The sequence below is a fragment of the Streptomyces sp. NPDC056503 genome (assembly GCF_042794995.1).
In the GTDB taxonomy this organism is placed as follows: Bacteria; Actinomycetota; Actinomycetes; order Streptomycetales; family Streptomycetaceae; genus Streptomyces.
In genome coordinates, this window is sequence record NZ_JBHTST010000061.1 from 1 (window position 1) to 43,562 (window position 43,562).

Sequence of the window (43,562 nt, forward strand, 5' to 3'; positions counted from 1 at the left end):
GTGCCTCCCTGGGCGAGCGGCACGCCCTTGTTGTTCGGTACCTCCCCGGTGTATGCTGCGGCCTGGTGCCACGACCGGCCCCGCACGAGGGTGCGGCGCCGGACGTGTGCGAGCGGGCTCGGCTCAGACGTTGACGCCGAAGTCCTGCGCGATGCCGCGCAGACCCGAGGCGTAGCCCTGGCCGACCGCGCGGAACTTCCACTCGGCGCCGTGGCGGTACAGCTCGCCGAAGACCATGGCGGTCTCGGTCGAGGCGTCCTCGGAGAGGTCGTACCGCGCGATCTCGGCGCCACCGGCCTGGTTCACGACGCGGATGAACGCGTTGCGCACCTGGCCGAAGGACTGCTGGCGGTTCTCGGCGTCGTAGATGGACACCGGGAAGACGATCTTGGCCACGTCGGCCGGGACACCGGCCAGGTTGACCTTGACCTGCTCGTCGTCGCCCTCGCCCTCACCGGTGAGGTTGTCACCGGTGTGCTCGACGGAACCGTCGGCGCTCTTGAGGTTGTTGAAGAAGACGAAGTCCTGGTCGTTGCGCACCTTGCCGGCCTCGCTCACCAGGATGGCGCTGGCGTCGAGGTCGAAGTCCGTACCGGTGGTGGTGCGGACGTCCCAGCCCAGACCGACGGTCACGGCGGTGAGGCCAGGGGCCTCCTTGGTCAGCGAGACGTTGCCGCCCTTGCTGAGGCTGACTCCCACGAGTCCCTCCATTGGTTTCCAGGGGCAGCGCCCCCAGTCGTGCGTTGGCATCGGATCAACGACTGGATCCTAGTGACGGGTTCCCAGTCGAAACAGGCGATTCGCCCGGGGAATCGGGGGATGTCGGTTCGGGTCGCCGATTCCGGGGCCGGCTCAGAGGGTTTCGAGCGCCTTCACGTACGCGTCCAGGTCACGGGCGTCCGGCAGGGCGTTGACGACCGTCCAGCGGACGACGCCCTCCTTGTCGATGATGAAGGTGCCGCGGACCGCGCAGCCCTTCTCCTCGTCGAAGACGCCGTAGGCGCGGGAGGCGTCGCCGTGCTTCCAGAAGTCGGAGAGCAGCGGGTACTCCAGGCCCTCCTGCTCGGCGAAGACGCGCAGGGTGTGGATGGAGTCGTTGGAGACCGCGAGCAGCTGGGTGTCGTCGTTGACGAACTTCGGCAGGTTGTCGCGGAGCTCGCACAGCTCGCCCGTGCAGACGCCGGTGAAGGCGAAGGGGTAGAAGAGCAGCACGACGTTCTTCTCGCCGTGGAAGTCGGAGAGCCTCACGGTGCGGCCGTGGTTGTCCTTGAGCTCGAAATCGGGGGCCTTGGTGCCGACCTCGATCGCCATCGCGTACGCATCCCTTCGAAGGGGCCCGGCCTCTGGGCCGAACCGGTGAACCCCACCCTACGGCCTGGCCGGCGGCTCCAGGGCGCGGGAAAGCCCCCGCCGTGGTACCGGCGGGGGCTTCGCGCAGCAGAGGGGATCAGCGCTTCGGAGCGGCCAGGCGGGTGCCCGTCCAGTCCTTGGCGACGCTGATGCTCTTGGTCTGGGAGAGACCAGCGGTCTGCGCGGCATCGTTGATGTCGCTCGGCTCGATGTAGCCGTCGCGTCCGGTCTTCGGGGTCAGCAACCAGATGTTGCCGCCGTCCTCCAGCAGACCGATGCTGTCCACCAGGGCGTCGGTGAGATCACCGTCGTCGTCACGGAACCAGAGGACGACGGCGTCGGCGACGTCGTCGTATTCCTCGTCAACGAGCTCCTGGCCGATGGTGGACTCGATGCCTTCGCGGAGATCCTGGTCGACGTCGTCGTCGAAGCCGATCTCCTGGACCACCTGTCCGGGCTCGAACCCCAGCCTCGCCGCCGGGTTGGTCCGCTCCTCCGCGTGGTCCGCGGTCGCGCTCACGGCTTGCCTCCTGATCATGTATCGGAAAATGCTCGGGCCACGCGTACGCGCGGCGCTGGCCGTAGTCCACACGTGACGGGGCGGATCGCGCAAGTACCCGGCCGTGGAGACCGCCGAAACGGTGACGTTTGGGGCCGTCTCACCGCAACTTCCGGCGCCCTTCGACAGCGCTCCGTGATCAGGCGTACACGATTCGTCCCGCTTCGCGGGCTTCTGCGGTTTCAGTCTGCCGAACGCATTGCCGGAACGCATGCGCGGATTGGTCGTAAGGTTGCGATTTGACCACACCCCGCGCGTACGAAGGGCGCAGGGAGGACTACCTCTCGGTAAAGATGACGTGTGCCGCCAGCCGGGTACACGATGGACGTCCCCGGCCTCGGACATCCCGGCCTCAACGGGGCTCCCCTCCCTCGTGGGGCTCCCCCCGACCAGCGAAGGAACAGCGTGGCTCCCGGATCCGATCGCAACCCGATCATCATTGGCGGCCTTCCCAGCCAGGTCCCGGACTTCGACCCGGAAGAGACCCAGGAGTGGCTCGACTCCCTCGACGCGGCCGTCGACGAGCGGGGCCGCGAGCGGGCCCGCTACCTGATGCTCCGGCTGATCGAGCGTGCCCGCGAGAAGCGGGTGGCCGTGCCCGAGATGCGGAGCACGGACTACGTCAACACCATCGCCACCAAGGACGAGCCCTTCTTCCCCGGCAACGAGGAGATCGAGCGCAAGGTCCTCAACGCCACCCGGTGGAACGCGGCCGTGATGGTCTCGCGCGCCCAGCGCCCGGGCATCGGCGTCGGCGGCCACATCGCCACCTTCGCCTCCTCGGCCTCCCTCTACGACGTGGGCTTCAACCACTTCTTCCGGGGCAAGGACGAGGGTGACGGCGGCGACCAGATCTTCTTCCAGGGCCACGCCTCCCCCGGCATCTACGCCCGCGCCTTCCTCCTGGACCGGCTGAACGCGACCCAGCTCGACGGCTTCCGCCAGGAGAAGTCGAAGTACCCGAACGGGCTGTCGTCCTATCCGCACCCGCGGCTGATGCCGGACTTCTGGGAGTTCCCCACGGTGTCGATGGGCCTCGGCCCGCTCGGCGCGATCTACCAGGCCCGGATGAACCGGTACATGGAGGCGCGCGGGATCGCCGACACCGCCAAGTCCCATGTGTGGGCCTTCCTCGGCGACGGCGAGATGGACGAGGTCGAGTCGCTCGGCCAGCTCTCCATCGCGGCCCGCGAGGGGCTCGACAACCTCACCTTCGTCGTCAACTGCAACCTCCAGCGGCTCGACGGCCCGGTCCGCGGCAACGGCAAGATCATCCAGGAGCTGGAGTCGATCTTCCGGGGCAACGGCTGGAACGTCATCAAGCTGATCTGGGACCGCTCCTGGGACCCGCTGCTCGCCCAGGACCGCGACGGCATCCTGGTGAACCGGCTGAACACCACGCCGGACGGGCAGTTCCAGACGTACGCGACGGAGACCGGCGCGTACATCCGCGACCACTTCTTCGGCGACGACCACCGGCTCCGGTCCATGGTCGAGTCCATGTCGGACCAGCAGATCCTCCACCTGGGGCGCGGCGGCCACGACCACAAGAAGATCTACGCGGCCTACGCGGCGGCCAAGGCCCACAAGGGCCAGCCGACCGTGATCCTGGCCCAGACCGTCAAGGGCTGGACCCTCGGCCCCAACTTCGAGGGCCGCAACGCCACCCACCAGATGAAGAAGCTGACGGTCGACGACCTCAAGCGCTTCCGCGACCGGCTGCACATCCCGGTGACCGACAAGGAGCTGGAGTCCGGCCTGCCGCCGTACTACCACCCGGGCCGGGACTCCGAGGAGATCCAGTACATGCACGACCGCCGCAACGCGCTCGGCGGCTACGTGCCGACCCGGGTCGTGCGGTCGAAGCCGCTGGCCCTGCCGGACGACAACACCTACGCGGCCGTCCGCAAGGGCTCGGGCCAGCAGTCGATCGCCACCACCATGGCCTTCGTCCGGCTGCTGAAGGACCTGATGCGGGACAAGGAGATCGGCAAGCGCTTCGTGCTGATCGCGCCGGACGAGTACCGCACCTTCGGCATGGACTCCTTCTTCCCGAGCGCCAAGATCTACAACCCGCTGGGACAGCAGTACGAGGCGGTGGACCGCGAACTCCTCCTCGCCTACAAGGAGTCCCCGACCGGCCAGATGCTGCACGACGGCATCTCGGAGGCCGGCTGCACGGCCTCGCTGATCGCCGCCGGTTCGGCCTACGCCACCCACGGCGAGCCGCTGATCCCGGTCTACGTCTTCTACTCGATGTTCGGCTTCCAGCGGACCGGCGACCAGTTCTGGCAGATGGCCGACCAGCTCGCGCGCGGTTTCGTCCTGGGCGCCACGGCCGGCCGCACCACGCTGACCGGCGAGGGCCTCCAGCACGCCGACGGTCACTCGCACCTCCTCGCTTCGACGAACCCGGCCTGCGTCGCGTACGACCCGGCCTTCGGTTTCGAGATCGCGCACATCGTCAAGGACGGTCTGCGCCGGATGTACGGCCCCCAGGCGGAGGACGTCTTCTACTACCTGACGGTCTACAACGAGCCGATCCAGCACCCCGCCGAGCCGGAGGACGTGGACGTGGAGGGCATCCTCCAGGGCATCCACCTCTTCAAGCGCGCGGAGGCCGGCGCGATCCCGGCGCAGATCATGGCCTCCGGCGTCTCCGTCCCGTGGGCGATCGAGGCACAGCGGATCCTCGCCGAGGAGTGGAACGTCAAGGCCGACGTCTGGTCCGCGACCTCCTGGAACGAGCTGCGCCGCGAGGCGGTGGCGGTCGAGGAGCACAACCTGCTCCACCCGGACGAGGAGCAGCGCGTCCCGTACGTCACCCGCAAGCTCCAGGCCGCCGAGGGCCCCTTCGTGGCCGTCTCGGACTGGATGCGCTCGGTGCCGGACCAGATCGCCCGCTGGGTCCCCGGTCCGTACACCTCCCTCGGCGCCGACGGCTTCGGCTTCGCGGACACCCGGGGCGCCGCCCGCCGGTACTTCCACATCGACGCCCAGTCGGTGGTGCTCGCGGTGCTGACCGAGCTGGCCCGCGCGGGCAAGGTGGAGCGCTCGGCCCTGAAGCAGGCCGTGGACCGCTACCAGCTCCTGGACGTGGCGGCCGCCGACCCGGGTCCCGCGGGCGGCGACGCCTGACGGGCCCCGGCGGGGCGTAGCACCTGGTGAGGGCGGTGGGACCGGCGGTCCCGCCGCCCTCCGCCGTTCCCTACGATGCCCCGCATGTCCGTGAAGAAGGAGCGCCCCCCGAAGGTCCGCTGGGAAGAGCGCACCCAGACCCCGCTGCTGGCGCTGGCGGTGGCCTTCGGCATCGCCTACGCCGTGCCGATCGTGGCGCCCGGCGCCGATCCCTGGGTGCACCGGCTGTGCTCCCGGGTGGAGTGGGTGGTGTGGGGCGCCTTCGCGGTGGACTACGCCGTCCGGCTGGGACTCTCCCCCTCCCGGTGGGCCTTCGTCCGCTCCCACCCCCTCGACCTCCTCGCCGTGCTGCTGCCGATGGTGCAGCCGCTGCGGCTGCTGCGGGTGGTCTCCACCCTCCTCCTCGTGGGCCGGCGGGCCCGGATGGCCCCGCAGATCACGCTCACCACCTATGTGGCGGGCGCGGTGGTCGGGCTGATGATGTTCGGCTCGCTGGCGGTGCTGCACGTCGAGCGGGACGCGCCCGACGGCAACATCAGGACCCTGGGCGACGCCGTGTGGTGGTCCTTCACCACGATGACGACGGTCGGCTACGGCGACCACGCGCCGACGACCGGTCTCGGGCGGGTGCTCGCGGTCGGGCTGATGCTCTCGGGCATCGCCCTGCTGGGTGTGGTGACCGCCAACATCGCGGCCTGGTTCATCTCCCGCTTCGAGCGGGACGACGCGGTGGAGCGCCGGCAGACGGAGCTCCTGGAGACCCTGACCCGGGAGGTCCGCGAGCTCCGCGTCGAGGTCGCCCGGCTCTCGGGCCCGGTGCCGCCGCAGGCGGCGTCGGGCCCGGAGGCCGTGACCGGCGCCGGGTCCGAGGCGCAGGCCCCTACCGCTCCCAGAGCTTGAACGCTCTGGCCTCGTAGGGCGTCTGCGGGACCCAGGTGCCCCGGCCCGGGTAGGTCTCGAACTCGCCCGTCTCCGCGCACTCCGCCGACTGGTAGGTCGTGACCGGCCGGCCGGTGCGGACGGCGAGGGACTGGGCCGACCCGCCCTCCGGAAGGGCGACGCAGCTGTCGAGGTCCGTCGTCGCCAGTTCGTACGTCCACGGCCGGCCCTTGAAGTCGGGCTTCGGCCAGAGGCAGAGCCGCCCGGGCCCGCACGCCCCGAGCGCGGTCCCACCGGCCGGGGCGGCCGGTGCCTTCCCGACGGTCAGGGCCTTCCCGACCGCCGGTGCCTTCCCGACCGCCGGGCCCGTCAGGGCTGTCGGCGCCGCCGGGGCGGCCGCGGCCGGGAGGGCGGCCAGGAGCAGTGCGGCCAGCCCCGCGAGTGTGGTCGTCACCCTTGCGTTCATACAGATCAACCCCCGTGTCGTCACTCTCTGTAATCACGAGCATGGACGAGGTGACCCTCCGGACGGAAGAGGGGCCGCCCCCGTTCCTTCGAACGGGTGACGGCCCCCTAGGGAACCTCAGGGCCTCACGGAGCGCCTCGCGGAGACCCGCGGCGCCTCAGGATCAGATGTGCCCGCCGCCCATGCCGGCCTGCGCGTTCTCGCCGCGCTTGGTGAGGGTGGCGACCAGGGCCGCGACCACGGCGACGACACCGGCGACGGTGAAGGCCAGGCCCATGCCCTGGAGGAAGGTGTCGTGGATGACGTCGGAGATCTTGGCGAAGAGGTCCGGGGTCATGCCGGGCGCCTTCGCCATCTCCGCCGGGGCCATGCCGAACTCGGCCGCCTCCTCCAGGCGCGGGTCGGCCGGGACCGGGATGCCGGCCTCCTTCCAGTTCTCCGCGAAGGAGCCGGCGACCTTGGAGGACATGACCGCGCCGAGCACCGCGGTGCCGAGCGCGCCGCCGACCTGCATGGCGGCCTGCTGGAGACCGCCGGCGACGCCGGAGAGCTCCAGCGGCGCGTTGCCGACGATGACCTCGGTGGCGCCGACCATGACCGGGGCGAGGCCCAGTCCGAGCAGGGCGAACCAGAGGGACATCGTCAGCGTGCTCGTGCCGGCCGAGAGCGAGATCATGCCGAACATCGCGACGGCCGTGCAGACCATGCCGCCGACCAGCGGTACCCGCGGGCCGAACTTGGTGATGAGCGCGCCGGCCAGCGGCGAGGAGACGATCATCATCGCGGTCAGCGGGAGCAGCCGGAGACCGGCGTCGATCGGGCCGAGCCCCTTCACGCCCTGGAGGTAGAAGGTCACGAAGAAGAGGCCGCCCATGAAGGCGAAGGCCATCAGGACCATCAGCACCACACCGGCCGAGAGCGGCACGGAGCGGAACATGCCCAGCGGGATCAGCGGCTCCTTGACCTTCGTCTCCCAGACGGCGAAGACGGCGAAGAGGACGATCGCGCCGATCAGGCAGCCCCAGGTGTTGCCGCTGGTCCAGCCCCAGTCCGCACCGGCCTTGATGAGGCTCCAGACGAGCAGGCCCATGGCGCCGGAGAGCAGCGCGATGCCGAGGACGTCGAAGGAGCGCGGCGCGTTCTCCGCGCGGTGGTCCCTGAGGATGATCAGGCCGAGGGCGAGGGCGACCACGCCGACCGGCACGTTGATGAAGAAGACGGACTGCCAGCTGACGTGCTCGACGAGGAAGCCGCCGAGGATCGGGCCGCCTGCGGTGGAGGCGCCGATGACCATGCCCCAGATGCCGATCGCCATGTTCAGCTTCTCGGCCGGGAAGGTGGCGCGCAGCAGGCCGAGCGCGGCCGGCATCAGCAGGGCGCCGAAGAGGCCCTGGAGGACGCGGAAGCCGATCACGAGGCCGATCGAGTCGGAGAGGCCGATCGCGCCGGAGGCGGCGGCGAAGCCCGCGATGCCGATGAGGAAGGTCTGGCGGTGGCCGAAGCGGTCACCGAGCTTGCCGGCGGTGATCAGCGCGACGGCGAGCGCGAGCAGGTAGCCGTTGGTGATCCACTGGAGCTGGTCCAGGGAGGCGCCGAGGTCGGCCTGGATGGCGGGGTTGGCGATGGCGACGATGGTGCCGTCCAGGGCCACCATCATGACGCCGGCCGCGACGGCGAACAGGGTCAGCCAGGGGTGGCCGCGCAGGCCCTTCGCCGGGGCCGGACCTGGCTCCCGGACGCCCCCCTGGCCTTGCGGGGCCTTTTCCACGGTGGTCTGACTAGTCATGGGAAAGAGGCTAGTGACAGTCACTGACAATTGACAAAGTGATTCACGCGTCGGTAACTGTCACGTAGCTCACAGGTACGCTGAGCAGGGAGAAGATCCCTTGATCCACCGAAAAGAGACTCCTTTGACCGTGTCCGCGCCCGGACCGTCCACCGCCCCCGGACCGTCCGTGCCCGGCCTGCGCGAGCGGAAGAAGCAGCGCACGCGCGACGCGCTCGTCCGGGTCGCCCTGGAGCTCTTCACCACCCAGGGGTACGAACGGACCACCGTCGACGAGATCGTCGAGGCGGTGGAGGTCTCCCAGCGCACCTTCTTCCGCTACTTCTCCTCCAAGGAGGAGGTCGCCTTCGCCGTCCAGCGGATGGTGGAGGAGGAGTTCGTCCGGGCGCTGGCCGCGCGCCCGCCCGAGGAGGGCCCCTTCGACGCGATGCGCAACGCGGTGCTCGCCTCGTGGGACGGGGTGGGCGACGCGATCGACGAGGTCGTCCCCGTCGAGCTGTACCTGAGGACCTTCTTCATGATCGAGTCGACGCCGGCCCTGCTCGCCGCGCACCTGCGCCGGTCCAGCGAGATGGAGGAGACCATCGCCCGGCTCGTCGCCCTCCGCGAGGGGCTCGACGTGGACGCCGACCCGCGGCCCCGGATCGCGGTGGCCGCCTTCAGCGGTGTGATGCGCGTCACCGGACAGATGTGGGGCAAGGGGCCGGACCGCACCCTGAAGGGGATCCGCGAACTCACCGAGTGGTACCTCGACCACCTCGGCCCGGCGCTCTCCCTCCACTGGCGGGAGCCGCCCGCGCGGGACCGAGGGCGGACCGAGAGCGGGGCCTAGGGGCCTAGGGGCAAGGGGCCCAGGGGGCTTGGACGCGGGGCCGAGGGCGGGGGCTACGAGACCTTCGGGCGCACGCCCTCGTACGTCCCTCGCCACGCCCCTCGCGCCTCCCCCGGACGTCCCTCGCGCCTCCCCCGTACGTCCCTCGCGCCACCGGAGCGCCGGCCTTCGGGGACCCGCCCCGGCGGGTCCGTCACCCTGGCCGTCTAGGGTGTGCGCCCGTGACCTCCGCCGACGTCCCGCCGTCCCTCACCGTCCTGCGCACCCTGCTCGCGCTGGGCGTCGTCCTCGTGATGCTGGCCACCACCGGGTGGACCACCGTCCGGCACCGCCCGGTGCCCGGACCGTCCATGGAGGCCTCGCTGGCCGCCTGGGCGCGGGAGCGGATAGGCGACGCCCCGCCGCCGGATCCGGCCACCGCCCCGCCGCGTACCGTCGCCGCCTGGTTCGCCGCGTTGGGCCCGGCCCGCGCCGAGGGCCTCGCCGAGCGGTATCCGCTCGTCGTCGGCAATCTCGACGGGGCCCCGCCGGCCCTGCGCTACCGCGCCAACCGGATCGGCATCACGCGCGCGCTGGCGGCCGAACGGCCCCGCGTCGACGACACCCGGCTCTCCGCCGAGGGCCGGCACGAGGCGCGCCGGCGGGTGGACCGCTTCCGCTCCCTGCTGGAGCCCGGCCGCCGGATCCTCGCCTTCGACCCCACGGGTACGGGGCGGGCGGCCGAGGTCCTGGGCGATCTGGAGCGGGCCCGGCGGGTGTCGGTCGTCGTGCCCGGCGTCGACACCCACCTCCTCACCTTCCAGAAGACCAACGGCCGGTACACCGCCCCCGTCGGCATGGCGCACGCCCTGTACGCGGCCGAGCGGCGCACCGCGCCCGGCGCCCGGGTCGCGGTGATCGCCTGGGCCGGCTACACCGCGCCCGCCCGCGTCGGCGTGGACGCGGCGACCGGACGGCTCGCCGCCACCGGCGCGGACCGGCTCGTCCGGCTCGCCGAGGGCCTGCCGGGGACGGCGCGGGTGGCGCTCTTCTGCCACAGCTACGGCTCGGTGCTCTGCGGGATCGCCGCGCCCCGGCTGCCGGAGCGGGTGACGGACGTGGCCGTGGCGGGCAGCCCCGGGATGCGGGTGGAGACCGCCGCCGAGCTGGGCACCACGGCGCGGATATGGGCGATGCGGGACGCCGAGGACTGGATCGCGGACGTCCCCCACCTGGAGGTCGGCGGGGTCGGGCACGGGGCGGACCCGGTGGCGCCCGAGTTCGGGGCGCGGCTGGTCTCGGCGGCCGGGGCGGCCGGGCACAGCGGTTATTTCGAGCCGGGGACGGAGAGTCTCGGCAATTTCGCGGCGATCGGCGCGGGGGCCTTCGGACGGGTCGTCTGCGCACGTGCCGACAGCGCTTGCCTCGGGGGAATCTCCGGCGGCACCGGGCTCTGACGCGCGTAGATCACGGAATTTCCTGACAGTTCCGAGGGGCGACGCACGGCCACGCGCCGCTTACGATGAGGCGTATGGGTGATGTGCTGGCCGGAATTCATGCCACCTGGGAGTTCGAGAGCGACGCCCTCGTCATCCGCTTCGAACGGGGGATCCGTACGCCGAGACTGTTCCAGGCGCTGCGCGAGCGACGCGTGCCGTACGAGGCGCTGGCCGCGGCGACGCTCGCGCCGGGCAGACGGGGCACCGTCGTCCTGCACGCCGTGCCGCGGCCGGGCGCCGATCCGCTGATGGAGGCGGCCGCGGGGCAGCTGAAGGAGACCTGCGACCCGTACCGGCTGGCGCTGCCCGCCGACCGGGAGGAGCTCGCCGCCCGGCTGCGCGACGAGCTGGCGGCGGTGATCCCGGCGGGCCCGGTGGATCCGGTGGACCGGTTCGACGCGGGCTTCCTGGTCGCGGCGCCGCAGGGGCCGCTCTCCTTCAAGGCGTACGACGGGAAGGCCACCTTCGACGGGTCGTCCGAGGTCTCCTTCCGCTGGTCGTCGACGATGGCCACCTCGGAGAAGTGGAAGACGGGCGACCGGGTCTTCCCGGTACGGGAGCTGAGCGGGGTCGAGTGGCGCACGCCGGACTCCCCCGGCGGGTTCCTGCGGCTGCTCCCCCGGGGCGGCGTGCCCCGGGCCGACCGGCCCGACCACGATCCGGCGTCGGTCGTCTTCGGGCTCGGTTACGGCCCGGTGCACGACTCCCTGCCGTTCGCGGCGGCGGTCCTCTCGGCGATCCGCGCCAAGGACCGCGCCCCCGTCCCCGCGGGGGCGCGCGGCGCGGGCCACGGGGACCCCGGAGCCGTAGCTGAAAGGATTCGGCACCTCGGCGAACTGCACCAGGCGGGCCTGGTGACGGACGAGGAGTTCGCGGCGAAGAAGACGGAGCTGCTGGCCGAGCTGTGACGGCCGCCCCGGGGCGGCGCGCCCGACGAGAGCCGCACGCGCCCTCATACCAGGGTCCGACCCCCGATTGACCCCCCTGGTACGACGACGGGACGGGGCCGCGAACCTAGGCTGACTCGACATGAAGGTGATCGAGAAGCGGCCGGCATCACGGTGGCGGCAGGGCGCGGCACGGCTCACGAGCCGGTCGCGGCCGGTCGTCCAGGCACTGGAGGCCGCCTTCGCCGCCCCGCCCGGGTCCGCGCCCTTCGCGGGCGCGTCCTCGCGGTGGGTCCGGCTGCTGCCGTACGGGCTCGGGGTGGCGCTCGTCGCCTCCCTCCTCCCGGTCACCGTCACCCTGCTCGTCAACGACTACGGCGTGCCCGGCGCCCTCGCCGGGGCGCTCGCCACCGCGCAGACGGCGCCGCTGCTGCTCGCCGTCACCCGGCCGCTGCAGGCCTGGTGGATCGTGCTGCCCGCCGACATCGCGGGGGCGCTGGTGCTCCTGGCCTCCGACGGGCCCCTCGCCCAGCTGTGGCCGTGGACGCCGCCGGTCGTGGTCGGGTACTGCGCGCTGATGCTCTCGCTCGGGCTGCGCGAGCCGCGCCGCACCCTGATCGGGGTGTGGCTGGCGACCGGCGCGGCCGGCTACCTCCTGGAGACCGTGCGGCCGTACGGCCAGTCCGGCGTCACCACGCTGCTCTTCGTGCTCAGCGGCGTGCTGCTGCTGCTGAGCTCGGCGGTACGGGCGCGGGGCGAGGCCCAGCGCAGGCTCGCCGAGCAGGAGACCATCAGCGAGGCCGAGCGGGCCCGCCGCACGCTCCTGGAGGAGCGGGCCAGGATCGCCCGCGAGCTGCACGACGTCGTGGCGCACCACATGTCGGTGATCACCGTGCAGGCGGACTCCGCCCCGTACCGGATCCCGGAGCTTCCGGAGGCGGCCCGCGAGGAGTTCGCGGCGATCGCGGGGAGCGCCCGGGAGTCGCTGGCCGAGATGCGGCGGCTGCTCGCGGTGCTCCGCAGCGACGGGAGCGAGGGCGAGCGGGCCCCGCAGCCCGGGCTCGACCGGCTCCAGCAGCTGGTGGAGGCGACCGTGCGGGCGGGGGTGCCGGCCGAGCTGTCGCTCGCCGCGGAGCTGGTGGACGGGCGGACCGAGGTGCCGCAGGCGGTGGGCCTCTCCGCGTACCGGATCGTGCAGGAGGCGCTCGCCAACGTGGTGCGGCACGCGCCGGGCGCGTCGACCCGGGTGTCGGTGCGGGAGGACGGCTCCGGCCGGCTGACGGTCCTGGTGGTCAACGGCCCCGCCACGGAGCCGCTCTCCCCTCTGGAGGGCGCCGGCACCGGGCACGGCCTCGTCGGCATGCGCGAGCGCGTACGGCTGACCGGCGGCACCCTCGACGCCGGCCCGCTCCCGGACGGCGGCTTCCGCGTGGCCGCCCGTCTCCCGCTCGGGACGGCGGAGCCGGACGCGGCGTGACCGCCGGGACATCGCCTAGGGTCGACGGGCAAGGGGAGGACCGACGACCAAGGAGGCCCGGTGGCCATTCGGGTGATCATCGTGGACGACCAGGCCATGGTGCGGGCGGGGTTCGCCGCGCTGCTGGCCGCCCAGGCCGACATCGACGTGGTCGGTGAGGCGCCGGACGGGCGGCAGGGGGTCGAGGTGGCGCGGGCCGTCCACCCCGACGTGGTGCTGATGGACGTCCGGATGCCGGAGCTGGACGGTCTGGCGGCGGCCCGGGAGATCCTGCACCCGCCGGCCGGGGTGGTCCACCGGCCCAAGGTGCTGATGCTGACCACCTTCGACGTCGACGACTACGTGTACGAGGCGCTGCGGGCCGGGGCGTCCGGGTTCCTGCTCAAGGACGCGCCGCCGGCCGACCTGATCGCCGCCGTGCGGGTGGTGGCGGCCGGCGACGCGCTGCTCGCGCCGTCCGTGACCCGGCGGCTCATCGCCGACTTCGCCGCCACCCGGCCGGCCCCGCGCAAGGACGTGACGGCGCTCCGGCTCAACGGTCTGACCCCGCGTGAGACCGAGGTGCTGGAACTGATCGCCCGGGGGCTGTCCAACCAGGAGATCGCGGAGCGGCTCGTGCTCGCCGAGCAGACCGTGAAGACCCACATCGGCAGGGTGCTCGCCAAGCTCGACCTGCGGGATCGCGCCCAGGCGGTGGTCTTCGCCTACGAGTCGGGCCTGGTGACCCCCGGGGGCTGACCCCACCCCCCATCGGGGGACGGCACCTCGTCCACCCCCTACCCGGGTATGGCACGGGAGTTGGCTCCCCGGTGTGACGTGCCGTCACCCACCGTCTTCCTACCTTCCTCTCGCCGACAACGAGAGAGGGAGGACGGGCATGCGCCGCGTTACGAGGACCCTGGTGACCGCCGTCATGGTGACGGCCGTCGTGGCGGGAACGGCGGGCTGGGCGTCCGGGACCGCGCAGCGACCGGTCACCGGACCGCCCGCCGGGACCGCCGAGTGGCGGGCGGCGGGGCTGCCGGACCCGGAGCGGATGGACCCGGCCGCGGTCGCCCGCTTCTTCGCCGGGCTCGGCCCCGGGGAGCGGCGCAGGCTCGTACGGGCGCACCCGACGGTGGTCGGGAACCTGGAGGGGGCGCCGCTGGAGCTGCGGTACGAGGCCAACTCCCTCACCACCCGGGGGCGTCACCCCGGGGCGCGGGTGCTGGCGCACGACACGCGCGGCCGGGGCCAGACGGTCCTGGTCTACGGGGACCTGGCGACGGCCGAGCGGGTGGCGGTGCTGGTGCCCGGCTCCGACGTCGACGCCGGACGGATGGACTCCCTCACCCGGAAGGCCACCGCCCTCCGGGAGGCGACCGGCGGGCGGACCGCCGTCGTCGCCTGGGCCGGCTACACCACCCCGCTCGGCGTCGGACTCGACGCCGCCACCGGCGAGTTGGCGGAGGCGGGAGCCGGGCGGCTCACCCGCTTCACGGAAGGGCTGCGGGCCGCCGGCGTGCGCCCCGAGCCGTCCCTGTTCTGCCACAGCTACGGCTCCGTCGTCTGCGGGCTCGCCGCCCACCGGCTGAAGGCCAAGGACCTGGTGGTGTTCGGCTCCCCCGGCATGCGGGCGGAGAACGTGGCGGAGCTGCGGACGACGGCCCGGGTGTGGGCGGCGAAGGATCCGACCGACTGGATCGACCGGGTGCCGAACGTCGCCGTGGCCGGGCTCGGGCACGGCACCGACCCGACCTCGCCGGAGTTCGGGGCGCGGCCGGTGGAGGCGGGGGACGCGGACGGCCACGACGGCTACTTCGCGCCCGGCACCTCCTCGCTGCGCGCCTTCGCCGCGATCGCCGAGGGGGACGTCCGATGAGGACGCTCGTCCGGAAGATCGAGGCCGGCACCCCCGCCCACCGCGACCGGGCCGTCGACGGGCTGCGCGCCCTGGCGCTGCTCGCCGTGCCCACCGGGCACTGGCTGCTCGGCGGCTTCACCCTCTCCGCCGACGGCGCGATCCACAACGCGTCGCCGCTCGCCGCCTTCGGCGCGCTGGCCCCGGCGAGCTGGATCCTCCAGATGCTGGGGATCTTCTTCCTGGTCGGCGGCTACGCCTCCGCCCTCTCCTTCCGCCGGTGGACCGGCACCACGCGCGCCTGGCTCGGCGGGCGGCTCGCCCGGCTCGGCCGGCCGGTGCTCGGGGTGACCGCCGTGTGGGCGGCGCTGCTGCCGCTGCTCCACCACGGGTTCGGGGTGGAGATCGACACCCTGCGGACGGCGTCCACGCTGGTGATCCAGCCCCTGTGGTTCGTCGGGGTGTACACGGTGGTGACGGCGCTGACCCCGTGGTGCGTGCGGGCCGCCCGCCGGTTCGGGGTGGGGGCGGCGGCCCCGCTGCTCGGCTCGGTCGCCGTCGTGGACTTCCTGCGGTACGGCCCGTACGCGGACGCCGTCCCGTCCTGGCTGAGCCTGCTGAACATCCTGCCGGGGTGGCTCTTCGCCTACCAGCTCGGGGTCGCCTGGGGCGAGGGCCGGGTGGACCGCCGGCACGCCTGGGGGCTGCTGCTCGGCGGGGCGGCGCTCTTCGCCGCGCTGCTGCTGGTCTTCGGCTACCCGGCGTCGATGGTCGGTGTGCCCGGCGAGGCCCGCACCAACTCGCACCCGCCGTCGCTGCTGGTCCTGGCGCTCGCCGCGCTCCAGAGCGGGGCCGCGATCCTGCTGCGGGACCGGCTCGGCCGGCTGCTGAAGCGGCCCGCGCTGTGGGCGCCGGTCGTCGTGATCAACCTGTCGGCGATGACGATCCTGTGCTGGCACCAGACCGCGATGCTCGCGGCGGCGGTCCCCGCCTCGTACCTGGGCGAGGTGCCCGGGCTGGTCGGGGCACCGGACTCGGTGGGCTGGATCCTGGCCCGGCTGGCGTGGATGCCGGTCTTCGCCGGACTGCTGGTGCTGATCGGCCGGTACGCGCGCGGCTTCGAGTCGCCATGGGCGCGCACCGGTCCGGCCCGCCGCACCCTGGCGGGGCTGCTCGCGGCGGGGTTCGCGGTATTCGCCCTGGGCCTCGCGTGAGCGGGCCCGGGGCGGGGGACCGGCGGGGCTCAGGCCTCGCGGGCGGCCGAGGTCAGGCTCATGTCCGGGTAGCGGTCGCCGGCCACCAGGTCCGCGAGCGGTTCGAGGACGGCGAGCTCGGCCTCGGTGAGGGTGATGCGGGTGGCGGCGGCGTTCTCCTCCAGGCGGGAGCGCCTGCGGGTGCCGGGGATGGGGACGACCGTCAGGCCGTGGACGGCGGCGCGCTGCTGCACCCAGGCGAGGGCGATCTGCGCGGGGGTCGCCCCGTGCGCGGCGGCGACGGCGTGGACCGGTTCGAGCAGGGCCGTGTTCCGCTCGACGTTCTCGCCGGTGAAGCGGGGCTGGCCGCGGCGGAAGTCGCCGTCCGGGAGGTCCTTGCCGGCGTCGGCGAAGGCGCCCGCGAGGAAGCCGCGGCCGAGCGGCGCGTACGGCACGAAGGTGACGCCCAGCTCGGCGGCGGCGGCGACGGCGGAGTGCTCGACGTCCCGGGAGAAGAGCGACCACTCCGACTGGAGGGCGGCAATCGGGTGGATCGCGAAGGCCTCGCGCAGCTCCGGCCCGGTGACCTCGCTCAGCCCGAGCTGCCGCACCTTGCCCTCGGCGATCAGCTCGGCCATGGCGCCGACGGACTCGGCGAGGGGAACGGACGTGTCGCGCCGGTGCATGTAGTAGAGGTCGATGGTGTCGACGCCGAGCCGGCGCAGGCTGCCCTCGACGGACTGCCGGACGTAGGCGCGGTCGTTGCGGACGCCCCGGTACATGGCCCGCGCGGGGACGCGCTGGATGGCGAACTTGGTGGCGAGGACGATCTCGTCGCGGTGGGCGGCGACGAAGGGGGCGAGGAACTCCTCGTTGGTGCCGCTGCCGTAGATGTCGGCGGTGTCGATCAGGGTGACGCCGGCCTCCAGGGCCGCGTCGAGGGTGTCGCGGGCGGCGGCCTCGTCGGTGGTGCCGTAGAACTCGCTGATGCCCATGGCGCCGAAGCCCTGGACGCCGATCTCCGGTCCTGCCGGGCCGGGGCCGAGGCGTACGGTGTCGATCTTCTCGGTCATGAGGGAGTGCCTCCGCAGATGGTTCCGTAATGGTCGATCTTGAGGTCGAGCACGGCGAGCGTCGACTGGAGCTCGGCGATGCGGGCCAGTACGTCCCGGCGGGTGGCCTCCAGGAGCGCGCGGCGCTCCCCGTGGGTGTGGGGACCCTCGCGCACCAGCTCCGCGTAGCGGACCATATCGGCGACCGGCATTCCGGTCAGCCGCAGCTTGCCGACGAACTCCAGCCAGCCGAGGTCCCGTTCGGTGAACCGGCGCTGGCCGGTGTGCGAACGGTCGACGTGCGGCATCAGCCCGATCCTCTCGTACCAGCGCAGCGTATGCGCGGTGAGACCGGTCAGGGCGGCGACTTCGCTGATCGTGTAGCGGTCCTTCCCCGTGGGCCTCGTCGTGCTCGTGCTCTCGATCACGCTCATGCCCCCACGCTAAAACGTTGGAGCGCACTCCAAGCAAGTAGGCTCGGCCCCATGGAGAGCAGCAGCGTGCCCAGCCTGGCGGCGATCGAGAACTGGCCCGTCCCCACCGCGGCGGCGGCCGTGGTCCGCGCGGACGGCACGGTGGCCGGGAGCCACGGCCCGACCGGGCACCGCTTCGCGCTCGCCTCGGTGACCAAGCCGCTGGCCGCGTACGCGGTCCTCGTCGCGTACGAGGAGGGGGCGATCGACCTCGACGAGCCGGCCGGGCCCGAGGGCGCGACCGTGCGGCACCTGCTCGCCCACACCTCCGGGCTCGCCTTCGACGAGAACCGTGTCATGGCCGCTCCGGGTACCCGCCGGATCTACTCCAACACCGGTTTCGAGGTCCTGGGCGACCTGGTGGCCAAGGCCACCGACATCCCCTTCGCCGACTACCTGCACCAGGCGGTCCTGGAGCCGCTGGGCATGACGTCGACCACGCTGGAGGGCTCCCCCGCCAAGGACGCGGTGTCGACCGTGGACGACCTGGTGCGGTTCGCGGCCGAGGTGCAGGCGCCCCGGCTCCTCGACGCCCGCACGGTCCTGGACGCGATGACGGTGACCCACCCCGGGCTGACCGGCATCCTGCCCGGATACGGGCACCAGCGGCCCAACGACTGGGGGCTCGGCTTCGAGATCCGGGACGGCAAGGCGCCGCACTGGACCGGCACCACCTCCTCGCCGCGCACCTTCGGCCACTTCGGCCAGGCCGGCACCTTCCTGTGGATCGACCCGGACGCGCGGGCCGCCTGTGTGGCGCTCGCGGACCGGGCCTTCGGGCCGTGGGCCGTCGAGGCGTGGACCCCGTTCACGGACGCGGTCCTCGCCGACCTGCGGCGCTGACGGAAGGGCCCGGCGGAAGGGCCCTAAGGGGTGCAGGTCGTCGCGGGCAGGGCGCCGTCCGGGCCTTCGACGGTCACCGGGAGCTCGCCGGCGCGGTCCACGGCGTGGGCCGCCGTGCACACCAGCTGGGAGACCGCGCCCTGCGACAGCTCCCGGGCCGGGAAGGAGGTGAGGAGCCGGATCCCGCCCACGAGGTCGGACTCGACGCCGACCAGCTCCTCGCTCGCGGGCAGTTCGGTGGTGAGCCCCGCCTGCTCCTCGGCGCCGCCGGGGCCGGCGAGGAGGGCGGAGAGCACCTTCACGGTGGCGGGGGCGGAGCCGTACGGAGGCTCGGCGTCGGACGACTCGCGGCCGGTGCCCGAACCCGACCCGTCCCCCGGCAGGGTCTGCTCGGGGTCGGGGGCGAACCTGGTGTCGGTGTCCCGGGAGACCGGCATCAGCGCGCCGTCGGGGCCGAGGAAGTAGAGCAGCATCCGGCTCTCCGGGACCGGCGCGACGGCGACCGTCGGCGCGCCGCCCGCCTCCACGACGTCACTGCCCTGGATGCCGCAGCCGGCGAGCACCGGCAGGGCGGCGGCGAGCAGCGCGAGGAGCGGGAAGCGGCGCCTCACAGGGGGATCCTGACCGTGAACACGGCGCCGCCCGCGGGGTGGTTGGCGGCCTCCACGGTGCCGCCGTGCAGCCGGACGTTCTCCTGGGTGATCGCCAGGCCGAGGCCGCTGCCGGCCGAGCGGGTGCGGGCCGGGTCGGCCTTGTAGAAGCGCTCGAAGACGTGCGGCAGGACGTCCGGGTGGATGCCGGGGCCCTGGTCGGAAACCTGGGTGACGAGGGTGGACCCGTCCTCGTCCACGAAGACCCGGACGGTGACGAGGGCGCGTCCGTGCCGCAGCGCGTTGCCGACCAGGTTGGCCACGACGACGTCGAAGCGGCGGGGGTCGAGGCGGGCGCGGATGCCCTCCCCGAGGGCCGCGTGGACCTGCTCGGGGTCCGTCCAGTGCCGGCTGCTCAGGGTCTTGCGGACACAGTCGGCGACGTCGACCTCGTCGGTGTGGAGCTCGGCGGCGCGGGCGTCGAAGCGGGAGATCTCCATCAGGTCCTCGACGAGCACGGCGAGCTTGACGGTCTCGGCGCTGATCAGCCGGACCGCGCGGGCCGTGTCGCTGTCCAGGGCGGCGGCGTCCTCGTCGAGCACCTCGGTGACGGCGAGCATCCCGGCGAGCGGGGTGCGCAGTTCGTGCGAGACGTCGGAGGCGAAGCGGCGGGCGCGGGCCTCGGCGCGGCGCAGCTCGGTGACGGAGCGCTCCAGTTCGGCGGCGGACTCGTTGAAGGTGCGTGCCAGGTCGGCGAGTTCGTCGCTGCCCTTGGCGTGGATGCGGGTGTCGAGCCGGCCGCGGCCCATGCTGGCGGCGGCGTGGCGGAGTTCGCGGACCGGGCGGAGGACGCCGCGGGCGGCGATCAGGGCCGGGATCAGGGCGATGGCGAGGGCGGGCAGGGCGCCGTCGCGGGCGGCGGTGACCAGGGCCTCGATGTTGGCCTCGTCCTCGCGCAGTTCCATCACGGCGTAGAGGACGAGGCCGGTGGGCTGGGGGGCGCCGCCGACCTGGGTGAGGAAGACGGCGGGGACGGCGATCGTCAGGTAGGGGGTGCCGTCCTTGACCACGCGCTGGAAGCCCGCGTGCGGGGTCGCCTCGCGCGCGTGGGCGCGGGCCCTCAGCTCCGGGGTGAGGACGGAGGAGGTGGGGCGGTCGGTGGAGGAGACGCGGAGGGAGCCGTACTCGGCGTAGACCCGCCAGGGGCGGGGCTTTCCCTGGCGCGCGATGCCGAGGAGCATGTCGCGGAGCGAGTCCTCGTCGATCGGCAGCGCGATGTTGAGCGCGTCGACCTGCTCGCGGAAGGCGGAGACGGCGGTGTTCTGCGTCTGCTCCAGGATGGCGCTGCGGGCGGCCCGGTAGGTGAGGGCGGCGGTGGTGCCGCAGCCGACGGCCGCGACGAGCAGGAACGCGAAGACCAGGCGGGTCCGCAGCCCGAACGGGCGGGGCCGCCGCCGCTGGGCCCGGCTCCGGCGGCCCTCGCGACCGGCCTCGTCCCGGCGGTCCTCGCGACCGGCCCGGCCCTGCCCGGCCCCGGCGTCCGCCTGGCGGCCCTCGGCGCCGGCGGGCTCCCAGGAGGCCCGTGTGCCGCCGCGGCCGCCGGTACCGGCGGCCTCCCGTCCGCTCTCCGTGCCGGCGCCGCCCCGGCCGTCCCCGTACGGGGTCCCGGGCGCCGCGCCCCCGGACAGGGTCTCCGTGCCCGGCTCCTCGCCGGGTACGCAGGTCTTCACAGGGGTCCGAAGCGGTAGCCGAAGCCGCGCAGGGTCTGGATGTAGCGGGGGTCGCCGGGGGTGTCCTCGATCTTGGCGCGGAGGCGGCGGACACAGGCGTCCACGAGCCGGGCGTCGCCGTGGTAGTTGTGCTCCCAGACGTGCTCCAGGAGCTGCTGGCGGCTGAAGACCTGCTCGGGGGCGGCGGTCAGGTGGAGCAGCAGCTTGAGCTCGGAGGGGGCGAGGGCGAGGCGTTCGCCGTTCTTGGCGACGGTGAGGCCGGCCCGGTCGACGGCGAGGGCGCCGTGGTGCTCGACGGCGGGGCGGCCGCCGCCGGGCTCCTCGATGCGGCGCAGGACGGCCCGGATGCGGGCCTCTATGACCTCGGTGCGGGCCGGCTTGACGATGTAGTCGTCGGCGCCCGCCTCCAGGCCGATGACGACGTCGAAGTCGTCGCCCCGGGCGGTGAGCATGATGATCGGGAGCTGGCTGCTCTCGCGGACCCGGCGGCAGACCTGCACCCCGTTCATGCCGGGCAGCATGAGGTCGAGCAGCAGCAGGTCGGGGCGGAACTCGCCGAGGGCGGCGAGCCCGGCCTCACCGGTGGCGGCGGTGCGCACCTCGTGACCGCGGCGCCGGAGCCCGAGCTCGACGCCTTCGCGGACCGAGGGGTCGTCTTCGATGAGGAGCACGCGAGGCATTCGTGGAGTATCCCAAGGTCGGTGGAGGCCCCCGCGAGGGGGAGGCCGCGGTGGTGTCAGGTCCGGCGGGCGAGGCGGCCCGTGGCGGCCGTGAGGAGGGCGGAGACCTCGGTGAGGCGCAGCGGCCGGGCGAGGAGGGCGAAGGAGCCGGCGACGGTGACCGCGCCGGCGAGACCGGAGACGACGGCGCCGACGGGGGCGGTCACGTCGGTGACGAAGAGGCCGTAGCCGGTGGCGGGGACGGCGGCGAGCAGGAGCCGGCCGAGGCCGCCGCCGTCCGCCTCCGCCCCGGCCGCCGGGAGGCGCCGCCGCAGGACGTACGCGGTGAGCGCCCAGCCCGCCCAGAGGGCGAGCGAGTAGCCGGCGGCCATGCCGGTGACGGCCCAGCGGGTGGGCAGCCAGTGGTACGCGGCGAGGGAGAGCAGCGCGTTGAGGCCGGCGATCACCAGGTTGAGCAGGAAGGGGGTGCGGGTGTCGCGGAGCGCGTAGAAGGCGCGGGTGCACACGTACTGCCCGGAGAGGGCGACGAGGCCGGGGGCGAGGGCGGTCAGCGTCCAGGCCATGGCGCGTACGTCGGCCGCGTCGGTCGCCCCGTACCCGAAGACGACCGACATGAGCGGGACGGCGAGGGCGAAGAGGGCGCAGGCGGCGGGGACGACGGCGGCGGCCGTGGTGCGCTGGGCGTAGCCGACGTCCCGGCGCACGGCGGCGAGGTCGCCGTCGGCGGCGGCGCCGCTCATGCGGGGCATGAGGGCGGTGACCAGGGAGACGGTGACGATGCCGTGCGGGACGGCCCACAGCAGGTAGGCGTTGTTGTACGCGGCGAGGCCGGCGCCTCCGGTGTCGGTGTCCGTGCCCGCGGAGGTCGCGACCCAGGTGGTGACCCAGTAGGCGGCCTGGTTGGTGAGGACGAGCAGGACGAGCCAGCCGGCGGCGCGCAGCGGGGCGGTCAGGCCGCTGCCGCGCCAGTCGAAGCGGGGCCGGAAGCGGAAGCGGGCGGCGCGCAGGGCGGGCAGCAGGGCGAGGGCCTGGGCGGCGATGCCGGCGGTGGTGCCCCAGCCGAGGAGGGCGGTCTCCCCCGCCGTGAGCTCGCCGCCGTCGCCGACGGCGAGGAAGAGGCCGAAGACGGCGACGGCCACGATGTTGTTGAGGACGGGGGTCCACATCATGGCGCCGAAGCGGCCCCGGGCGTTGAGGACCTGCCCGAGGAGGGTGAAGAGGCCGAGGAAGAGGATCTGCGGGAGGCACGCGCGCGTGAAGGCGATCGTGAGGTCCCGCTGACCGCCGGTGTAGTCGGTGTAGCCGTCGACGAGCGCGGGCGCGGCGAGGACGGCGGCGGCGGTGAGGACGACGAGGGCCAGCCCGCAGAGGGTGAGGAGGCGGTCGGTGTAGGCGGCGCCGCCGTCCTCGTGCTCCTTGGCGGCCTTGACCAGTTCGGGCACGAAGACGGCGTTGAGGGCGCCGCCGAGGAGCAGCGTGTAGACGATGGTGGGGACGGAGTTGCCCACCGCGTAGCCGTCCGCGACGAGGCCCGCGCCGAGCGCGGCGGCGACGACGGCGGCGCGGACGAAGCCGGTGGCGCGGGAGACGAGCGAGCCGGCCGCCATGAGGGCGCTGCTGCGCAGCGCGGACGGCTGCTTCCGCCGGGACGGCGCGGGCGGCGCGAGGGTGGTGCCGGCGCTCATCGGCGGTTCATGTATGCCTGGAAGGCGCGGTACAGCGCCTGGTTGGTCGTTCCGTGCATCGGTGTCTCCCACTCCCCCAGCGTCTCGACGACCTGTCCGCCCGTGCCGAGCTTCCAGCGCAGCAGCCCGTGGGCACGGTCGTCCGGATCGAGGGTGGAGGGTACCCCGCGCAGGTCGTAGACGTCGGCCCCGAGGGCGTGGGCGTCGAGCAGCATCCGCCACTGGAGGGCGTTGGAGGGGCGGACCTCGCGGCGGTGGTCGGCGGAGGCGCCGGTCTGGTACCAGACCCGCCGGCCGACGGTGATCATGGTGTGGGCGGCGAGTATCTCGCCCTCGTGGCGGGCGAGGTAGAGCTTCATCCGGCCGGCGTGCTCGGCGTTGAGGACCGCGTACTGGCGCTCGTAGTAGGCGAGGGAGCGGCCGAGGCGGAAGCCGTCGCGCTCCTCGGTGACGCGCAGCAGCCGGTGGAACTCGGGGAGGTCGGCGGCGGATCCGACGGTGATCTCGACGCCGGACTTGCGGGCCTTGCGGACGTTGCGCCGCCACTCCTGGTTGAGGCCGGACCAGAGGTCGTCGGTGGTGCGGCCGGTGAGCGGCACCTGGAAGACGTGGCGGGGCTGGGCGTCGGCGCCGTCCTCGGAGTCGCCGCCGCAGCGCTTCCAGCCGCGGGCGCGGAGCCGTTCGGCGACGGCGGTGCCGAGCGGGTCGACCTCGTCGGCGAGGACGTCGCCGAGCCGGCGGCCCGGTCCGGCGGCGGCCTTGACGGTGGCGGCGGTCCAACGGCGGTGGGAGGGCCCGGGTCCGATGCGCACGGCGAAGACTCCGGAGGCCTTCAGGTGGGCGAGGAGCGGGTCGAGCCAGCGGTCGAGGTCGGGGTCGGCCCAGTCGGCGACGGGCCCCTCGGGGAGGTAGGCGAAGTGCTTGCGGGTGCCGGGGAAGGTCCGCAGCAGGACGAGGGCGACGCCGGTCAGCGCGCCCGACTCGGTTCCCCAGCCGACGAGTTGGTGGCTCCACCCCTCCTTCACCTCGGCCCAGGCGGGGAGTTGGAGGAAGCTGGGGCCGTCCGCGCCGGTGGAGCGGGCCGCGAGGAAGGCGCGGTACGCCTCCGGGGACACGGGGCCGAGCCGGAGCGGGCCGACGGGCGACGGCCCGGCGGCGGGGCGGCGCTTCACGGGTGCGGGCGTCACGAGCAGCGCTGACACAACGGGAGCCTCCTTGCTTCGTCCGCCCCTCGGTGGCGCGGCGCACAGCAGGCTCACAGCCGGATGAGACGGGTCCGCGCGGCGTGTGTGACGGGACGATGACCGTTTTTCATCAGCGCCCGTCATACGGGCCTCCGACGGGGCGGTGGAGGCCGCGGGCGGCCTAGAGTCCGGGCATCCCACCCTTTTCTCTCCTCTTCCGGAGGTGCTCCGTGCCGCCGATACGCACGTCCCGGCCCGCCCTTGCCGCCGTCGCCCTCGCCGTCTCCCTCACCGCCTGCACGGCCCAGGCGGCGAGCGGTCCCGGCTCCTCCACCGCCCCGTCGAGCGGGGCCGCGCAGGACGGGCCGCCCGCCAAGGTGACCGTCGTGAAGCCCGCGGCCGGGAAGCCGGTGACGGTGACGGCGGCCGGCGGGACGCTCTCCTCGGTGACGGTCACGGACGCGGAGGGCGGGCGGCTGGCCGGGAAGTCCGCGGCGGGCGGGGCGAGCTGGACCTCGGACCGCAAGGCGGCGCCGGGGGCCTCGTACACGGTCGAGGTCGTCTCGCGCGACGCCGGCGGGAAGGAGACGACGACCCGGTCCACCTTCGCCACGGAGAAGGCGGAGCAGGTCAACAAGCTGACGCTGGCGCCCGGGAAGAACACGACCGTCGGCATCGGGCAGCCGCTGTCGATCGTCTTCGACCGGCCGGTGAAGCGGAAGGCCGACGTGGAGCGGCAGTTGAAGGTGACCACGTCGAACGGCACCGAGGGGTCGTGGGGGTGGGTGACCGACTACTCCGGGCGCGACCGGGTCGACTGGCGGCCGCGCGAGTACTGGAAGCCGGGCACGAAGGTCACGCTGGAGGCGGACCTCAACGGCACGGACTCCGGCGACGGCTGGTTCGTGCGCGACTACCGGACCGGGTTCACCATCGGCGCGTCGCAGGTGGTGAAGGTCGACCTGGACACCAAGCGGCTGAGCCTGGTGAAGGACGGGCGGACGGCGCGGACCATCCTCGTCTCCGGCGGGACGCCCGGTGGCGACAAGCGGTCCTGGCGGGGGACGGCCGTGCTGATGGCGAAGGAGGGGACCATCAACATGAACTCGGAGACGGTCGGCCTCGGCGACGCCTACGACAAGATGGTCGACTACTCGATGCGGCTGACCTGGTCGGGGATGTACGCCCACGCGGCGCCGTGGAACGCCGGGTGGTTCGGCAAGGCCAACAAGAGCTCGGGGTGCATCGGCATGAGCGACGCGGACGCCGCCTCCTTCTACGCGAGCGTCAACGTCGGCGACCCCTTCGAGATCAAGGGCGCCGAGACGAAGGGCGTGGTCGCCGAGGGGAACGGGTACGGGGCGTGGAACCTGTCCTGGGCGGAGTGGAAGGCGAAGAGCGCGGTGCGTTGAAGCCCCCGAGGGGTCGGCCCGAGAGGGCGGCCCGGGTGGGCGGCCCCGGGGGCATTCCCGAGAGGGCGGCCCGGATGGACGACCCCGGGGGCAGTCCCGAGAGGGCGGCCCGGATGGGCGGCCCCGAGGGGGCGGCCCGGGGGCTAGGCCTCCCAGACCAGGAGCTCGGCCGGCGCCGTGGCCTGCGGGCGGAGGGACCGCTCCGCCGTGATCCTCGCCGCGTCGCCCTCCCGCAGGGTCTCGTCCGCCAGGCGGATCTCGCCCCTCACCACGTGGACGTAGACGGTGTCCGCCTCCGGGAGGGCCGCCTCCTCGTGCCGCGCCAGGCGGTGGACGTGGAGGGTCGCCGCCGCCGCCGGAAGGGCGTACCGGCCGGGGAGGCCGCGGACCAGGCCGTACGAGGGCGAGCCGCCCGGCTCCAGGGGGGCCAGCCACATCTGGAGGAAGACCAGCGGGGCGGGGCCGGCGTTGCGCTCCACGTGGCGGACGCCGGCCGCCGAGGAGAGGTGCTGGAGGTCGCCGGGGCGGACCGTCGTCTCGTGGCCCGTCGTGTCGCGGTGGGTGAGCTCGCCCTCCACCACCCACGTGATGATCTCCGTGTGGGAGTGCGGGTGCTCGTCGAAGCCGGCGCCCGGGGCGAGGCGCTCCTCGTTGACCGCGAGGAGGGGACCGAAGCGGAGGTTGTCGGGGTCGTAGTGCGGCCCGAAGGAGAAGGCGTGCCGGGTCTCGACGCCGGCCCCGGGGTCGCCGCCGGGGTAGCGGTCGCCCGCGCGCTGGATGCGGATCATCCCCCGTACGGTAGCGGGGCCCGCGGCGGCGAAACCGCCCCGACCCCGCACGTCCGCGTCCGGATGAGGCAGTCTTGTCCCGTGTCTGAACCCACGAACGCCGCTCATCCGCACACCGCGACCCTGAAACGCCTCGAACAGTCCTCCGGGCGGCTCGCCGCCAACGCCATTGCCCGCATGGACGAGACGCTGCCGTGGTACCGGGCGATGCCTCCCGAGAACCGCTCGTGGATCGGTCTGGTCGCGCAGGCCGGTATCGCCGCGTTCACGGAGTGGTTCCGGCACCCGGAGACCCCGCAGGCGATCTCGACGGACGTCTTCGGCACCGCGCCGCGCGAACTGACCCGGGCGATCACGCTGCGCCAGACCGTGGAGATGGTCCGGACGACCATCGAGGTCATGGAGGTGGCGATCGAGGACGTCGCCGCGCCCGGCGACGAGTCGGTGCTGCGCGAGGCGCTGCTCGTGTACGCGCGGGAGATCGCCTTCGCGACCGCCCAGGTGTACGCGCAGGCGGCGGAGGCCCGCGGCGCCTGGGACGCCCGCCTGGAGTCGCTGGTGGTGAACGCGGTGCTCTCCGGCGAGGCCGACGAGGGCGCCGTGTCCCGGGCCGCCGCGCTGGGCTGGAACTCGCCGGACCACGTGTGCGTCGTGCTCGGCACCGCCCCGGACGGCGACAGCGAGCTGACCGTGGAGGCGATCCGGCGGGCGGCCCGGCACGCCAAGCTCCAGGTGCTCACCGGAGTGCTCGGCGACCGGCTCGTGGTGATCGCGGGCGGCTCCGACAATCCGATCGCCGTGGCGAAGGCGCTGATCGGGCCGTACGCGCCGGGCCCGGTGGTGGCCGGGCCCGTGGTGCCCGACCTGCTGGCGGCGACGCGGTCCGCGCAGGCCGCCGCGGCCGGGCTCAAGGCGGGCACGGCGTGGCAGGACGCGCCCCGGCCGGTGCTCGCGGACGATCTGCTGCCGGAGCGCGCGATCGCCTCGGACCCTTCGGCGCGCGAGCAGTTGGTGGAGGAGATCTACAGACCGCTGGAGGAAGCGGGCTCGGCGCTGCTGGAAACTCTGAGTGTCTACCTGGAGCAGGCCAGCAGTCTCGAAGGCGCGGCGAGGATGCTCTTCGTCCACCCGAACACCGTGCGCTACCGGCTCCGACGTGTGACCGACGTCACCGGCTGGTCACCCTCCGACGTCCGTTCCGCGTTCACCCTGCGGATCGCCCTGATCCTCGGACGCTTGGCCGACGCGGACAGCCAGTCCTAGACTTTTGTCGAACACCGACAATTACCCCGACGGTTCTTCGTCCTAGTCCCCACGGGCGCGGGACACCGTCCGCAAGAGAGAGTGTGAGGGTGCTCGTACTCGTCGCTCCCGGCCAAGGCGCCCAGACGCCCGGCTTCCTGACTCCCTGGCTCGAACTCCCCGGCGCCGCCGACCGCCTCGCGGCCTGGTCGGACGCGATCGGGCTCGACCTCGTCCACTACGGCACGAAGGCGGACGCGGACGAGATCCGTGACACCGCCGTGGCCCAGCCGCTGCTCGTCGCGGCCGGTCTCCTCTCCGCCGCCGCCCTCGGCGACGTGTCCCCCGGCGCGGTCGCCGGTCACAGCGTCGGCGAGTTCACCGCCGCCGCGTTCGCCGGCGTCCTCGACGCCACCGCCGCCCTCCGTCTCGTACGGACCCGCGGTCTGGCGATGGCCGACGCGGCCGCGATCACCCCGACCGGCATGTCGGCGCTGCTCGGCGGCGACCCCGAGGTGACCGTCCCGCACCTGGAGAAGCTGGGCCTCACCCCGGCCAACGTGAACGGCGCGGGCCAGATCGTGGCCGCCGGCACGCTGGAGCAGCTGGCCGCCCTGGCCGAGGACAAGCCCGAGGGCGTCCGCCGGGTCGTCCCGCTCAAGGTCGCCGGCGCCTTCCACACGCACCACATGGCCCCCGCGGTCGCCACCCTGGAGCAGGCCGCGAAGGAACTGGCCCCGGCCGACCCGACCGTGACATACGTCTCCAACAAGGACGGGCAGACCGTCGCCACCGGCGCCGAGGTCCTCGCCCGCCTGGTCGGCCAGGTCGCCAACCCGGTCCGCTGGGACCTGTGCATGGAGACCTTCCAGGGCCTCGGCGCCACCGCGCTGATCGAGGTCTGCCCGGGCGGCACCCTCACCGGCATCGCCAAGCGCGCGCTGCCGGGCGTGGCCACCGTGGCCCTCAAGACGCCCGACGACCTGGACGCGGCCCGTACGCTCGTCGCCGAGCACACGGCCGTCTGACGAGGAGTGTCGAGAAGCATGTCGAAGATCAAGCCCAGCAAGGGCTCCCCGTACGCACGCATCCTGGGCGTCGGCGCCTACCGCCCGGCCCGCGTCGTGCCCAACGAGGTGATCCTCGAGAAGATCGACTCGTCGGACGAGTGGATCCGCTCGCGCTCGGGCATCGTCACCCGCCACTGGGCCTCCTCCGAGGAGACCGTCAGCGCCATGTCGGTGGAGGCCTCGGGCAAGGCGATCGCCGCGGCCGGGATCGCCCCGGAGCAGATCGGCGCCGTCGTCGTCTCCACGGTGTCGCACTTCAAGCAGACCCCGGCCGTCGCCACCGAGATCGCGGACAAGATCAGCCCGACCGGGAAGCCGGCCGCGTTCGACATCTCCGCCGGCTGCGCGGGCTTCGGCTACGGCCTCGCCCTCGCCAAGGGCATGATCGTCGAGGGTTCGGCGGAGTACGTGCTCGTGATCGGCGTGGAGCGGCTCAGCGACATGACCGACCTGGAGGACCGCGCGACGGCCTTCCTGTTCGGCGACGGCGCCGGCGCGGTCGTGGTCGGCCCCTCCGACGTGCCGCACATGGGCCCCACCGTCTGGGGTTCCGAGGGCGACAAGGCGGACCACATCCGGCAGACCGTGCCGTGGAACGACTTCGCCGTCGGCGACGTCTCCAACCTCCCGCTCAACGAGGCCGGCGAGATCAAGTTCCCGGCCATCACGCAGGAGGGCCAGGCGGTCTTCCGCTGGGCCGTCTTCGAGATGGCCAAGGTGGCCCAGCAGGCGCTCGACGCCGCCGGCATCACGGCGGACGACCTGGACGTCTTCATCCCGCACCAGGCCAACATGCGGATCATCGACTCGATGGTGAAGACCCTGAAGCTGCCGGAGCACGTCACGGTCGCCCGCGACGTCGAGACCTCCGGCAACACCTCGGCCGCCTCGATCCCGCTCGCGATGGAGCGGCTCCTGGCGACCGGACAGGCGAAGAGCGGCGACACCGCGCTCGTCATCGGCTTCGGGGCGGGTCTCGCGTTCGCCGCGACGGTCGTTACTCTCCCCTAGGCGACCGGGAATCTCCCGGAAGCCCCACTCACCCCAGCAACCACAGAAGGAGCGCCACCATGGCCTTCACCCAGGAGCAGCTCGTCGAAGGTCTCGCCGAGATCGTGAACGAGATCGCCGGCATCCCGGTCAACGACGTCGAGCTCGACAAGTCCTTCACCGACGACCTGGACGTCGACTCCCTGTCCATGGTCGAGGTCGTCGTCGCCGCCGAGGAGCGCTTCGACGTCAAGATCCCCGACGAGGACGTCAAGGAGCTCAAGACCGTGGGCGACGCCGTCTCCTACATCCTCAAGCACCAGGCCTGATTCGGCCCTGGTGGACCAGGCCCCACGGGGCCCGGTCCCCGCTGACTCGGTCCGCCACCCGGCGGTGGCGCCGTCTTTCGACCATCACACACATGGAGAACGAATTCCTGTGAGCTCGACCAATCGCACCGTGGTCGTCACCGGTATCGGCGCAACCACACCGCTGGGTGGCGACTCCGCGACGACCTGGGAAGGTCTTCTTGCGGGACGCTCCGGCGTCAAGCCCCTGGAGGGCGAGCGCTTCGCCGAACTGCCCGTCAAGATCGCCGCGTTCGCCGCGGTGGACCCGGGCGACGTGCTGCCCCGCCCGCTCGCCCGCAAGCTGGACCGCTCGGCGCAGTTCGCGCTGATCGCGGCGCGTGAGGCGTGGGCCGACGCGGGCTTCACCGCCCCCGCCGGCGAGGACGCGGCCGTCACGCCCGAGCGGCTCGGCTCCGTGATCGCCTCCGGCATCGGCGGCGTCACGACCCTGCTCGACCAGTACGACGTGCTGAAGGAGCGGGGCGTCCGCCGCGTCTCCCCGCACACCGTGCCCATGCTGATGCCGAACGGCCCCTCCGCCAACGTGGGTCTGGAGGTGAACGCCCGCGCCGGCGTCCACACCCCGGTCTCCGCCTGCGCGTCGGGCGCCGAGGCGATCGGCTACGCCATCGAGATGATCCGCAACGGCCGTGCCGACGTGGTCGTCGCCGGTGGCACCGAGGCCGCGATCCACCCGCTGCCGATCGCCGCCTTCGCCAACATGATGGCGATGTCCAAGAACAACGACGAGCCGACGAAGGCCTCGCGCCCCTACGACACCGGCCGCGACGGCTTCGTGCTCGGCGAGGGCGCCGGCGTCGTGATCCTGGAGTCCGAGGAGCACGCCAAGGCCCGCGGCGCGAAGATCTACTGCGAGGCGATCGGCCAGGGCCTGTCGGCCGACAGCCACCACATCGCGCAGCCCGAGCCGACCGGCCGGGGCATCGCCTCCGCGCTCCAGCACCTGCTGGAGACCACCGACCTGAAGCCGGCCGAGGTCGTGCACCTCAACGCGCACGCCACGTCGACGCCGCAGGGCGACGTCGCCGAGATCAAGGCGCTGCGGAAGGTCTTCGGCGACGACCTCGACCACGTGGCGGTCTCCGCGACCAAGTCGATGACCGGCCACCTCCTCGGCGGCGCCGGCGGCATCGAGACCGTCGCGACGGTCCTGGCGCTCCACCACCGCCTCGCCCCGCCGACGATCAACATCGACGACCTGGACGCGGAGGTCGAGGCGGACATCGTCCGCGACACCCCCCGCGAGCTCCCCCAGGGCACGATCGCCGCGGTCAACAACTCCTTCGGCTTCGGCGGCCACAACGTCGTCCTGGCCTTCCGCACGGTCTGACCCGCGCCCGCCCTAAAGGCCCGCCCCGTTCTTCGGGGCGGGCCTTCCGGCGTGTCGGCGCGGCGGGCCTTCCGGCGTGTCAGCGCAGGGCCAGGACGGCCGGCTGGGGGGCGGACGCCACCCGGTTCACGATGACGTGGACGCCGGTGGCGGGCAGGAGGAGAGGACGGATCGCGCAGTCCGGGGCGAGCGGGCGCCGCCAGCGCTCCTCCCCGGTCTCGGCGGAGCGGCCGCGCACCACCCGGTCCTCCGCGGCGACGGCCGTGGAGCCGCCGGCCGCGAGGCCGTACGCGGCGAGCCCCGCGCCCCGGACCGGCTGCCGCCACAGCACCTTCCCGGTCGAGGTGTGCACGGCCACGAGGGTCGCGCAGGGCTTCTCGTGCCGCCCGAACGCGACGAGCCCGATGGGCCCCCCGGTGGAGGGGCTCATCGCGCACACGGCCTCGCGCGGGGGCGCCGGAACGCTCCAGCGCACGGCACCGTCGCGGACGGCGTACGCCCAGAGCCCGTCGAGCCGGACGTGGACGACCGCGTCGCCGAGCCCCCAGGCGCCGGGCGCCGTGTCGTACGGGCCTCCGACGGGCGGCACCGTCCAGGCGACGGAGGCCTCCCCGGGCGGCCGGGGCGAGGCGGACGGGGAGACCGACGGAGAGACCGGCGGGGAGGGGGACGGGGGCGCCGCCGCGGCCGTCCTCGGACGCAGGGCCTCGTAGCCGGCGATGCCGACGGGGCCTCCGGCGACGAGACCGAGCAGGACGAGGCAGAAGGTGAGCACGTCGAACCAGTCGTCGAACCAGTCCCCCGACGGGGCCGCCCCGGGCCTGTCGGGAGAGGGCTCCCCGGGCTCGCCCGGGGCGGGCTTCACGGGGGCGCCGCCCGGCCCGCCCGGCCCGTCCGGCGCCACCGCGGTCTCGGCGCCCTCGTCCGGCAGCATCGCGCCGAAGACGCCGAGGAGGACCACCGCCAGCACCAGCAGCCCGAGCGCCCACGCCGCCATGGCGCCGCTCGCGTCCCCCGCCACCACCTGGTAGACGAAGCCCGCCAGCAGCACCAGGGCCGCGCCCAGCGCCGTCCCCGCCGGCAGGATGGCGGCCGCGCCGACCGTCCTCCGCAGATTCCTCAAGGCCCGTCCCCCGCCCCGCGCGCTCCGTGCGCGCCTCGGGGCGGGAAGCTAGCGGGCCCGGGTGAACGGTCTCAGACGACCTGGTGAAGCCAGCGGACCGGGGCGCCCTCGCCGGCGTAGCGGAAGGGCTCCAGTTCGTCGTCCCAGGGCTTGCCGAGGAGTCGGGCGACCTCGGCCTCCAGGACCGTCTCGCCCTGCGCGGCGCGGGCGAGCGCGGCGCGGAGCCGGTCCTCGGGGACGAGGATGTCGCCGTGCATGCCGGTGACGGCGTGGAAGATGCCCAGGTCGGGAGTGGCGCTGTAGCGCTCGCCCTCCGCGGTGGGGCAGGGCTCGGCGGTCACCTCGAAGCGGAGCATCTGCCAGCCGCGCAGGGCGGAGGCGAGTTTGGAGGCGGTGCCGGTCTCGCCCCGCCAGGAGAACTCGGCTCTCCAGGTGCCGGGCGCCGCGGGCTGACGGACCCAGTCGAGCTGGACCCTCGCGCCGAGGACACCTCCCACCGCCCATTCGACGTGCGGGCAGAGCGCGCGCGGTGCGGAGTGTACGTACAGGACTCCACGTGTCGTCACCGGGACCTCCAGTGTGGGACGAGGTTCGCCTTCCCAGCGGCCTCGGTAAACAGCATCAGGAGCAGAACTCCGCAAACCTTCTGAAAAGGGACAGCATGTGACGTGATGTAATTTACCGGAGCCGGTCGGCGCGGGCGCGCCGCAGGTTCGACGGGGAAAAGCTACCGTGCCGCACCGTCATCAGGGTGACGTACGGTCGGCCCGGGGGCGGGTGGACACGAAGCTTTCACTCGCCAGGACGTCAGCGCGAAGGAGGGGCCGGTGCCGTACGGCCGACACCGCATCCGTACCGCCGCCGTGGGAGCGGTGCTCGCGGTCGCCGCGCTCGCGGGCTGTACGAGTTCGCCGGCCCCCCGCGCCGAAGCGGCGTCGTCGCCGGAGCCGACTGCCCCGTCGACGCGGACGCCCACGCCGACTCGGGCACCGATTCCGACTCCGACCCCCACGCCCACGCCGACGTCCCGGTGGAACGTCTCCCCCACGTCCGTCGCCGCCGTCGGCGACTCCCTCACCCGCGCCTTCGACGCCTGCGCGCTCCTCGCGGACTGCCCCGAGGCGTCCTGGGCGACCGGCACGGACCCGGCGGTGAACAGCCTGGCGCTGCGCCTGCTCGGCGCCGACCGGGTGGCCGGGAACAGCTGGAACCTGGCCCGGAGCGGGGCCCGGGTGACGGCGCTGCCGGAGCAGATGGCCCGGGCGGCGGCGGAACGGCCCGGGCTGGTCACGGTGATGATCGGCGCCAACGACGCCTGCCGGCCGACCGCGGCGGCGATGACGCCGGTGGAGGACTTCCGCCACTTCTTCGAGACGGCGCTGGCCCGGCTGCGGAAGGACGCGCCCGAGGCCCGGGTGTACGTGGCGAGCGTGCCGGACCTGCTGCGCCTGTGGGACACCGGCCGGACCAGCCCCCTGGCGCTGCGGGTGTGGGAACTGGGCGTCTGCGGCGCGATGCTGGCGGACCCGGAGGACCTGGGGGCGGCGGCCGAGGCGCGGCGGACGGCGGTGCGCGACCGGGTGGTGGCGTACAACGAGGTGCTCGCGGAGGTCTGCGCGGCGGACGGGCTCTGCCGGTACGACGGCGGCGCGGTCTTCGGCTTCCGCTTCGACGAGTCGCTGCTGAGCACCTGGGACTGGTTCCATCCGAGCCGCGACGGACAGGCACGCCTGGCGGAGCTGGCGTACCGGCGGATCACGGAGGAGTAGCCCCGGGGCGGCGGGCGTCAGGTCCGCCACCCCGGGACCGTGCGCGGGGAGCTAGAGCTCCACGGTGGCGGTCAGGCGCGGGTCGGCCAGGGAGTGGGCGGCGTGCACCTCGTAGCGGCCGGGGACGAGGGTCCAGGCGTTCTTCTCCTCGTCCCAGATCTCGAAGGCGCGGCGCGGGAGGGCGATCACCGTCTCGACGGTCTCGCCGGGCGCGGCCTCGACACCGGCGAAGGCGGCGAGCCAGCGGACGGGGCGCTCCACGGTGTCGGCGACCGGCGCGAGGTAGAGCTGGACGGTCTCGCGGCCGGGGCGGTCCCCGGTGTTGGTGAGGCGGACGGTGACCGTCTCGGGGGTGGCGGTGACGGAGTCGTACGACCAGGTGGTGTAGCCGAGGCCGTGGCCGAAGGGGTACGCGGGGGCGGCGCCGGCCTTGTCCCAGGCGCGGTAGCCGATGAACAGGCCCTCGGTGTAGTCCAGTGCGCCCTCGGTGGGGATGACCTCGGTGACGGGGGCGTCGGCGAGGGCGACCGGCCAGGTGGTGGGGAGGCGGCCGCCGGGCTCCTCGGCGCCGGTGAGCACGTCGGCGAGGGCGTCGCCGCCCTCCTGGCCCGGGAACCAGCCGAGCAGGATCGCGGCCACGTCGTCGCGCCAGGGCAGTTCGACCGGGGAGCCGGCGTTGACGACGACGACCGTGTTCGGGTTGGCGGCGGCGACGGCGCGGACCAGGTCGTCCTGGCGGCCGGGGAGGGCGAGGTCCTTGCGGTCGAAGCCCTCGGACTCGACGCGCTCGGTGGTGGCGACGACCACGACGGCGGTGTCGGCGGCGCGGGCGGCCTCGACGGCTTCGGCGATCAGTTCGTCGGGGTCCCGGCGGGGACCGAGGTGGACGAAGGAGAACATGACGGCCGGGAGCGGGGCCGCGAACTCCTTGGCGAGGGTGTGCCGGAGGGAGACCTCGACGGTCCGGCCGGCGGTGAGCTCGACCGTGCCGCGCTCGACCGGGGAGCCGAAGAAGGCCTCGAAGGGGTCGGTCTCGGGGCCCATCTCCTGCACGCCGTCGAAGAGTTCGCGCCCGTCGACGGTGAGGGCGAAGGCGCCGAGGCCGCGGGTGCCGAAGGAGTGCGCGCCGGTCTCGCGGGGCGTGAAGGCGCCGGTGACCTCGATGGAGGCGAGGGCGTCGTGGGTGACGCCGGCGGGGAGGTCGTCGCCGATCCACTGGACCTGGCCGTTGGGGAGGGTGCCCTCGCCGAGGACGGTGCCGTCGGCGTCGCGGCAGACCGCGCGGAGGGTGAAGCCCTGGTCGGCGGGGGCGAGTTCCTCGCTGGGGTCGGCGCCGACGCGGAAGGTGAGGGCGCCGTCGGGGAGGGCGGCGGTGAGGCCGGCGAGCGGGGAGACGACGTGTTCGGGGAAGACCTGGGCGGAGCCGCCGCCGAGGACGCGGGCGTCGCGGGCGGCGGCGCCGGAGAGGGCGACGGTGCCGGGCTTCAGGGGAAGCGCCCGGCGCTCGTTGCGGACGAGGACGAAGCCGCGGCGGGCGACCTCGCGGGCGAGGGCGTCGCCGTCGATCGCGGCGGGGGGCTCGGGGACGGCGGCGGGGGCGCCTTCGAGGGCGCCGACGCGGGCGGCGAGCCGCAGCACGTTCCGTACGGCGGCGTCGACGGCGGACTCCTCGACCTCGCCGGACCGGACGGCGGCGGCGAGGTGCTCGCCGTAGACGGTGCCGGGTCCGGGCATGGCCACGTCGAGGCCGCCGGTGATGTCGCCGGTGGTGGAGCGGGCGGCCATCCAGTCGGAGACGTTGCAGCCGTCGAAGCCCCACTCGCCGCGCAGGACCTCGTCGACGAGGTAGCGGTGCTCGGTCATCGTCACGCCGTTGACCTGGTTGTAGGCGGTCATGATGCCCCAGGGGTGGGCGTTGGCGACGATCGCCTCGAAGGGGGCGAGGTAGAGCTCGCGGAGCGGGCGCGGGGCGATCCTGTTGTCGACGGTGAAGCGGTCGGTCTCGGCGTCGTTGGCGACGAAGTGCTTGACGGTGGTGCCGACGCCGCCGTCCTGGACACCCTGGACGTAGCCGGTGCCGATGGCGCCGGTGAGGTACGGGTCCTCGCTGTACGCCTCGAAGTGGCGGCCGCCGAGCGGGGTGCGGTGCAGGTTGACGGTGGGGGCGAGCAGCACGTGGACGCCCTTGCGGCGGGCCTCCTGGGCGAGGAGCCGGCCGGCCCGGCGGGCGAGGGCGGGGTCCCAGGTGGCGGCGAGCGCGGTCGGGGACGGCAGGGCGACGGACGGGTCGTCGGCGGTCCAGCGGACGCCGCGGACGCCGACGGGGCCGTCGGACATGACGAGCGACGCCAGTCCGATCTCCGGGATCGCGGGCAGCGACCACATGTCCTGGCCGCCCAGGAGCCGGGTCCTGGCGTCCAGGTCGAGCTGGGCGAGGGCGGCCTCGACGGCTGCCTCGCGCACGGCGTCCTCGTTCACGTCCGTACCTCCGCGTTGAAGTGCTGGTGCTGCCATGATGGCCACACCTACCTGTAGATCGGTAGGTGATGTTATTCGTTCGTTACTTTTCGGATGGCGTACGGTCCTGGGAACAGGGACCTGCGGAAAGGGGGCCGGCCGATGGCACGGACCAGGAGCGAGGAGCGCCGCGCGGAGATCCTCCGCGCCGCCCTGGAGGTCATCGCCGAGCGCGGCTACCGGGGCGCGACGCTCGGTTCCGTCGCCGAGCGCGTCGGCCTGACCCAGCAGGGCCTGCTGCACTACTTCCCCACCAAGGAGGCCCTGCTCGTCGCCGTCCTGGAGGAGCGCGACCGCTGGGACACCAGCGGCGGCCGGGACCGCGAGGGCTGGCGCCTCGACCTGCTCGAATCGCTGGTCGAGTACAACGCGATGCGGCCCGGGATCGTGCAGACCTTCTCCGCGCTGCTCGGCGAGAGCGTCACCGACGGACACCCGGCACGGGCCTTCTTCACCGAGCGGTACGCGCAGGTGCGGGCCAACATGGCGGACGTGCTGCGCCTGGAGTTCGGCGAGCGGCTGCCGGGCGGCCTCACCCCGGAGCGGGCGGCCCCGCTGCTCACCGCCGTGATGGACGGCCTCCAGTACCAGTGGCTCCTGGATCCGTCCTCGGTCGACATGCCCGGCGCCTTCCGGGACTTCCTGCGGCTGCTGTCCGGGGCCGCCGAGGAGTAGCGGCCCGCGGGGCGGGTGCGGGGCCGGCGGGATTCGAACCCGCGCGAGTCGGCCGCCAGGTCCGGCGACCGCTCCCTCTCCCCGGGCTTCGGGAACCTCCTCGGCCCGGCTCCGCAATCGGCCGCTCTGCCACGGCCCCGCACCCCGCGGTGCCGCGCGCGGCACCGTTCCGGCGAGCCTAGGTCACGGCGTACGCACGCGTCCCGGGGTTTTCGCGGGGCCGGGGCCGCCTCCGCCGGTCCCCCGCGGGGACGCCCGGCGGGGAGCTGGGAGCATGGGCGTCATGCTGATCGCCACCGCCCAGTTCGCCCCGGTCGCCGGGGACGTCGAGGCCAACGTCCGTACGATCGCCGGTCTGGTCCGGGAGGCCGGGGCCGCCGGCGCCCGGCTGGTCGTCTTCGCGGAGCTGTCGCTCACCGGGTACGAACCGGCCCTCGTCCGGGAGGACCCGGCGCTGGTCCTGGCCGAGGACGACCCGCGCCTCGAACCGGTCCGCGAGGCCTGCCGGGCGACCGGGGCCGCCGCCGTCGTCAACGGGCCGGTCCGGGGCGGCGGTTCGCTCCCCGGTCTGACCACGCTGGTGATCGGCCCGGACGGTTCGCCGCTCACCCGCTACGACAAGCGGCACCTGTTCCACGGGGCGGAGACGGACACCTTCACCGCCGGCACCGAGGACGGGCGGTTCGAGCTCGGCGGACTCCGGTTCGCGCTCGCCACCTGCTACGACAACCGCTTCCCCGAGCTGGCCGAACGGGCCGCCGCCGACGGCTGCGCGGTCTACCTGGCGAGTTCGATGCTGGAGGCCGGGAACGACTCCTTCGAGACCGTCTATCCGGCGCGGGCGCGGGACTTCGGCCTGTACGTGGCGCTCGCCAACTCCCTCGGGCCGAGCGAGGTCGGCGAGGGCGGCGGCATGGCCGGCGTCTGGGGCCCGGACGGCGAGCGGCTCGCCGACGCGGGCTCCAGGAAGCCGGGGTTCGTGCTCGCCGAGGTGGGCTGAGCCCGGCCGGACGCGCGGAAGGGCCGGACCGCCGTGGGACTCCGGCGGCCCGGCCCGGGAGGCGTACGACGGAACCCCCGGTCCGCCATGTGCCTCCCGACCCCTGCGGGCGGGGCGTCAGGACCCCGCCCCGGGGCGCTCTTCGCCCCTTACGGGGCGCTCAGGCCCAGCGTGTAGGCGCCGGAGCCGCTGTAGGCGTGCACGACGTAGCGGTAGTAGCCCGCGGTGCCGTAGTAGCTGGTGTCCTCGTCGGCACCGGCGGTGCCGCCGACGGCCACGTCGGCCCAGCCCGCTCCGTTCCACTTCTGGAGGTAGAGGTCGAAGTCGGTGCCGGCCGGACCGCGCAGGCAGCCGACGTGGGTGCCGGCGCTCGCCGCGTAGTAGTACGAGCCGTCCGGCTGGGCGGCGGCCTGACCCGAGGCGAGCGTGCCCTGGTAGGTGTACTCGGTGTCGTCACAGCCCGTGGGCGGGGTCGTGGTGCCGACCGTCAGCTGGTAGGTGACGGTGTGGGTGGCGGAGCCCGTACCGGTGACGGTGATCGGGTAGGTGCCGTTCGGGGTGCCGGCGGCGACCTTGACGGTCATCGTCGCGGAGTTGCCCGAGGTCACCGAGGCCGGGTTGAAGGAGACGTTGACGCCGCTGGGGGCGCCGCTCGCGGAGAGCTGGACGGTCTGCGCGGAGCCGCCGGTGGTGCTGGTGTTGACGGTGGCGGTCACCGAGGTGTCCGGCTGCGCGGAGCCCGAGGACGGGTTCAGGGAGAGCGAGAAGTCCGGCGTGGTGGTGCCGCCGCAGTCGGTCTCGCCGGACTGGGCGGGGACGCCGATCGCGTTCCAGGCCGCCTTCACCGCGTTGCACTCGGTGGCGCCGTAGGTGTTCTTGGCGGTGGTGAGGGTGGCGCGGCGGGCCGCGAGGTGGTTCCAGGAGGAGGTCTTCAGGAGCAGGGCGCCCATGAAGATCTTGCCGGCCTTCTGGATGCCGATGCCGGTGACGGAGGACGGGCCGCCGGAACATATGGGGCTGTTCGGCTTGCCGCCGCCCGGGTTGGAGCCCTCGGCGAGCAGGTAGAACCAGTGGTTCTGCGGGCCGGCCGCCGCGTGCACCTCGGTGCCGGAGGACAGCTGCGGGTAGCAGTTGGGGTCGTTGTTGATGAGCGAGGGGTTGTACATGTTGCGGATCGGCTGGTTGTTGCCGGTGAAGTTCAGCTCCTCGCCGACCGTGTAGTCGGGAGTGTCGTTCGGGTTGTTGGCGTAGTGCTCGGTGAGCGCGCCGAAGATGTCGCCGGTGGACTCGTTCATGCCGCCGTTCTCGTTGGACGAGCCGGCCGAGCCCGGGGTCCGGTCGAAGATCTCGTGGCCGTACTCGTGGGCCACGACGTCGATGCCGGTGAGCTGGTTGGTGCCGTTCTGGTTGCGCCCGTAGGTGGTCTTCGTACCGTCGTAGTACGCGTTGACCTCGGAGAGTCCGGCGCGGGCCGGGACCATGCCGCCCTGGCCGTTGATGCCGTTGTAGCCGAACCACTCCTTGAGCATGTTCGACTCGCGCTGGGCCGCGTACATGATGTCGACGCAGGCGGTGACGAGGTCGTTGGCGCCGCCGTTGCCCCACGGGGAGGAGCCCGTGTACGCGCTGCCGTTCTGGCCGCCGCACTTGAAGGAGCCGCGGCTGGTGTCGGTCATGGAGGACGCGGCGGTGTCGATGGTGACGTTGCCGTTGTGGTAGCCGCGCCCGTCGGCGTGCCGGACCTTGTCGGTGGCCTGGGCGACCTTGCCGGTACGGGCGTCGACGTAGGTGTCGAGCGAGCTGGGCAGGTCCTTCGCGGTGCGGCCGACGACCAGGGTGTGCCAGGCGAGGACGGGCTTGCCGGCCTTGAGGAGCACGGTCAGTTCGGGGGCGCTCGCGCTCTCCACGGCGGCCAGCTGGCCGCGGGCGGTGGCGAGGGCGGCCACGGCGGTGACCTTGGCGCTCGTCGACAGCCTCAGGGCGGGGGCCGCGGCGCCGGTGACGTCGCGGACCTTGCCGGAGGAGTCGGAGAGGACGACGGCGTCGCCGCCGCCGTGGACCGGAAGGCCCTTGTACGTCCGCTGGTAGGCGGCGTAGTAGAGGCCGTTCGCCCAGGGGGTGACGGACGTCCGGACGAGCTCCTCGTCGGCGCCGTGCCGCAGTTCGTCGAGGCCGCTGGCGGCGGCGGTGTCCGCGGCCGCCAGGGCCAGGGACTTCCCGTGGCCCGGCGGGACCGGCTGCGCCTGGGGAGCGGCGGAGGCGGTCCCGGCGAGGACGGTCGCGAGGCTCGCCGAGAGGGCCAGGGCGGTCACGGCCGCCGTGAGTCTGGTGGGGTGCAACGTCGTGCTCCGTTCAGGGTGGGGGAGACGGATCGTCGCGCCGAGTATGGGCGTGGACATGGCCAGTTCGGGACATCTCATCCGGCATAAGACGCGGGTTATGGTGCGGCCGTGCGGTGCTGCGTACGCTGCTGAAATGCAGCTGGAGTTGAGGCATCTGGAAGCCGTCTGCCGGATTGCGGAGGCGGGCAGCCTGGGCCGCGCGGCACACCGGCTCGGCATCTCGCAGCCGGCGCTCTCGGCGCAGCTCCGGCGGATCGAGCGGGTCGCGGGCGGGGAGCTGTTCCTGCGGGGGCGGCGCGGTGTGGAGCCCACCCCGCTGGGCGAGTTCGTCCTCTCCAAGGCGCGGCTCGTGCTCGGCGAGATGGACGCGCTCGCGGCGGGCGCGCGGGCCGCCGACCCGGCCTCCCCGCTGCGGCTCGGCTGCATCCTGCTGGTCCTGGTGGACCGGCTGCTCGTCGGTCTCGAACAGGTCGTGGCGGGCCGGGAGATCGCGGTGACGGTCGAGCAGTCGGCGACGACACTGACCCGGCAGCTGGGCGCGGGCCGCTACGACGCGGTGCTGTACGGCGAGGTCAACGACCACGAGGTCCCCCTGCCGCAGGGCACGACGGCCCGGACCCTGATCGCGAAGGAACCCTTCTGCGTACGGCTCTCGGCGCGGCACCCGCTGGCCGGGAAGGAGCGGATCGCGCTGGCCGAGCTGGCGGACGAGTCCTGGATGACGCTGGTCGAGGACGACGACGGCGGCCCCGAGGCGCTGGTCGCCGCCTGCGGCCGGGCCGGCTTCACCCCGTCGCTCCGGCACCGGGTCGCCGACCGGAAGATCCACTACGACCTCATCGCCTCGGGCCGCGCGATCTCGCTGAGCCAGCCCACCGCCCCGCCGACCGAGGGGACCGTGCTCCGCCCCCTGGAGGGCGATCCGGTGACCGGACGGATCCGGCTCGCCTGGAACCGGTCCGCCGTCTCCGCCCGGCACGCGGAACTGCTGTACCGGGCGGCGGCCGAGGCGTACCTCGCGAACGTGGGCAACAACGCCTTCCACCGGGAGTGGTGGGACGCCAGGCCGGAACTGCATCCGGTCCTGACGGCGGAGTGAGCCCTACGGCCTAGTCGTACGAGACGTCGGAGGCCGTGTAGCGGCAGGTGGTGCCGTCGGGGCCGGTACCGGTCTCCTTGGGCTCCTTGCCGGTGTCGTTGCCGGTGAAGCGGGTGCAGGGCTTGATCTTCTTCTTGGGGTCGCCGTGGACGCGGACGTTCCGCAGGGCGGCGGTGTCGCCGTAGTTGGCGTTGACGCCGACGATCGACTTGCCGGGGGCGGTGATGTCGACGTCGTTGAGGATGATCGTGCGCCGGTACTGCTTCCTGCAGTTGCCGCAGGAGCGGACGAGCTTGCCGAAGTCGGAGACCTGGAACCTGGTCACGACCAGCTTGCCGGCGCCGTTGAACTGGAAGACCTTGTCGGAGGCGCCCCTGGCGCCGCCGCCGTGGACCGTGTAGACGGCGGTGGCCGAGGTTCCCTTGAAGGTGGCGGCGTCCTCGCCGACGTTCTCCCACCAGACGTTCTGGAGGGTGCAGCTGCCGAGGCAGTGCACGCCGTCGGCGGCGGGGGTGCCGAGCACGACGTTCTTGAGGGTGGCGCCGTCCTTGAGGACGAAGAGCGGCTGCTGGCTCTCGTCCTGCCCGTCGGAGCCGAGGTCGCCGGTGCCGGAGAAGCGCCTCAGCTTGCCGTCGTAGGTGCCGGAGACCTCGATGGTGGCGGCGACCGGCTTCTCGCCCTTGGCCGCCGGCCAGGCGGGGACGGCGGCCGGGGCCGCGCCCGCCGGGGCGAGCAGGCCGGTCGTGACGAGGGCCGCGCCGGTGACTCCGAACGCGGCCAGGCCGCCGACGAGCGCCCTGCGGCGGCCCGTCCTGCGCTTGTGTGACGTCATGGCTCTCTTCTTCAGTGGGGGATGTGGTGCACCCCCTGGTCGCCGCCCGGGGCGGAAAGGTTGCCGCCTCCTTGATCGTTTCCGGTGGCGTCCTTCTTCGGCTCGCCGCGGAGGTCGCGGACCATGAGGGTGGCGCCGGCCACCGCGCCGGGCATCAGGAAGACCGCCACGAAGGGGACGAGGAAGGCGAGGGCGAGGGGGACGCCGAACCCGAGCACGGCGCCGCGGCGCCCGCGCAGGAGGGTGAGGCGCTCCTTGAGTTCGACGCCGCGCCGCTGGAGCGCGACGGCGGTCAGTTCCTCGGCGAGGAAGAAGCCGGAGACGCAGAAGCCGAGCGCGGGCACGACGGTCTGGCCGACGACGGGGATGAAGCCGCAGGCGAAGAGGAGGATGCCGTAGAAGGCGACCCGGAGGACGACCCGGAGGCTGTCACGGGCCGAGATCCACAGCTCGCGCCAGAGCGGCAGCCCGGATTCGGGGGCCTCGCCGCCCTGGTCGCGGTCGACGTCCTCGGAGAGGGACTCGTAGAAGGGCTGGCCGACGAGGAGGGTGACGGCGGTGAAGGTGATGACGGCGAGGAAGAGGCCGAAGACGAACACGAACGCCGTCAGGGCGTTGCGGAAGAGGCCGAGCCACGGGGAGGACCAGTCGTCGGCGAAGGGCGTCGCCCAGGCCACCAGGTCGTCCGCCCCGAACCCGAGGCCGACCAGGGCCCCGGCGTAGAGGAGGAGCGTCACCAGACCGGGCAGCAACCCGAAACCGAACTGGCGGCCGTGTCGCGCCACCCACTTCTGGCCCTGGACCAGATAACCGAAACCCACCCCGAAATCACGCATGCGCGCAGCCTAACGGGCCGCACCCCGGGCGACCGGGGTGCGGC

At 73.5% G+C, this 43,562-nt stretch carries 39 protein-coding genes; 20 read left to right on the forward strand and 19 right to left on the reverse strand.

All coding sequences use genetic code 11. The features are described 5' to 3' along the window. Positions 1–123: 123 nt before the first annotated feature. The 3 genes from ACFQ8C_RS19575 to ACFQ8C_RS19585 form a co-directional block, all read right to left on the reverse strand. Complete coding sequence (locus ACFQ8C_RS19575) at positions 124–699, reverse strand: TerD family protein (RefSeq protein WP_030495317.1); 576 nt, start codon at positions 697–699, stop codon at positions 124–126. Positions 700–852: 153 nt separating this feature from the next. Beyond that, positions 853–1,311 (reverse strand): peroxiredoxin, encoded by a 459-nt coding sequence (locus ACFQ8C_RS19580; RefSeq protein ID WP_383458925.1) that lies wholly within the window; start codon positions 1,309–1,311, stop codon positions 853–855. 136 nt (positions 1,312–1,447) lie between these two features. Continuing rightward, a complete protein-coding gene (locus tag ACFQ8C_RS19585) occupies positions 1,448–1,870 on the reverse strand; it encodes a DUF3052 domain-containing protein (protein WP_383458928.1) in 423 nt (140 codons plus the stop codon). A 444-nt stretch (positions 1,871–2,314) separates the two neighbouring features. On the opposite strand from ACFQ8C_RS19585, the gene aceE reads away from it, so the two are divergent. Continuing rightward, positions 2,315–5,047 (forward strand): pyruvate dehydrogenase (acetyl-transferring), homodimeric type, encoded by a 2,733-nt coding sequence (gene aceE / locus ACFQ8C_RS19590; RefSeq protein WP_383458931.1) that lies wholly within the window; start codon positions 2,315–2,317, stop codon positions 5,045–5,047. A gap of 84 nt (positions 5,048–5,131) precedes the next feature. After that, positions 5,132–5,947, forward strand: coding sequence for a potassium channel family protein (locus ACFQ8C_RS19595; protein ID WP_383458934.1), 816 nt, complete (start codon positions 5,132–5,134; stop codon positions 5,945–5,947). Here the strand turns inward: ACFQ8C_RS19595 and ACFQ8C_RS19600 are convergent. Together ACFQ8C_RS19600 and ACFQ8C_RS19605 are read right to left on the reverse strand one after the other, a co-directional pair. Beyond that, the gene (locus ACFQ8C_RS19600) at positions 5,928–6,392 is read right to left on the reverse strand and encodes a peptidase inhibitor family I36 protein (RefSeq protein ID WP_383458936.1); all 465 of its coding nucleotides are present in this window, start codon (positions 6,390–6,392) and stop codon (positions 5,928–5,930) included. The genes ACFQ8C_RS19595 and ACFQ8C_RS19600 overlap by 20 nt on opposite strands. A gap of 163 nt (positions 6,393–6,555) precedes the next feature. Then, on the reverse strand, positions 6,556–8,049 hold the full coding sequence (locus ACFQ8C_RS19605; RefSeq protein ID WP_383459019.1) for an MFS transporter: 1,494 nt from the start codon (positions 8,047–8,049) through the stop codon (positions 6,556–6,558). Between the two features lie 259 nt (positions 8,050–8,308). On the opposite strand from ACFQ8C_RS19605, the gene ACFQ8C_RS19610 reads away from it, so the two are divergent. The 7 genes from ACFQ8C_RS19610 to ACFQ8C_RS19640 all read left to right on the forward strand — a co-directional run bounded on the left by ACFQ8C_RS19610 (position 8,309) and on the right by ACFQ8C_RS19640 (position 15,906). Then, positions 8,309–9,010 carry a TetR/AcrR family transcriptional regulator gene (locus tag ACFQ8C_RS19610; protein WP_383459022.1) on the forward strand — a complete coding sequence of 234 codons (702 nt, stop codon included), beginning with the start codon at positions 8,309–8,311 and terminating at the stop codon, positions 9,008–9,010. Positions 9,011–9,231: 221 nt separating this feature from the next. Continuing rightward, positions 9,232–10,446: an alpha/beta hydrolase gene (locus ACFQ8C_RS19615; RefSeq protein WP_383458939.1), complete on the forward strand. Its 1,215-nt coding sequence runs from the start codon at positions 9,232–9,234 to the stop codon at positions 10,444–10,446. A gap of 74 nt (positions 10,447–10,520) precedes the next feature. After that, a complete protein-coding gene (locus ACFQ8C_RS19620; RefSeq protein WP_383458942.1) occupies positions 10,521–11,396 on the forward strand; it encodes a DUF4429 domain-containing protein in 876 nt (291 codons plus the stop codon). Between the two features lie 121 nt (positions 11,397–11,517). Then, entirely contained in the window at positions 11,518–12,852 is a 1,335-nt protein-coding gene (locus tag ACFQ8C_RS19625; RefSeq protein WP_383458946.1) for a sensor histidine kinase, read from the forward strand. Between the two features lie 60 nt (positions 12,853–12,912). Continuing rightward, a complete protein-coding gene (locus ACFQ8C_RS19630; protein ID WP_383458949.1) occupies positions 12,913–13,590 on the forward strand; it encodes a response regulator in 678 nt (225 codons plus the stop codon). Positions 13,591–13,729: 139 nt separating this feature from the next. Beyond that, the gene (locus ACFQ8C_RS19635; protein WP_383458952.1) at positions 13,730–14,713 is read left to right on the forward strand and encodes an alpha/beta hydrolase; all 984 of its coding nucleotides are present in this window, start codon (positions 13,730–13,732) and stop codon (positions 14,711–14,713) included. Then, a complete protein-coding gene (locus tag ACFQ8C_RS19640; protein ID WP_383458955.1) occupies positions 14,710–15,906 on the forward strand; it encodes an acyltransferase in 1,197 nt (398 codons plus the stop codon). Before ACFQ8C_RS19635 ends, ACFQ8C_RS19640 begins: the two co-directional genes overlap by 4 nt. Positions 15,907–15,935: 29 nt before the next feature. Here the strand turns inward: ACFQ8C_RS19640 and ACFQ8C_RS19645 are convergent, their stop codons facing one another. Both ACFQ8C_RS19645 and ACFQ8C_RS19650 read right to left on the reverse strand, forming a co-directional pair. Further along, positions 15,936–16,958, reverse strand: a complete 1,023-nt coding sequence (locus ACFQ8C_RS19645; protein ID WP_383458956.1) for an aldo/keto reductase — start codon at positions 16,956–16,958, stop codon at positions 15,936–15,938. Beyond that, positions 16,955–17,371, reverse strand: coding sequence for a MerR family transcriptional regulator (locus ACFQ8C_RS19650; RefSeq protein ID WP_383458959.1), 417 nt, complete (start codon positions 17,369–17,371; stop codon positions 16,955–16,957). The genes ACFQ8C_RS19645 and ACFQ8C_RS19650 overlap by 4 nt, the downstream gene beginning before the upstream one ends. A 66-nt stretch (positions 17,372–17,437) precedes the next feature. Between ACFQ8C_RS19650 and ACFQ8C_RS19655 the strand changes: the two genes are divergently transcribed. Beyond that, positions 17,438–18,253 carry a serine hydrolase domain-containing protein gene (locus tag ACFQ8C_RS19655; protein WP_383459025.1) on the forward strand — a complete coding sequence of 272 codons (816 nt, stop codon included), beginning with the start codon at positions 17,438–17,440 and terminating at the stop codon, positions 18,251–18,253. 23 nt (positions 18,254–18,276) lie between these two features. Here the strand turns inward: ACFQ8C_RS19655 and ACFQ8C_RS19660 are convergent, their stop codons facing one another. Genes ACFQ8C_RS19660 through ACFQ8C_RS19680 form a run of 5 tightly spaced genes read right to left on the reverse strand, consistent with a single transcriptional unit; the run spans position 18,277 to position 24,140 of the window. Further along, positions 18,277–18,864 carry a hypothetical protein gene (locus tag ACFQ8C_RS19660; protein WP_383458962.1) on the reverse strand — a complete coding sequence of 196 codons (588 nt, stop codon included), beginning with the start codon at positions 18,862–18,864 and terminating at the stop codon, positions 18,277–18,279. Beyond that, the gene (locus tag ACFQ8C_RS19665; RefSeq protein ID WP_383458964.1) at positions 18,861–20,573 is read right to left on the reverse strand and encodes an ATP-binding protein; all 1,713 of its coding nucleotides are present in this window, start codon (positions 20,571–20,573) and stop codon (positions 18,861–18,863) included. Before ACFQ8C_RS19665 ends, ACFQ8C_RS19660 begins: the two co-directional genes overlap by 4 nt. Then, the gene (locus tag ACFQ8C_RS19670) at positions 20,570–21,253 is read right to left on the reverse strand and encodes a response regulator transcription factor (protein WP_200424156.1); all 684 of its coding nucleotides are present in this window, start codon (positions 21,251–21,253) and stop codon (positions 20,570–20,572) included. The genes ACFQ8C_RS19665 and ACFQ8C_RS19670 overlap by 4 nt, the downstream gene beginning before the upstream one ends. Before the next feature lie 56 nt (positions 21,254–21,309). After that, the gene (murJ, locus tag ACFQ8C_RS19675) at positions 21,310–22,938 is read right to left on the reverse strand and encodes a murein biosynthesis integral membrane protein MurJ (protein ID WP_383458967.1); all 1,629 of its coding nucleotides are present in this window, start codon (positions 22,936–22,938) and stop codon (positions 21,310–21,312) included. Beyond that, positions 22,935–24,140, reverse strand: a complete 1,206-nt coding sequence (locus tag ACFQ8C_RS19680) for a lipid II:glycine glycyltransferase FemX (RefSeq protein WP_383458970.1) — start codon at positions 24,138–24,140, stop codon at positions 22,935–22,937. The genes murJ and ACFQ8C_RS19680 overlap by 4 nt, the downstream gene beginning before the upstream one ends. Before the next feature lie 212 nt (positions 24,141–24,352). Here ACFQ8C_RS19680 and ACFQ8C_RS19685 point away from each other — a divergent pair, with 212 nt between their 5' ends. Then, positions 24,353–25,534, forward strand: coding sequence for an Ig-like domain-containing protein (locus tag ACFQ8C_RS19685; protein ID WP_383458973.1), 1,182 nt, complete (start codon positions 24,353–24,355; stop codon positions 25,532–25,534). A 143-nt stretch (positions 25,535–25,677) separates the two neighbouring features. On the opposite strand, the gene ACFQ8C_RS19690 is transcribed toward ACFQ8C_RS19685, so the two are convergent. Then, positions 25,678–26,322 (reverse strand): pirin family protein, encoded by a 645-nt coding sequence (locus ACFQ8C_RS19690; protein WP_383458975.1) that lies wholly within the window; start codon positions 26,320–26,322, stop codon positions 25,678–25,680. 63 nt (positions 26,323–26,385) lie between these two features. On the opposite strand from ACFQ8C_RS19690, the gene fasR reads away from it, so the two are divergent. From fasR to fabF, 5 genes are all read left to right on the forward strand, one after another. Then, positions 26,386–27,585: a fatty acid biosynthesis transcriptional regulator FasR gene (gene fasR, locus ACFQ8C_RS19695; RefSeq protein ID WP_383458978.1), complete on the forward strand. Its 1,200-nt coding sequence runs from the start codon at positions 26,386–26,388 to the stop codon at positions 27,583–27,585. Positions 27,586–27,674: 89 nt separating this feature from the next. Further along, a complete protein-coding gene (locus ACFQ8C_RS19700) occupies positions 27,675–28,592 on the forward strand; it encodes an ACP S-malonyltransferase (protein WP_383458981.1) in 918 nt (305 codons plus the stop codon). 18 nt (positions 28,593–28,610) lie between these two features. After that, a complete protein-coding gene (locus tag ACFQ8C_RS19705; protein ID WP_383458984.1) occupies positions 28,611–29,645 on the forward strand; it encodes a ketoacyl-ACP synthase III in 1,035 nt (344 codons plus the stop codon). 59 nt (positions 29,646–29,704) lie between these two features. Continuing rightward, positions 29,705–29,953, forward strand: coding sequence for an acyl carrier protein (locus ACFQ8C_RS19710; RefSeq protein ID WP_383458987.1), 249 nt, complete (start codon positions 29,705–29,707; stop codon positions 29,951–29,953). A 109-nt stretch (positions 29,954–30,062) separates the two neighbouring features. Further along, positions 30,063–31,325: a beta-ketoacyl-ACP synthase II gene (gene fabF / locus ACFQ8C_RS19715; RefSeq protein WP_383458990.1), complete on the forward strand. Its 1,263-nt coding sequence runs from the start codon at positions 30,063–30,065 to the stop codon at positions 31,323–31,325. Positions 31,326–31,404: 79 nt separating this feature from the next. On the opposite strand, the gene ACFQ8C_RS19720 is transcribed toward fabF, so the two are convergent. Beyond that, the gene (locus ACFQ8C_RS19720; RefSeq protein WP_383458993.1) at positions 31,405–32,448 is read right to left on the reverse strand and encodes a PQQ-binding-like beta-propeller repeat protein; all 1,044 of its coding nucleotides are present in this window, start codon (positions 32,446–32,448) and stop codon (positions 31,405–31,407) included. Positions 32,449–32,519: 71 nt separating this feature from the next. Continuing rightward, complete coding sequence (locus ACFQ8C_RS19725) at positions 32,520–33,014, reverse strand: DUF3145 domain-containing protein (RefSeq protein ID WP_383458995.1); 495 nt, start codon at positions 33,012–33,014, stop codon at positions 32,520–32,522. Positions 33,015–33,275: 261 nt separating this feature from the next. On the opposite strand from ACFQ8C_RS19725, the gene ACFQ8C_RS19730 reads away from it, so the two are divergent. After that, positions 33,276–34,217 carry an SGNH/GDSL hydrolase family protein gene (locus ACFQ8C_RS19730; RefSeq protein ID WP_383458998.1) on the forward strand — a complete coding sequence of 314 codons (942 nt, stop codon included), beginning with the start codon at positions 33,276–33,278 and terminating at the stop codon, positions 34,215–34,217. Between the two features lie 51 nt (positions 34,218–34,268). Here ACFQ8C_RS19730 and ACFQ8C_RS19735 read toward each other — a convergent pair whose 3' ends face one another. Further along, the gene (locus ACFQ8C_RS19735; RefSeq protein ID WP_383459000.1) at positions 34,269–36,731 is read right to left on the reverse strand and encodes a glycoside hydrolase family 3 protein; all 2,463 of its coding nucleotides are present in this window, start codon (positions 36,729–36,731) and stop codon (positions 34,269–34,271) included. Positions 36,732–36,836: 105 nt separating this feature from the next. Between ACFQ8C_RS19735 and ACFQ8C_RS19740 the strand changes: the two genes are divergently transcribed. Together ACFQ8C_RS19740 and ACFQ8C_RS19745 are read left to right on the forward strand one after the other, a co-directional pair. Beyond that, a complete protein-coding gene (locus ACFQ8C_RS19740; protein ID WP_383459003.1) occupies positions 36,837–37,409 on the forward strand; it encodes a TetR/AcrR family transcriptional regulator in 573 nt (190 codons plus the stop codon). Between the two features lie 274 nt (positions 37,410–37,683). Next, positions 37,684–38,409, forward strand: coding sequence for a carbon-nitrogen hydrolase family protein (locus tag ACFQ8C_RS19745; protein ID WP_383459006.1), 726 nt, complete (start codon positions 37,684–37,686; stop codon positions 38,407–38,409). A 149-nt stretch (positions 38,410–38,558) separates the two neighbouring features. Here ACFQ8C_RS19745 and ACFQ8C_RS19750 read toward each other — a convergent pair whose 3' ends face one another. Beyond that, positions 38,559–40,748 carry a M4 family metallopeptidase gene (locus tag ACFQ8C_RS19750; RefSeq protein WP_383459008.1) on the reverse strand — a complete coding sequence of 730 codons (2,190 nt, stop codon included), beginning with the start codon at positions 40,746–40,748 and terminating at the stop codon, positions 38,559–38,561. 136 nt (positions 40,749–40,884) lie between these two features. Here ACFQ8C_RS19750 and ACFQ8C_RS19755 point away from each other — a divergent pair, with 136 nt between their 5' ends. Further along, on the forward strand, positions 40,885–41,850 hold the full coding sequence (locus tag ACFQ8C_RS19755) for a LysR family transcriptional regulator (RefSeq protein ID WP_383459011.1): 966 nt from the start codon (positions 40,885–40,887) through the stop codon (positions 41,848–41,850). A 10-nt stretch (positions 41,851–41,860) separates the two neighbouring features. Here the strand turns inward: ACFQ8C_RS19755 and ACFQ8C_RS19760 are convergent, their stop codons facing one another. Next, entirely contained in the window at positions 41,861–42,682 is an 822-nt protein-coding gene (locus ACFQ8C_RS19760) for a pectate lyase (protein ID WP_383459014.1), read from the reverse strand. Positions 42,683–42,693: 11 nt separating this feature from the next. Beyond that, positions 42,694–43,518, reverse strand: coding sequence for an EI24 domain-containing protein (locus ACFQ8C_RS19765; protein WP_383459017.1), 825 nt, complete (start codon positions 43,516–43,518; stop codon positions 42,694–42,696). Between the last annotated feature and the right edge of the window lie 44 nt (positions 43,519–43,562).

Excerpts from the sequence above, each read along its gene's own strand:
- ACFQ8C_RS19735 (WP_383459000.1), bottom strand. The coding sequence starts at position 36,731 with ATGGCAGCACCAGCACTTCAACGCGGAGGTACGGACGTGAACGAGGAC.
- ACFQ8C_RS19765 (WP_383459017.1), bottom strand. The coding sequence starts at position 43,518 with ATGCGTGATTTCGGGGTGGGTTTCGGTTATCTGGTCCAGGGCCAGAAG.
- ACFQ8C_RS19600 (WP_383458936.1), bottom strand. The coding sequence starts at position 6,392 with ATGAACGCAAGGGTGACGACCACACTCGCGGGGCTGGCCGCACTGCTC.
- murJ (WP_383458967.1), bottom strand. The coding sequence starts at position 22,938 with ATGAGCGCCGGCACCACCCTCGCGCCGCCCGCGCCGTCCCGGCGGAAG.
- ACFQ8C_RS19755 (WP_383459011.1), top strand. The coding sequence starts at position 40,885 with ATGCAGCTGGAGTTGAGGCATCTGGAAGCCGTCTGCCGGATTGCGGAG.
- ACFQ8C_RS19635 (WP_383458952.1), top strand. The coding sequence starts at position 13,730 with ATGCGCCGCGTTACGAGGACCCTGGTGACCGCCGTCATGGTGACGGCC.
- ACFQ8C_RS19690 (WP_383458975.1), bottom strand. The coding sequence starts at position 26,322 with ATGATCCGCATCCAGCGCGCGGGCGACCGCTACCCCGGCGGCGACCCC.
- ACFQ8C_RS19595 (WP_383458934.1), top strand. The coding sequence starts at position 5,132 with ATGTCCGTGAAGAAGGAGCGCCCCCCGAAGGTCCGCTGGGAAGAGCGC.
- ACFQ8C_RS19625 (WP_383458946.1), top strand. The coding sequence starts at position 11,518 with ATGAAGGTGATCGAGAAGCGGCCGGCATCACGGTGGCGGCAGGGCGCG.
- ACFQ8C_RS19650 (WP_383458959.1), bottom strand. The coding sequence starts at position 17,371 with ATGAGCGTGATCGAGAGCACGAGCACGACGAGGCCCACGGGGAAGGAC.
- ACFQ8C_RS19640 (WP_383458955.1), top strand. The coding sequence starts at position 14,710 with ATGAGGACGCTCGTCCGGAAGATCGAGGCCGGCACCCCCGCCCACCGC.
- ACFQ8C_RS19670 (WP_200424156.1), bottom strand. The coding sequence starts at position 21,253 with ATGCCTCGCGTGCTCCTCATCGAAGACGACCCCTCGGTCCGCGAAGGC.
- ACFQ8C_RS19620 (WP_383458942.1), top strand. The coding sequence starts at position 10,521 with ATGGGTGATGTGCTGGCCGGAATTCATGCCACCTGGGAGTTCGAGAGC.
- fasR (WP_383458978.1), top strand. The coding sequence starts at position 26,386 with ATGAGGCAGTCTTGTCCCGTGTCTGAACCCACGAACGCCGCTCATCCG.
- ACFQ8C_RS19760 (WP_383459014.1), bottom strand. The coding sequence starts at position 42,682 with ATGACGTCACACAAGCGCAGGACGGGCCGCCGCAGGGCGCTCGTCGGC.
- ACFQ8C_RS19605 (WP_383459019.1), bottom strand. The coding sequence starts at position 8,049 with ATGATGGTGGCCCTGGACGGCACCATCGTCGCCATCGCCAACCCCGCC.
- ACFQ8C_RS19580 (WP_383458925.1), bottom strand. The coding sequence starts at position 1,311 with ATGGCGATCGAGGTCGGCACCAAGGCCCCCGATTTCGAGCTCAAGGAC.
- ACFQ8C_RS19710 (WP_383458987.1), top strand. The coding sequence starts at position 29,705 with ATGGCCTTCACCCAGGAGCAGCTCGTCGAAGGTCTCGCCGAGATCGTG.
- ACFQ8C_RS19705 (WP_383458984.1), top strand. The coding sequence starts at position 28,611 with ATGTCGAAGATCAAGCCCAGCAAGGGCTCCCCGTACGCACGCATCCTG.
- ACFQ8C_RS19740 (WP_383459003.1), top strand. The coding sequence starts at position 36,837 with ATGGCACGGACCAGGAGCGAGGAGCGCCGCGCGGAGATCCTCCGCGCC.
- ACFQ8C_RS19645 (WP_383458956.1), bottom strand. The coding sequence starts at position 16,958 with ATGACCGAGAAGATCGACACCGTACGCCTCGGCCCCGGCCCGGCAGGA.
- ACFQ8C_RS19745 (WP_383459006.1), top strand. The coding sequence starts at position 37,684 with ATGGGCGTCATGCTGATCGCCACCGCCCAGTTCGCCCCGGTCGCCGGG.